Origin of the sequence: Rouxiella badensis (genome assembly GCF_002093665.1) — a bacterium.
Classification (GTDB): domain Bacteria; phylum Pseudomonadota; class Gammaproteobacteria; order Enterobacterales; family Enterobacteriaceae; genus Rouxiella; species Rouxiella badensis.
Window position 1 is genome coordinate 25724 of record NZ_MRWE01000024.1, and the last position, 49004, is coordinate 74727.

Here is a 49004-nt window from a genome sequence, read left to right on the forward strand (position 1 = left end):
GAACTTCTTTTTAAAATTTTGCGGTTTTTTATTTTTACAAAAAAACGTAGCGGTGAAATTATTTATATTTAATAGTTTCTACATCAAGGGGTCATAATCCATGATTTTCCTGAAAAATGCTGCAATTTAAAATCAACATCGTAAACAGGCGTCAGGTTTTCTGGCTGTAACACGTTCTGTGGTGTCCCCATCGCTACCGTTTTTCCCTTGTGCATCAACCATACCCAATCGGCGTGATGCAGCGTGTGGTTGAGGTCATGGTCGGTGACGAGGGCTATTCCTCCCACGGCGCAAAATTCATCGATAAGTGCGTCCATCGCCCGTTGATGGGCAATATCCAGGCTATTGGCTGGCTCATCGAGCAGTAAAAGCGCACCTTGCGGATTAATTGTTGGCCAAACCTGTAATAATGCGGCAACCAGGCGAACGCGCTGCCACTCACCGCCGGAAAGTCGAGTCACCGCTGTTGAAAGTTTGTCGGCCAAATGTAGCTTTCCACACAGCAGGTTTAACGTTTTTTCAAGCACAACGGGCTCCACGCCGACCGGCTGATGCAAGAATAAATACTGAAATACCGGCATGGTCGAAAGCGGTAAATATTGCTGGCATAAATAACTGCGGTAACGAGAAAGTTCTCTGCCAGAAAGTTTAGTGATTAATTGACCGTCGATTGATACCTCTCCGGTGGCATTTAGCATTCCGGCGATGCTTGCCAACAGACTGCTCTTTCCTGCCCCATTTGGCCCGACAATATGCACGCGAGCGCCCGCAGATACGCGGGTACTTAAGGGCAAAAAGCGTGACTCCAGCGCCAACTGTTTTATTTTCAGCATAAATTAACCAATATCTGTTGCCGGGAAAATAATAAAGTCAGGGCGGAAACTTTCCGCCCTTTTAGCCCAAACAAGATTTATTTCGCCAGCGCTTTTTTAACCGCCTCGAGCAAAATAGGATCTTCCGGCGTCATATCTGGTGCAAACCGTTGAAGCACTTCACCGTCACGTCCGATCAGGAACTTCTCAAAGTTCCATAGAATGTTTTCAGGCTTGACCGGCTCACGGCCTTTGCTTGCCAATCGCTGATAGAATTCGCTGCCCTCAGGTTTTACCGCCTGCGGTTTTGCCGCTGTCAGCGCTTTATACAGCGGATGTCGACCCTCACCGTTGACCTCGATTTTACTAAACAGCGGGAATTTCACGCCAAACTGGGTAGTACAGAAGGTCTGAATTTCCTCCTCGGTACCCGGCTCCTGCGCGCCAAACTCATTGCACGGGAATCCCAGAACCTCAAAACCTTGCTCATGCAAGGACTGATACAGTTTCTCAAGACCTTCATACTGCTTGGTCAGGCCGCACTGTGATGCGACGTTAACCACCAACAACACTTTGCCCTCAAAGGCACCCAGTGTGGTTGATTTGCCGTCAATGGTGGTCAGTGGAGTTGAATAAATCGCATGACTCATAATTCGTATCCTATTGTCGTGGTTAGGGTAAACACTGTGATAATAGCGAAAACTGGACAGCAATCGATGAAAATGCTGCCTAGTCGAGCCGCTCGCCTCTCGCCAGCAGCCAAATAAATAGGGGCGCGCCCAAAACGGCGGTCACGACCCCGATAGGGAGTTCGGCAGAATACAGCGCAATGCGCGCCATCACGTCCGCCGATAATAATACGCCACCGCCGGCCAGCGCGCAGGCAGGAAGCAGTCGCCGTTGATCGGTTATGCCGCTTAAGCGCAGCAAATGGGGGATAACCAGACCCACAAAGCCGATGACACCTGCCAGCGCGACGCTAATGCCTACTATCCAGCCCATCGCGAGCACCAGCAAATTACGCCAGACGGCGACAGGCAGACCAAGCTGCTGCGCCTGATGGGCGCCAAGTGAAAGCAGATTCAGGGGATGCCCCTGCGCGCAGAGCCACAGCAAAACCGGCAACAGCAACAGGCCAAGCCACGACTGACGCCAGTCGATACCGCCAAAACCGCCCATCATCCAGTACATCAGCTGACGCAGGTCGAGGCTGGAACTAAAGTACACCGCCCACGTCATGATGGCGCTACAGATAATGCCAATCGCGACGCCGACCAGCAGCAGTCGCGAATGCGCAAACAGCCGCCTGCGGGCGAAATACAGCAAGACGAAGGTGACTGCCAGCGAACCGGCAACCGCCGCAAGACTCATTATCCATATAGGAAGCAGGCCGTGGCCCAACAGGACACAAATCACCAGCGCTACGCCACCGCCGCTTGAGACCCCGAGCAGACCCGGCTCAGCCAGCGAGTTTTCAAACAGTGCCTGCATCACGGCTCCGCAAACGGCAAGCCCTGCCCCAACGAGTATCACCGCCAACGCGCGTGGCAGTCGAATCTGCCAGACAAACAGTTTAGCCGAAGGTGTCAGCCATTGATCCGGCCACAGCCAGCTGTCACCCGCGCAAAGGCTGAAAATCAGCACCGCTGCCAACAGCAGAGTCAGCGCCGTTAGCCGTTTAACGTCACGGCTTTTTTGTTGCTGTTCAAGCTGAATGAAAGAAGGGGTAGATGACATGTTAGCGGGGCAAGCTCCTGAGGCCATTCGGTGTTTCTGATTTTCATATTAAACAGTTAATAGCAGATTTGAACGCTAAATAGCGGCTTGCCGGAAAAAAGTCGATAAAAAAAGCTGCCGCACGGGTTGCGACAGCTTCATTGACTCCGCGCTTTTTACTGCGCGAGATTAGCTATGTGGACCGCTGGTTGGCGGAATAGGCCCATGGCCCTCTGCGCCGTGCGTGCCATTGCCCTGGTCAGGACGCATGCCCCTTTCTGCACCGGCAAAGTGTTTTGGTGGCGGTTTAGGGTCCCAACGATCGCCATGCCAGTAAAGACCGCGGCTGTTGCGCTCCCCCAGGCGCTTGTTGTGGTGCTGATGCCACCACTGCGGCGAGCGCCACTCATAACCATCCCAATAGTGACCGCGAGTGTCTTGGTCACCAATATGAATGGAACCGCTCGGCGTATTGACGTCGACGTTTACGGCGGCCTGGGCAACGTTGATTTGCGCGACGGCCGGTAGGGTCAATGCGAGGCAAAGCATCAAATGAGATTTTTTCACAACATCCACCTTAGTTTTATTTCCTGAGAAATTTAATAACAAGATGAATTATAGCTTAATCTAGGAAGACTGGGGATTTTCAGATAAATTGCGGCATGCTTACAATTAAAAAACAGTTGTATCAAAATAGAAATGAATTAATAGACTCTTGCGTAAATAACATTCAGCTTTCATAACTGCGCTAACATCTCTTAACGTTAGTCTGACAACAGATATTTTTCGTTTTATTTATAATCGGGCTGTTTAAACTAACAAAGGAATAATTATGCGTCGTATTTTGGCATTTGTTACCGTGGCTCTGGTTGCCTGTAGCCTCAGCGGCTGCTTATTCCCACCGTTCTGGGGTCCAGGTGGTGGCGGTGGTGGCGGTTATCACGGCGGTGGCGGCGGCGGCTGGCACGGCGGCGGCCCAGGTCACTAATCGCGAGAAATGTTAACTTAAGCGTTTGTCGGTGGCATTACCGATATTAATCTCGCTAAGGTTCATTTTTTCGCAACAGTATTGACAACTTTATCAAGGGGCTTCGGCCCCTTTTTTTATTGTCCTAACGCTGAACAATAAAACAAAAAATCGTGCTCTAAATTAAATAAACTGCATCGTTAAATATTTAAAAAACGATTTAAGATAATTCCCTTTTCTCGATGAAATTTAATCTATCAGACTATTCCTGAAGATCCCAACACCTTAACGTTATCTTTTCACTTTCATTAAATACTTTTCAGTAGACACATTTTGGTCATATCTCGCGCCCCCTCCTTCATTCCCTGGCAGGGGTTCTTTTTTCAAATCGCGAGCAAAAAAAAAGGCCGCATACGCGGCCTTTTTATCAGACTGACTTATTCTTTCGGAGTGGCGTTTTCCACTCTGCTCTTCAACTTCTGTCCTGGACGGAAGGTCACCACACGGCGCGCCGTAATAGGAATGTCCTCGCCAGTTTTCGGGTTACGCCCCGGACGTTGGTTTTTGTCACGCAGATCAAAATTGCCAAAGCCAGACAATTTAACTTGTTCACCGTTCTCTAAAGCACGACGTACTTCTTCAAAGAATAGCTCAACCAGGTCTTTGGCATCCCGTTTGCTCAGCCCGAGCTTCTCAAACAGGTGTTCTGACATTTCAGCTTTAGTAAGCGCCATAGGTTCAATCCCTCAAGGATGCTTGGAATCGCTGTTTTAGAGCCTCTACACATCTTGCAACAGTAGCGGCAATCTCCTCTTCTTCCAGTGTACGAGCGGTATCCTGCAATACCAGACTGATAGCCAGGCTTTTAAAACCATCCGCTACGCCCTTGCCACGGTACACGTCAAATAAGTTTACGCCAACTACCTGATTTGCGCCAACTTTCTTACACTCTACCAAAATATCGTCTGCGGCGACGTTTTCAGGGACCACAACGGCGATGTCACGACGGTTTGCAGGGAAGCGAGAAATCTCGCGCGCGTCAGGCAGGACGCGGTCTGCAAGCTTATTCCACTCCATTTCGAACACCACAGTGCGACCATTCAGGTCAAGCTTACGTTCCAGTTCTGGATGTACTACTCCAATGAAACCAATACGTTCGCCGTGTAAATAAATTGCAGCACTCTGCCCCGGATGCAGCGCCGGGTTCACTTCTGCCTTGAACTGAATCTGGTCTAATTTGCCGGTAAGTTCAAGAATCGCTTCAAGATCACCCTTCAAATCGTAGTAGTCAACTGACTGACGCGCCAGATCCCAATGTTCTTCATTTCTGTTGCCTGAGATAACACCTGACAGCATGAGATCCTGACGAATACCCAAATATGCTTCAGAATCAGGAACAAAACGCAGGCCGCTCTCGAACAGACGCACGCGACTCTGCTGGCGATTCTGGTTGTAAACCACTGAAGTCAGTAAGCCAGTCCACAGCGAAAGACGCATTGCAGACATCTCTACGGAGATTGGGTTAGGCAGGATCAGCGCTTCTTCGCCCGGATGCAGCCATTGCTGAACCTTAGGATCGACAAAGCTGTAGGTGATCGCTTCCTGGAAACCGCGATCAACCAGCAGATTTTTCACACGTTTCAGAGAAAGATCCGCTTCGCGATGCTGGGTCATTTCCAGATTGGCTTTGACGGGTACGTCAGGAATATTGTTGTAGCCGTAAACGCGCGCGACTTCTTCAACCAGGTCTTCTTCGATTTGCATATCGAAACGCCAGCTTGGCGCAACGGCAACCCAGCTTTCTGCCTGCACTTCAACCTGGCAGCCCAGACGCTTGAGAATATCAGTCACCTGCGCATCTTCTACGTGGTGGCCAATCAGGCGATCCAGCTTCTCACGACGCAGGGTAATTTTGGCCGCTTTAGGCAGCGTAGCGTCAGTGGTAACGTCAATAATCGGGCCAGCCTGTCCGCCACAGATTTCCAGCAGCAGCGCGGTAGCTCGCTCCATTGCCTTACGCTGCAACTCAGGATCTACGCCACGCTCATAGCGGTGCGATGCATCAGTGTGCAGACCCTGACGGCGCGCACGGCCGGTAATTGACAGCGGATTGAAGAAGGCAGACTCCAGCAGCACGTCCTGAGTCTGTGCGTTAACGCCGGAATGCGCCCCGCCGAAAATACCTCCCATTGCCAGCGCTTTCTTGTGGTCAGCAATAACCAGCACGTCGTCATTCAGTTTGGCCGTAGTGCCGTCCAGAAGCGTCAGCTCTTCGTCTTTGTTAGCCAGACGCACAACGATGCCGCCTTCGATGCGGTTCAGGTCGAAGGCATGCATTGGCTGGCCCAGTTCGAGCAGCACGTAGTTGGTGATGTCGACAACCGGGTCGATGGAACGAATACCGCAGCGGCGAAGCTTCTCGCTCATCCACAGGGGTGTTGGAGCGGCAACGTTAATATTTTTAACAACGCGGCCCAGATAGCGTGGGCAGGCCTCGTTAGCCTTAACCTCGATTGGCAGCGTGTCATTGATGGTTGCAGCCACTGGAGACATGTCTGGTTCAATCAGCGGCAGCTGGTTGATAACCGCGACGTCGCGCGCAACGCCGATGATGCCCAGGCAATCAGCGCGGTTAGGGGTGACGCTGATTTCGATAGTGTTGTCGTCAAGCTTCAGGAATTCACGGATGTCAGTGCCAATTGGCGCATCCAGCGGCAGCTCGATGATCCCTTCGCTCTCAACGTCAATACCCAGCTCGGAGAACGAGCACAGCATGCCTTCAGAAGGCTCACCGCGCAGTTTCGCCGCCTTGATTTTGAAATCACCCGGCAGAACGGCACCGACGGTCGCCACGGCCACTTTCAGGCCCTGACGGCAGTTTGGCGCGCCGCAGACGATATCGAGCAGGCGATCGCCGCCCACGTTGATTTTAGTGACACGCAGTTTGTCGGCGTTGGGATGCTGGCCACACTCGACCACTTCCCCCACGACCACGCCGTTGAAAGCGCCAGCAACGGCATCAACACCGTCAACTTCCAGGCCGGCCATAGTAATTTGTTCTGATAGTTCTTCGCTGCTGATGGCTGGGTTTACCCACTCACGCAACCAGAGTTCACTGAATTTCATGTGATATTCCCGCCTTACTTAAACTGTTTGAGGAAACGCAGATCGTTTTCGAAGAATGCGCGCAGATCGTTCACGCCATAACGCAGCATGGTCAGACGCTCCATGCCCATACCGAATGCAAAGCCGGAGTAGACTTCAGGATCGATACCGACGTTGCGTAAGACGTTAGGGTGAACCATGCCGCAGCCCAGCACTTCGAGCCATTTACCGTTCTTGCCCATTACGTCAACTTCCGCAGAAGGTTCAGTGAACGGGAAGTAGGAAGGACGGAAACGAATTTGCAGATCGGCTTCAAAGAAGTTGTTCAGGAAGTCGTGCAGCGTGCCCTTCAGATTGCTGAAGCTGATGTTTTTATCAACGATCAGGCCTTCCATCTGATGGAACATCGGGGTATGGGTCTGATCGTAATCGTTACGATATACGCGACCTGGAACGATGATACGGATCGGCGGCTGCTGGTTTTTCATGGTGTGGATCTGTACCCCAGAAGTCTGGGTACGCAGCAAACGGGTCGCATCAAACCAGAAGGTGTCGTGATCGGCACGCGCTGGGTGGTGGCTAGGAATATTCAGCGCATCAAAGTTGTGATAGTCATCTTCGATTTCAGGACCGGTTTCAACAGAAAAGCCAAGCTCGCCAAAGAAGGTCTCAATGCGGTCGATAGTGCGGGTTACAGGGTGCAGACCGCCGTTCTCGATGCGACGTCCAGGCAGGGAAACGTCGATAGTTTCCTCGGCCAGTCGTGCGTTGAGGGCCGCAGACTCCAGGTCGTTCTTGCGTGCGTTCAGCGCGTCCTGAACTTCCTGCTTGGCCTGGTTGATAACCGCACCCGCCGCCGGACGCTCTTCAGCTGGCAACTCGCGCAGTGAAGTCATCTGTAGGGTCAAATGCCCCTTCTTGCCTAAATACTCGACGCGGACTAAATCTAGCGCGGCGACGTCCTGGGCACTCTCTACGGCTGCCTTGGCATTGGCAACCAGTTCTGCGAGATGTGACATTGCTTTCCTCTTCTTCTGGCCGATGTGACCCGATGTGAAATAAAAGTATGAGTAAATCTTGAATTCGAATGGGCAAGAGCAAAAAAAAAGCCTCCACTAGGGAGGCTTTAGCGCTTTTTTCCGTTTCTTTTCTTACGCGCGAAAGCCTTCCTGAGTCAGGCGCTAAAGTAAAAAAAGAAGCGGAAAATAGCAGCATTCATGCTTGCATTACCTTAAATATTAACGGTTTTATCAATGCAATATAAAAGAGGGAGCAAGCTCCCTCTTTCACCTGACTTACGCCAGAGCTGCTCTCGCTTTTTCGACCAGTGCAGAGAATGCCACTTTGTCGAATACTGCGATGTCAGCCAGAATCTTACGGTCAATTTCAATAGAAGCTTTTTTCAAGCCGTTAATGAATTTGCTGTAAGACATGTCGTTCTGACGAGCTGCTGCGTTGATACGCGCGATCCACAGCTGACGGAACTGACGTTTCTTTTGACGACGGTCACGGTAAGCGTATTGACCAGCTTTGATAACAGCCTGGAATGCAACACGATATACGCGCGAACGGGCACCGTAGTAACCTTTCGCCTGCTTTAAAATTTTCTTGTGACGTGCACGTGCAATCACACCACGTTTTACGCGAGCCATATGCTCTCCTGAGTTTTATTCTTGATTAAAAAAAGTGATATATCTTTAAGGATATATTTTTAAGCGTACGGCAAGCATGCAACAACCAGACCCAAATCGTTCTTGGATACTTGGCCTTTTGGACGCAGGTGACGTTTACGCTTAGTCGATTTTTTGGTCAGAATGTGACGCAGGTTAGCGTGCTTACGCTTAAAACCACCGTTAGCGGTTTTTTTGAAGCGTTTAGCGGCGCCGCGTACTGTTTTGATCTTTGGCATTATAAATAATTCCACTTCGCATTGTTGATAACATGAATCAGTAAGGCGAACATGACCCACGGCATGCAAGCACGCTGTGGGTCAGGCTACTTGAGAGCCTTATTGTTTCTTCTTGGGTGCGAGCACCATAATCATCTGACGGCCTTCGATCTTCGTAGGGAAGGATTCGACAACGGCCAGATCAATATCTTCACACAGGTCTTTACGGACGCGGTTAAGCACTTCCATACCGATCTGCTGGTGCGCCATTTCACGTCCGCGGAAACGAAGCGTGATTTTGGCTTTATCGCCATCTTCCAGAAAGCGAATCAGGTTGCGTAGTTTGACCTGATAGTCGCCATCATCGGTACCAGGTCGGAATTTGATTTCCTTAACCTGAATAACTTTTTGTTTCTTTTTCTGTTCTTTAGTCGATTTGCTCTTCTCGTAGAGGAACTTGCCGTAATCCATGATTCGGCAAACCGGCGGCTCGGCATTCGGACTGATTTCTACTAAATCAACACCAGCTTCCTCAGCTTTTTCAAGAGCTTCATTCAGACTGACAATACCAATCTGCTCGCCATCGACGCCAGTTAGGCGAACTTCTTGCGCGCGAATTTCTCTGTTAATGCGATTAGGACGCGCCGGTTGAACTCGTTTTCCGCCTTTAATACTTTATTCCTCCAGTTGATGAAGACTTCTGCTGCGGATCTCCGCCAGCAGTTTGTCAACGACTTCGCTAACGTCCATGCTTCCCAGGTCTTTACCGCGGCGGGTACGAACGGCAACTTTGCCTGCTTCGACCTCTTTATCACCACAAACCAACATATAGGGAACACGACGCAGCGTGTGCTCGCGGATTTTAAAGCCAATCTTCTCATTTCTCAAGTCGGCTTTAACGCGAATACCTGCATCTTGCAGTTTTTTGGTTAATTCTTCGACATAAGGCGCCTGTGAATCGGTAATATTCATCACAACTACCTGTACCGGTGCAATCCAGGTTGGGAAGAAGCCCGCGTATTCTTCTGTCAGAATACCAATGAAGCGTTCCATTGAACCCAAAATTGCTCGGTGAATCATAACCGGGGTCTTACGATCGTTGCTTTCGCCGATGTAAGTGGCGTCTAAACGCTCCGGTAATGAAAAGTCGAGCTGCACGGTACCACACTGCCACGCACGATCCAAACAATCATGCAAGGTAAATTCAATTTTCGGACCATAGAAGGCCCCTTCACCCGGCTGATATTCGAATGCGATGTCATTTTCGACTAACGCAGCCGCAAGGTCGGCTTCGGCACGGTCCCACATTTCGTCGGTACCGATGCGTTTGACAGGACGGGTCGAGAGCTTGACTACCACCTTCTCAAACCCGAAAGTGCCGTACATATCGTAGACCATTTTGATACAGCTGTTCACTTCATCGCGAACCTGCTCTTCTGTACAGAAGATGTGGGCGTCGTCCTGAGTGAAGCCACGAACGCGCATCAGGCCGTGCAAGGCACCCGACGGTTCATTACGGTGACAGCTACCAAATTCAGCCATGCGCAGCGGCAGATCGCGGTAAGACTTCAACCCTTGGTTGAAAATCTGCACGTGACCTGGGCAGTTCATCGGCTTGATGCAGTATTCACGGTTCTCGGAAGAGGTGGTGAACATCGCTTCTTTGTAGTTGTCCCAGTGGCCCGTTTTTTCCCACAGCACACGGTCCATCATGAACGGGCCTTTCACTTCCTGATACTGATAAGACTTCAGCTTCATGCGCACGAAGACTTCCAGCTCGCGGAAGATGGTCCAGCCGTCGTTGTGCCAGAACACCATACCCGGCGCTTCTTCCTGCATGTGATACAGGTCAAGCTGCTTACCGATTTTACGGTGGTCGCGCTTACCGGCTTCTTCAAGACGTTGCAGGTAGGAGTTCAGCTGCTTCTTGTCAGCCCAGGCTGTACCATAAATGCGCTGCAACATTTTATTGTTGCTGTCGCCACGCCAGTAAGCGCCAGAAGTCTTCTGTAGCTTGAAGTGGTGGCAGAAACGCATGTTCGGCACGTGTGGACCACGGCACATATCAACGTATTCTTCGTGATGATACAGGCCCGGACGATCGTCATGGCTGATGTTTTCATCAAGAATAGTCATTTTGTACTGCTCGCCGCGACTCTCAAAGGTGTCGCGCGCTTCCTGCCAGCTGACTTTCTTTTTAATAACGTCGTAATTCTTTTCAGCCAGCTCGTGCATGCGCTTTTCAAGCAGGTCGAGATCTTCCTGAGTCAACGTGCGGTCCAGGTCAACATCGTAGTAGAAACCGTTGTCGATAGTAGGACCGATAGCCATCTTGGTGTTAGGCCAGAGCTGCTTAATCGCATGACCCAACAGGTGCGCACAGGAGTGACGGAGAATTTCAAGTCCGGCATCATCTTTGGCGGTGATAATGGCTAATTGAGCATCGTTCTCGATGAGATCGCTGGCATCAACCAGCTCACCGTTTACACGACCGGCGATACAGGCTTTCGCCAGACCCGGACCGATATCCAGTGCCACATCATAAGGAGAAACGGGATGATCAAACTGACGCTGACTTCCGTCAGGGAGAGTAATAACAGGCATGTTGTTTCCTCATCTACAGTGGTGCCCCACACGACAGAGCACATATAGAAAAATATTTGTATTTGAATTCATTTGGTTAATTGCGCTATTTAGCTTTACCTTGCCAAATATGTACACGCATAAGCTCAATCAACGGCAGAACTTAGGGTGTGACGCAAACAACTGGAAAAGAGTGTAACACCCGTAAAGCGCATTTTTCCAGCAACTTACGTGGCTTTTTTTGGGGAATACAGGCGTTACTGGCGTTGAGCCCAGTGATAGCAGGAGTGTGCAAGATTTCATGAAAGCACGGAAAGATTAAACGCCCCCGGATGTGTTTCCACAGGGGGCGTTTATTGAATTCGTCTTAACGCATCGCCAGATAGGCGTTGTTCACTTTCCACAGATAACGTGGGGCCTGAGCGGCAGGGTGATTTTTCTGTATGTGTTTATAGAACTGCTCAGGCGTCATTTGATTAATTTTAGCCACGGCATAAACCCGATCTTTCGAGAAGGTTCTCAGCAGTGCTCCAGCTCCGTTTACATAAGCAACCGTAGTGGCATAGCGCAGGGTCTCGGGATTACTTATTCCGGCCAATTGCTGCTGCAACATGCTTAGGTAAGCGGTACCTAAATCAATATTAACGCGTGGATCTTTCAGTTCATGGGTGGTCGGTTGACCATAGCGTCCTTTCAGTCGGTAAGCGTCGCGTCCTGCGGTCGAAGCCTTGAGTTGCATTAACCCGACGGCGTTAGACTTGCTGACTGCGCCAGGGTTAAATCCTGACTCTACCTGAATAATTGCCTTAACTAATGTTTCGTCGACGCCGTAGGTGCTGGCTGCCTGTTTAATAACGCTACCGTAAGGTCCCTGATGCATTAACGAGGGCTCTTCCTGAACAGGGTATTGCGGCGTCAATTTACTTGTTTGTATTGGGGTTTCTTTCGCGCACCCCGCTAAAAATAGCGCAGTCATCAAATAAAGAAATTTGAGTTTCACGTGTTTTCTCTCGCGACCTGGACGAAAGCCAGCATATACACATTTTTTGAACACTAGAATATATTTTTCGTCTATTATTAATAATGCTAGATGAAACAAGGAACTGAGGAATTAGTCGATCGGATAAATCCTGTATTAATGTCAGTTTTTGGTAATAATGCCTTTTTTACGTGCTTTGCGTGATTTTAGAAATAATGAATGTAGTAATCTGCCTGATATAAATAATCAATACCCTGCCCTGTGCTGTGCGTTCGATCGGGGTTTTCCTGCAATGAAAAAGCTAACTTAATGAATTATCTGGCCAGTCAGAAGGGGTGATACCATGTGGCAAGCCGTTAATCGTCTGTTGAGTGAACATCTTGGTAGTGCAGAAATTCGTGAACGCGTAGAGCTTCCCGGCGGTGAGATCCATGCCGCCTGGCGAGTAAGCTACGGCGACAAAGAGGTGTTTGTTAAGTGCAATAGCCGGGAAATGCTCGAGCTGTTTGCCGCCGAAGCCGATCAGTTGGCTATGCTCGCCAAGAGCAAAACGGTCCAGGTTCCGGAAGTCTACGGCGTTGGCAGCGACCGCGATTACAGTTTTCTGCTGCTTGAATATCTGCCGCTTTCCCCGCTCGACGTCGATAACGCCTACCTCCTGGGGCAACAGTTGGCCGCGCTTCATCAATGGAGCGAACAGCTTGAATTCGGATTGGACTTCGACAACGAACTTGCCACCGTAACGCAGCCAAACGCCTGGCAACGGCGCTGGGCGACCTTCTTCTCCCAGCAACGTATCGGCTGGCAGTTACAACTCGCCGCCGAGAAAGGCATGAATTTCGGCGATGCCGAGCTTATCGTTGAGAAGGTTCGGGCCAGGCTGCAAAACCACCAGCCACAGCCTTCCCTGCTGCACGGTGACCTTTGGCCACACAACTGCGCGCAGTCTGAAACGGGGCCGATTATTTTCGACCCGGCCTGCTATTGGGGTGACCGCGAATGCGATTTGGCGATGCTACCGCTTTACCCCAATATTCCTTCGCAGTTAATCGATGGCTATCAAAGTATTACCCCACTTCCCTCCGGCTATATTGAACGCCAGTCGATTTATCAGCTCTACTATTTGCTGAACCGAAGCAACCTGTTTGGAGGGCAACATATGGTGGTGGCTGAACGCGCGATTGCAAGATTACTGCACGAGAAATAGCGGGAATAAGGATAAGATATTTCCGAAAATAAGCCTGACCATAAAAATATGATCAGGCTTATTAATTACTGCACCAACCGTCTAATAACCTAATGTTATTCAGGCAATATTCTGACGCGGATTAGCCCAGCAGTCCTAATAATTTCAGAACGAAATAGGCCACAATCGCAATAATAATGGGCAGGATATAGAGCGGAAAAAACTGCAGGAAGATGGTGTGACGGGGAATAACAATCCGCTCTTCAATCTGCTGTTGAGTTCTCGCTTCGCTGCCCTTAGTTTGCTCAAGGATTAGCTGATCCTGAACGCCCTCACGAATGTGTCTGACCTGACGTGACATTCGCGCTCCGCTCGCCTGTAGCGCCAGACCCACGAAAATAAGCCAGTAAATCAGAATGAACATGATGTTGGCGCTGGTCACGCCCTGCCCCAATACCGGCTGCGGTGCGTTGTACCAGAATACGTTTAGGAACGGGGTGTTGAATTTGGCCATGTCCACCATTACGTGGACAAAATCGATCATGACCGCGTTGATCCCCTTCTCGGCTTTCGTCTGCTCATAAAAGAAGTTAAGCAATGAAATCACAGTAGAAAGTAGTGCAGGGATAAAAATCACCCATCCCAGGATCCGTTTTAAGACGGCGACGCGGCCTGCCTGTTGATACGTCATGTATTCCCCTTGTTTAGGACGTCTCAGTAGAAACGCCAGTTTACCCATAGTTATCGAAAGACGCCTAAAATTTTGGTTAACATCTTTTAATGACTCATTATTTCGGCGCTGAGCCCCTCAGCAGTCTGTGATATGCTCTTTTTATCATCAAGCTAATTCAGTGTAATCGGGAGTGGTAAAAATGAGTCATGTAAAACCCGTTCAAGCCGCAATTTTTGACATGGATGGACTACTGATTGATTCAGAGCCGTTATGGATGCAGTCAGAACTTGAGATTTTTGAAAGCATCGGCGTTGATATCTCTCGAAAAGACCTGATCCCCCACACGTTGGGGCTGCGGATTGATCAGACCGTTCGTCTTTGGGCGCAGGCGCTGCCGTGGAAGGGACCGAGTGAGGCAGAAGTTACTGCGCGAATCATCGCGCGCTGCATCGAGCTGGTCGAACAAAGCCGCCCTCTGCTGCCCGGCGTGCAGCACGCGCTTGAGCTGTGCCAGGAGCGCGGGCTGAAAATCGGCATCGCCTCTGCCTCGCCTTTGCATATGATAGACAAGGTGGTGGAGATGTTTAACCTGCAATCTTATTTCCAGACCCGCCAGTCTGCCGAATACCTGGCTTACAGCAAGCCGCACCCCGAGGTCTACCTGCTTGCCGCAGAGCACCTCGACGTCGACCCACTAGACTGCGTGACGCTGGAAGATTCCTTTAACGGCATGATTGCCACCAAGGCCGCGCGCATGCGCTCTATCGTCGTACCCGACAGTTTGCTGGCGCAGGACCTCCGTTGGTCGCTGGCCGACGTGAAACTGGCATCACTGGCCGAGCTCACGGCGGAAGACCTCGGCCTGTTTAATCACTAAACACAGTGCATCATCAAACGACGGGCCACAGCGCTCGTCTTTTTTTGCTTGAGGTCCGAGAAAAGTCACAAAGTTTGCGTGCACCCACAAAAATTAAAACAGCATTTCATTTTTATTGAATTATTAGTCCAACGATCCTATGCTTCTCTCAGCAACGAAAACCGAGTGTGGAAATCGTCATGCGCTTTCCGCGTTTTATTTTGTTTACGTAGAAGAGGCAACGACATGCAAGTCCGTCAAAGTATTCATAGCGATCACGCCAAACAACTCGATACCGCAGGACTGCGCCGTGAGTTTCTGATCGAGAAAATTTTCGAGAAAAATGCCTATACGATGACTTACAGCCACATTGACCGCATCATCGTCGGCGGCGTTATGCCGATCGAAAAAACCGTCACCGTGGGCGATGAAGTCGGAAAACAACTGGGCGTCAGCTATTTTCTGGAACGTCGTGAACTGGGCGTCATTAATATCGGTGGACCAGGCTTGATTGTTGTCGACGGAAAAACCTATGAAATCGGCAAGGAAGAGGCGCTTTACGTCGGCAAAGGCGCAAGACAGGTCGAATTTAGCAGCGTCGATGCACAGCACCCGGCTAAGTTCTATTACAACAGCGCCCCGGCGCATACCCGCTTCCCGGACAAGAAAGTTACGCTGGCCGAGGCGTCACCGCAGACGCTGGGCGATCCGGCGAGCAGTAACCGTCGTACTATCAATAAGTTCCTGGTACCTGACGTGCTGGAAACCTGCCAACTGACCATGGGCCTGACCAAACTCGAGGAAGGCAACCTGTGGAACACCATGCCTTGCCACACTCACGATCGTCGTATGGAAGTCTATTTCTACTTCGATATGGATGAAGAAACTGCGGTGTTTCACATGATGGGTGAGCCACAGGAGACACGCCACCTGCTGGTGCACAACGAGCAGGCAGTTATCTCGCCAAGCTGGTCGATTCATGCCGGTGTCGGCACTAAGCGCTACACCTTTATCTGGGGCATGGTCGGCGAAAATCAGGTATTTAACGACATGGATCAGGTTCCGGTCAGCGCACTCCGATAAGGCGTTTAACTGACCTCCACCGCATAAGCAGAGACGAGAAACGATTATGGTGCTGAACAGCTTTGATCTTGAAGGAAAAGTGGCGCTGGTCACCGGCTGTAATACCGGCCTTGGCCAGGCAATGGCGGTGGGCCTTGCGCAGGCCGGTTGCGACATCATTGGCGTAAACCGCTCTGAGCCGAATGAAACACTCGATCAGGTGCACGCCCTCGGGCGGCGCTTCCTGGACTTACGTGCCGATCTGACCAGCATTGAAGCTATTCCTCGGCTGCTTGAAAGCGCCGTTAGCGAACTCGGCCATATCGATATTCTGGTCAATAATGCCGGTATCATTCGCCGCGAGGATGCGCTGAAATTCAGCGAGAAGGACTGGGATGACGTGATGAACGTCAACAGCAAGACGCTGTTCTTTATGGCGCAGGCAGTGGCGAGGCAGTTTATCAAGCAGGGGCGCGGCGGAAAAATAATCAATATTGCGTCGATGCTGTCGTATCAGGGCGGGATCCGCGTGCCGTCTTATACGGCGTCTAAAAGCGCCGTAATGGGGATCACCCGCCTGCTCGCCAACGAATGGGCGAAATATAATATTAACGTCAACGCCATTGCCCCCGGCTATATGGTTACCAACAATACCGAACAGTTGCGTGCCGACGAGGGGCGCAGTCAGGAGATTCTCGACCGCATTCCCGCCGGGCGATGGGGTGAACAGGAGGATATTATGGGACCGGTGGTGTTTCTGGCATCGGGCGCCTCTGACTACGTTAATGGTTACACGCTGGCGGTAGACGGCGGCTGGCTGGCGAGATAGCGATAAAATCGCTCATTACACTGTCACCGACACACTATTTTTCATTTATTATTCAAATAATTGACAAATAGTTACAGCGTAACACCTTCCGCATAAAAAGGCTTTCATCTATACTGGATAAAATAACAGTTATTCAGTTCGGATGCATTATGACTGCGGAAGGTCATCTCATTTTTTCAATTGCTTGCGCAGTCTTTGCTAAAAAAGCTGAGCTGTCGCCTGAGCTTGCTCACGGTGACTGGTGGCATATTATCCCTGCCTCACTGCTCACCTCGCTGCTGCCCGATATCGATCACCCTAAATCTCTGCTTGGGCAACGCCTGAAATGGATTTCGGCGCCTATCGCCCGTATGTTTGGGCATCGAGGATTCACCCATAGCCTGCTGGCCGTCGCCGCAGGGGTGTTTTTACTGAAAACCCGCCTGCCGCATGACTGGGTTATTCCAATTGATGCGCTGCACGGCATGGTGATAGGCTATCTCAGCCACATTATTGCCGATATGCTAACTCCTGCGGGTGTGCCTCTGCTGTGGCCCTGCCGCTGGCGTTTCCGTCTGCCGCTGATCCAAAGTCAGAAAGGCAACCAGCTTGAGCGCACCTTCTGCCTGCTGATGGTCGGACTTACCCTGTTCTGGCCGAACTGGACGCCTATCATTGATGCGGTCAATCCGCACGGTCTTAACTTCATTTTGAAGTATTTGACTTAATGTCGGCGAACAAGCCGCCAAATAGCGCGTAATTCATACAAAAAAAAGCCAAAAGTAATAGCCTATTCCTTTTGGCTATAAGTATCCCTCCGGCCTATCTGGTAATCTACGCGCATTGTAATACGCTGGTGCCCCCTTCTAAAGGCAGCATTCTTAAAGCATTGTTCGTTAAGTTATCTCTGGAGCTCTAGGTATGAATCTTCCGCTCGTACTAAACGTAGTGGTATTTGTTGTCCTTCTTTTATTGCTGGCAAAATCGAGCCGCAAGCAGTGGAGTCTGGCAAAGAAAGTCCTTGTAGGCCTGTTGGTCGGCGTGGTGTTTGGTCTGGCGTTACAGCTGATCTATGGTTCTGACAGCGCTATTCTGAAAAACTCTATTCCGTGGTTTAATATTGTGGGTAACGGCTACGTACAGCTGCTGCAAATGATTGTTATGCCGCTGGTATTTGTGTCTATTCTCAGCGCGGTTGCCCGCCTGCACAATGCCTCTTCACTGGGTAAAATCAGTTTCCTGACCATCGGCACGCTGCTGTTCACTACGCTGATTGCCGCACTGGTCGGCGTCTTCGTGACCAAGCTGTTTGGCCTGACCGCCGAAGGTCTGGTACAAGGCACGCAGGAAACCGCACGTCTTGCCGCTATTCAGACCAACTATATTGGCAAGGTTGCCGATTTGACCGTGCCACAGATGGTGCTGTCATTTATCCCAAAAAACCCGTTTGCCGACCTGACCGGTGCAAGCCCAACCTCAATCATCAGCGTAGTGATCTTCTCCGCTTTCGTCGGTGTTGCTGCGCTTCAGCTGGTGAAAGACGATGCCGAAAAAGGGCCTAAGGTGCTTGCCTTCATCGACATCATGCAGTCTTGGGTGATGAAGCTGGTTCGTCTGGTGATGAAACTGACCCCTTATGGCGTGATGGCGCTGATGACCAAAGTGGTTGCCGGCTCCAACATTCATGACATCATCAAGCTCGGCAGCTTCGTGGTCGCCTCCTATCTGGGTCTGGCGATTATGTTCGCCGTCCACGCCCTGCTGTTGTCCTTTACCGGCGTTAATCCCGCGAAGTTCTTCCGTAAAGTGTGGCCGGTGCTGTCTTTCGCCTTCACCAGTCGCTCAAGTGCCGCCACCATTCCGTTGAGCGTAGAAGCACAAACTCGTCGTTTGGGCATTCCTGAGTCAATCGCCAGCTTCGCCGCCTCTTTTGGTGCCACCATCGGTCAGAACGGCTGTGCTGGCCTGTATCCAACCATGCTGGCGGTGATGGTCGCACCTACCGTGGGTATCAACCCGTTTGAACCGATGTGGATTGCCACACTGGTCGGTATCGTCACGCTCAGTTCAGCGGGCGTTGCGGGCGTAGGCGGCGGTGCAACCTTCGCAGCACTGATCGTACTGCCTGCGATGGGCCTACCGGTGACGCTGGTAGCACTGCTTATCTCCATCGAACCTCTGATAGATATGGGCCGTACCGCGTTAAACGTCAGTGGTTCAATGACCGCCGGGACTATTACCAGCCAGTTGCTGAAACTGACCGATAAAAAAGTCATGGACGAAGAAGAACACGCCGAACTGGCGCACCGTTAATCGAGACCGTTAAAGCCTGTCAAGGCGGCGTTAAAACAAGCGTCGCCGGCTTTACTCTCTGGAACAGAAGCAGGCTCGCACTCTTTATATTCTGGCCGTGATTATTGTTCCCAGCCTCGTTTGGCACCACAAAAAAAACGCTCCACATCATGGGAGCGTTTTTCTTTTAAGCCTAAGCCGGAAATTTTTTAGAAAGGATAATCGTGATAACCGAGCTGCTCAGAGATATTTCTCGCCGCCGTGTGCAGCATCGCGACATAGTCCTGTTTGCTCTCTTCCGAGAAACGAATGGTCGGGAACGAGATACTTAGCCCTGCCACTACCACACCAAATCGGTCAAACACCGGTACAGCGATGCATCGCAGCCCTTGTTCCTGCTCTTCGTTATCTTCGCCATAACCCTGCTCACGCACCTGCTCAAGCACCTTCACCAGACTTGGTACATCCATGAGGGTATTTTCGGTACTGCGGGTAAACTGCATCTCGGCCAATATTGCCTGAACGTCGTTCTGTTCTCCCCAGGCCAACAATACCTTGCCGATAGCGGTACTGTGCAGAGGATTACGACGACCGATACGTGAGTGCATGCGCAGGTTATACATCGAATCAATCTTGTGGATATAAACGATGCCGTCTTCGTCCAGCGCACCCAGGTGAATGGTTTCACGCGTTAGACGAGAAAGCTCACGCATCTGGATGTCGGCGCTGCGAATAAGATCAACGTTTTGCAACGCTTTGGCACCCAGTTCAAACAGTTTCAGGGTCAGCGTGTATTTCTCCGACTCCCCTTCCTGATCGACATAGCCGAGAGACTTCATCGTTTGCAGGAAACGATATACCGTGCTCTTCGACATCATCACGCGCTGTGAAAGCTCCGTAATACCGATCTCGCGTTCGTCACCCAGGGCCTGCAAAATGCCAAATACTTTGAGTACCGAGGATACTGAATCGGGTTGCTTATCAAGATCTGCAATAGCCATAGTCTCTCTACCTGCCTGGATTTTGTTTTGTATATTATTGGCCCCATTATTCCATAAACAATCGTCGGATACTTTTTTTGTTTCATAAAAAATGGAACGCTATTTCTATGAAATTAAACCAAGCGCAAGGCGCGCATGTGAGTGAAATGTTAATTCTCGTTACAATTAATAAAGATGATGACTGGCTTGCAGATTCAGACGCTGGGTAGTTAGCGTGATAATATTCCCCTCTCTTACTAGCACAACGCTGACAATCAGACATGACAACCACGGTTTCCGACGGACTTCCCGCACCACAACGCTATGGGGCGATCCTGACTATCGCGCTGGGCCTCACCGTTTCAGTTTTAGACGGCGCTATCGCCAATGTGGCCTTACCGACCATCGCACAGGATCTTCACGCCAGCCCCGCCTCTTCTATATGGATAGTCAACGCCTACCAATTAGCGATCACTATTTCGCTGCTTTCGCTGTCATCGCTCGGTGAAATCTTTGGTTATCGCCGTATCTATATGATTGGCCTTGTAGTTTTCAGCCTCACTTCGTTGGCCTGTGCGCTGTCTGACTCGCTCGCCACGCTCACCTTTGCCAGGATATTGCAGGGGTTCGGTGCGGCATCCATTATGAGCGTGAACGTCGCGTTGGTGAGGATAATCTACCCGCAACGCTTCCTCGGCCGTGGAATGGGGATCAATGCGCTGATTGTGGCGGTGTCTTCGGCGGCAGGCCCAACCGTGGCCGCGGCGGTATTGTCATTCGCGAACTGGCCGTGGCTGTTCGCCATCAACCTGCCGATTGGGCTGGTTGCCTTCTGCCTGGCGGCGAAATTCCTGCCGGCTAACCCGGTGAAAACTTCAGGCCAAAAATTTGATTTCATCAGCAGCCTGATGAACGCCCTGACCTTTGGTCTGTTGATTAGCGCCATCAGCGGCTTTGCGCAGGGCCAAAACCGCCTGCTGATCCTCGCTGAAGTGATTGTGCTGGTCATCGTCGGCTGGTTCTTCGTCCGTCGCCAGCTGAACAAAACCTCCCCGCTGCTGCCGGTCGATTTACTGCGTATTCCTATTTTCACTATGTCGCTGTGTACCTCGATGTGTTCCTTCGCGGCACAGATGCTGGCCTTCGTGTCACTGCCGTTCTTTTTACAGAATACGTTGGGCCTTAACGCCGTCGAAACCGGTCTGCTGCTGACGCCTTGGCCGTTGGCGACCATGGTCATGGCGCCGATTGCCGGACGTCTGGTTGAACGCTATCACGCCGGTATTCTCGGCGGTATCGGACTGGTGGTGTTCTCAGCGGGTCTATATTCACTGGCGCTATTACCCGACCACCCTTCGCACCTGAACATCATCTGGCGCATGATAGTCTGCGGTGCAGGTTTCGGTCTGTTCCAGTCACCGAACAACCACACCATCGTCTCGTCTGCGCCGCGCAGCCGCAGCGGCGGTGCCAGCGGTATGTTAGGTACCGCCCGTCTTCTGGGGCAAAGCACCGGTGCGGCAATGGTAGCGCTGATGTTCAACCTCTTTAGCGCACACGGCACGCACGCTTCGCTCGTTCTGGCCGGTTCGCTGGCGTTGGCCGGTGCAATTGTTAGCGTGATGCGCATGACCCAAAAATCGGTCAGCCAGCAAAAAGTCTGACCCGCGACAGAAAGCAAAAAGGCCCGGCAATCATTGCCGGGCCTTTTTTATTTCATCCTAAGACTTACTTCAGATATTGACCGCTGCGCAGGGCTTCGATGCGCTTATCCAGCGGCGGGTGCGACATAAACAGCTCGCTAAAGGTCTTGGATTTACCGTTGATGCAAAACGCCATCATGCTGCCTGCTTCCTGCGGCTCGTGACTGGTTTTCAAACGCTGCAACGCAGCAATCATCTTCTCACGGCCAACCAGTTTTGCAGAACCGGCATCGGCGTAAAACTCACGGTGGCGCGAGAACCACATGGTGATGATGCTGGCAAGAATACCAAACACCAGCTCGAGCACCATAGAAACCGCGAAGTAAACCAACGGGTTGCCGTTACCGCTCTCTTCGTTTTCACGATCGCCCGACATAAATCCGGCAGCAATCTGCGCGAGAATACGTGAGATAAAGATAACAAAGGTGTTCACGATCCCCTGAATTAGGGTCATGGTAACCATATCGCCGTTAGAAATATGGCTGATTTCGTGGGCGATGACCGCCTCGGCCTCGTCCTGACTCATGCTCTGTAACAAGCCGGTACTCACTGCTACCAGCGACGCATCACGACGTGCACCGGTTGCAAAGGCGTTAATGTCTGGCGCGTGATAAATGGCAACCTGCGGCATCTTGATACCGGCCTGCTGCGCCTGACGGCTGACTACGTTCATCAACCAGCGTTCGGTTTCGTTACGCGGCTGCTCAATCACTTCCCCACCTACCGAGCGTAACGCCATCCATTTAGACATCAGCAAAGAGACGAACGCGCCGCCGAAGCCAAACAGACCGGCCATGATCATCAGTCCCATTGCACTGCTGGAACGGATGCCTGTCAGGCTGAGCACCAGCCCGAAAACGACCATGACCGCCAGGTTAGTTAACAGGAACAACGCTATACGCATCATAAAATTAATACTTCCTCATTGTTGTTGTCGTTGTTACTACATTGATACCGTCTCTATCAGACAGCATAACCTGATCCTATGGGCTTCCCCGCAGGATTCAAGGGTCAATACCCGCCAAAGCCGACAATTCACAATACTTTACATTTTGAAGCGTTTTGTAGACAACCTCGCTCGGCAAACAGCAGACAAAAAAATAGCGCACCGAAGTGCGCTACTCATTTTGTGACAACCGTTCGACTGACAACGGCTAAACGACAGCTTACTTGCCTTTAGTATCCTGCGCTTTTTCAAGCTTAGCCAGGTCAACGGCAATGTGGTCGGCTTCATCCAGATACGGATCCGGCGCAACGTAGTCTTTCGGCAGATCGTCGAGAGACTTGATGGGCTTCTTGCCTTCACGCTTGAAGCGTTCGTTTAAACGAGTCAAACGGATAGCATCGTCTTCTTTGTCTTCTTTATCCCGCTGAGCGAAATTCAGAGAAACGACGTCACGTTTGTCCTTGTTGGCGTTGTACTTGGCAATATCCTGCTGAATATACTGGAATTCTGGATCCTGCGCGATGCGCGCATCGTGCTCTTTCAGCAATTCCGGAATGAACGGCTTCATATCGCCGGTCTTGGTATAGGTCGCAGGATTAATGCTGTCCCAAGGCATCGCGTTGTCTTCAAAACGCTCGCCGACGTCGTTGTCGATGAGGCCAGTAGGCATGACGATGTCAGGTGTTACGCCTTTACGCTGCGTGCTACCGCCGTTAATTCGATAGAATTTCTGGATGGTGTATTGCACGGAGCCAAGCGCAGGCCACTCAGGACGCAACATCTGATCGTAAATACGATTCAGAGAGCGATACTGCTGAACGGTGCCTTTACCGAAAGTAGGTTCACCCACGATAAGCGCACGACCGTAATCCTGCATAGCGGCTGCAAAGATTTCGGAAGCCGACGCACTGTAGCGGTCAACCAGCACCACCAGCGGGCCATTGTAGTACACCACGCCGTCGTTATCGCTGTCTTGGCGAATACGACCGTTGTTGTCACGTACCTGCACCACCGGACCGCTCGGAATGAACAGACCAGACAGAGAAACCGCTTCAGTCAACGCGCCTCCGCCGTTGGTACGCAGGTCGATAACCAGGCTGTTAACGTTCTGCTTGGCCATCTTCTGCAGCTGAACTTTAACGTCATCGGTCAGGCCAACGTAAAATCCTGGGATGTCCATCACGGCAACTTTTTCGTTACCGACTTTCTTGATGGTCATCTTCACGGCGCGGTCCTCAAGGCGGATTTTTTCACGGGTCAACGTGATAGTCCGGGTCTTGGTTCCTTTACCTGCTGGCAAGATTTCCAGTCGCACCTTGCTGCCTTTTGGACCTTTAATCAGCGCGACAACGTCATCAAGACGCCAACCGATAACGTCAACAACAGGCTTGCCGGTCTGCCCAACGCCGACGATACGATCACCGACTGCAATGGCTTTGCTCTTGGCCGCCGGGCCGCCTGCTACCATCGAGTTGATCACGGTATAGTCGTCATCGCCCTGCAGAACCGCACCAATACCTTCCAGAGACAGGCTCATTTCGGTATTAAACTGATCGGTGCTGCGCGGTGACAGATAGTTGGTGTGGGGATCAATTTCGTGAGCAAACGCGTTCATGATTAGCTGGAAAACGTCTTCGCTGTTGCTTTGCGTCAGACGTTTCATGGCGAATCGATAGCGTTTGCCGAGAATATCGCGAATTTCCTGATCGTTCTTACCGGTCAGTTTGAGGTTCAGCTCGTCATACTTGACTTTCTGGTCCCAAAGTTGGTCCAGCTCGGTGGCGTCTTTCGGCCACGGGGCTTTGGTACGATCGAGGTTAATCGAGTCGTTTCCGGTAAAGTTCATTGGCCGCTCAAGCACGGACAAGGCATATTCGTAGCGTTCAAAACGACGTTTCTGCGCCAGATTATACAGTGCGTAAGGCGTGACCAATTGACCGGATTTCAACTCTTCTCCCAGCGTTCCGCGCTTGTCGGCGAACTGGGCGATGTCGGAAGCCATGAATACATTATGGCTGTTATCGAGCATATTCAGGTATCTATCAAAGATTTTCCCTGAGAAGTCCGCATTAAGATCGAATTGACGATAGTGAGAACGGGTGAATCGCGCAGTGACGCGCTCACTCACCGTGGCATCCTGCGGTTCCTGAACCAGTTGCGGAAGCTGACTGAGAGTGACCGGTGCACTATCATTCGCAAAGCTGGTGTTAACCAGCCCTGTTCCCGCAAAGAGCAGACCCGCAATGACGCTTAATCTGACAAATTTGTTCATGCCTGAGTTGGCCTCCGTATCAGAACTGCAAGTGTTCTGCGCGCACGATCATCGCCAGACCCGAAGAGAGTTGCACGCGAACGCCGTCTTTTGCAATTTCCAAAACGGTGGCGTCCATAGCACTCTTCCCTGCTCTGACTTTGATTTCCTGGCCAATTTGCAGCTTTGTGATATCTGTCACTGGCACCTGACGCGGTTTGCTTACTTCACGTGCGGGACGTGGAGTACGCGGTTTGCGATTTTCTTGACCAGAAACAGCGGCAGGCGCATTTTCACGACGCGGAGCAGGTTTTTTTGCTGCCGGACGTGGACGACGCGGCTCGGCATTTTCACCGTTAGCTTCGCGGCGCTTGGCCTGTTGTTCAGCACGTTGTGCCTGAACGCGGGCTTTCGCTTCTTCCAATTGTTTACGGGCGTGCTCAACGTGTTGTTCTTCAAGAACACCACAGGCATTGCCGTCAAGGTCAACGCGCTGAGCGCCAACTTTAACGCCATACAAATAACGCCAACTTGAGGTATACAGACGCAGAGCAGAGCGTAATTGTGTTTTGCTCAGATTCTCTTCGCCTTGAACGCGCTCTACCAGATCCTGAAAGATACCGATCTTTAATGGGCGCGCTTCACCTTCGGCGCTGAAGCAAAGCGGGAAACGCTCTGCCAAAAAGGCGATGACTTCTTTACTACTGTTCAACTTAGGTTGATTTTCCATGAAATTTCCTGATTACAACGGGTTTGCCAACCGGCGCAGGCATGAACAGGCGACATTATAATGACGCTGCCCGTAAATGCTACGTGATCCGTCGATCAACTTGCGATCAAATTGACATATTTTGCAGCATCACTGTTTTCCAGGTGCTGACAAAGCCCGGCTACCAATTCTGTTAGCCCCTGTTCATCCACTTCGTCGAAGCGTTGATAAATAGTGCTATCGATATCCAAAACACCTATTACATGGCCTGCAACGGTCAAAGGCAAGACGATTTCTGCATTACTGGCAGCATCACAGGCAATATGGCCGGGAAAAGCATGCACGTCGCCGACGCGCTGCACTGCATTCTCGGCAACCGCCGTTCCACACACTCCTTTGCCTACCGGAATGCGCACACAGGCGATTTTGCCCTGAAACGGACCCAAAACCAGCGAGGTGCCATCCATCAGATAAAAACCTGCCCAGTTTACGCCCTCAAGACGCTCGTAAAGCAGTGCACTGACGTTGGACAGTGTGGCAATAAAGTTGTTTTCCCCCGCGATTAACGCGTTCAGGTCACGTTTTAATTCCGTGTAGAATGCTTCTTTAGTCATGTTGTAACCATTAAAACCTACGGGTAGACCGCTATTTTGCACGCTTAGCCTCTATAAAATAAGCATTAAATGCGTATCTCGACAAGGTTAATCCAATGTGACTTCAAAAAGACTGGCCTACAATATATGTTTTGCCAGAGACAAATAGTTGTTCTGACGTTTGCATGATACGTTATTTTATCTAAAAATCCTGACCTTCTTAGTCCCAAGAGCGTCAGATAACCAAAATGTCTGCTGTATTTAGCATTTATTGAGGCAGCAGGCGGCGCATCAGTATGACAATCAGCCAAATTTTACTCAGGTCTTTTAGCTTGCAGGTCCAATGAAAATACGAACAATGTCAGGCCCGCTGCCGCATCCGCGCTATCAGCGCTGTAGCGAATGCGATTATCTTTTTACCCTGCCGGCGTTGCGCAGAACCCAGACTGCACACTGCCCGCGCTGCAATAGCAAGGTTGAAAAAGGTAAAGTCTGTTCGCTGCCTCGTCTGATAGTCATCGCCATCAGTATCCTGGTCCTGATGCCCTTTGCCTACACCGAACCTCTGATAAGCATTCGTTTACTGGGCACCCGCATCAATGCCAGCTTATTTGAAGGTATCTGGCAGATGTCGAGCCAGGGTTCACCGCTGACCGCCAGCATGGTGGCCTTCTGTACCGTGGGCGCACCTTTGACACTCGCTTGCTCGATTCTGTATCTGCATTTTGGCAGCAAGCTTGGCATGAACCTGAAACCCGTTCTGCTGATGCTCGACCGGCTCAAAGACTGGGTGATGCTGGATATCTACTTGATAGGTATGGGCGTGGCCTGTATTAAGGTCAAGGAGTATGCGGATATCGACACTGGCCCGGCGCTGGTCGCCTACATCATGATGACGCTGCTGGTCACGCTGACCCTGATTAATCTCAATATTGAGCAGCTGTGGGACGAGTTTTACCCGCAGCGCCGTCCGAAGGGCGTGCCAGAATCGCTGGTACTGTGCCTGGCGTGCAAATTTACCGGCCATCCGGACGCACGCGGGCGTTGCCCTCGCTGCCACGTACCGATGCCGCTACGCTACAAGCACAGCCTGCAAAAAACCTGGGCAGCGCTGATTTCAGCAATGGTGCTGCTTATTCCGGCCAACGTGCTGCCAATTTCGATAATCTACGCCAACGGCCAGCAGCTTAAAGACACTATTTTCTCCGGCGTCGTGTCGTTAGCGACCTCAGGCAACGTGCCAATTGCCGCCATCGTGTTTATCGCCAGCGTACTGGTGCCTTTTACCAAGGTGATCGTGCTGCTGACGCTGTTGCTAAGTATTCACTTCAAGGCGCATCAGGGGCTGAAAACCCGCATCCGCCTGCTGCGTCTGGTGACCTGGATTGGCCGCTGGTCCATGTTGGATTTATTCGTTATTTCGTTGATGATGTCACTGGTTAATCGCGATCAGTTACTCGCTTTTACTATGGGTCCGGCCGCGTTTTACTTTGGCTCTGCCGTGATACTGACTATTCTTGCCGTTGAATGGCTGGACAGCCGCCTGATTTGGGATGCACATGCAACAAGACACACCGAATACACCGACTGAAGCACGGGTCAAAAACAGACGCCGGATTTCTCCTTTCTGGCTGCTGCCGTTCATTGCTTTATTGATAGCCGGATGGCTTCTCTACAGCAATTATCAGGAACAAGGCACCACGGTGACCATCGACTTCCAGTCGGCGGCAGGCATCGTCGCTGGCCGCACTCCCGTGCGTTATCAGGGGGTTGAGGTCGGTACCGTGCAGTCACTGAGCCTGAGCAAAGACCTGCGCACCATCATGGTCAAAGTCAGCATTCGCAGTGAGCTGGAGGACTCTCTGCGCGAGGGCACCCAGTTCTGGCTGGTGACGCCTAAAGCCTCGCTGGCCGGTATTTCCGGGCTGGATGCGCTGGTTGGCGGTAACTATATCGGCATGATGCCGGGTACCGGCAAGACGCAGAGCCACTTCACCGCGCTGGACACGCAGCCAAAATATCGCCTGAACACCGGTGAGTTGATGATTCACCTGCATTCCAGCGATCTCGGTTCACTCAGCAATGGCTCATTGGTCTATTACCGCAAAATTCCTATCGGTAAAGTCTACGATTACGATATTGAGTCTGGAAACAACGGTGTCAGCATCGACGTGCTGATCGACAAGCGTTTTGCGCATCTGGTGAAGGATAACAGCCGTTTCTGGAACGTTTCCGGCTTTAAGGCCGACTTTAGCCTCAGTGGCGCGAAGATCGAAATGGAAAGTCTGGCGGCGTTGGTCAACGGCGCAATCGCCCTCGACTCTCCTGCCGACGGCAAAGAGGCCCGAACCGACCAGTCGTATGAGCTTTACCCTGACCTCGCGCAGAGTCATCGCGGCGTTGAGATCACGCTCGATTTACCGAGCGGTGACGGCCTGAGCGAAGGGCGCACCCCGCTGATTTATCAAGGCCTGCAGGTGGGTACGCTGACGCAGATTTCCCTTCAGCCGGACAACAAAGTCATCGGCAAACTCACCGTTGACCCTTCCGTCATCGACCTGATGCGCAGCGGCACGCGCATTGAGATGAATAGCCCGAGAGTTAGCCTGAACAACGCCAAGATTAGCCAACTGCTGACCGGCAACACCTTCGACCTTATTCCCGGCGAAGGCCAGCCTCAGAATCACTTCACCGTGCTCGACAGCAGCCAACGCATGCTGCAAGACCCCGGCGTGATGAGACTGCAACTGTTAGCGCCACAGAGCTATGGCATTGATGCAGGTCAGCCGCTGCTGCTGCACGGAATGGTGATTGGTCAGGTGCTTGACCGCACACTGACCGACGCCGGTATCCTGTTCAACATCGCAGTAAAATCGCAGTATAAGAACCTGCTGCATCAGGACAGTAAATTTGTGGTCAATAGTCGTCTTGACGTGAAACTCGGCGTGGACGGTATGGAAGTGCTGGGCGCCAGCGCGCAGGAGTGGATTGACGGCGGTATCCGCGTCTTGCCGGGCAGTAAGGGAACGCCTTCAGGCCAATATCCACTTTACAGCAACGCCGAGAAGGCCGCAGAAGGCATTGTGGGCGAGAAACCGAGCGCGACGCTCACCTTAACCGCCAAGAGCCTGCCGGATATTCAGGCCGGTTCCGTAGTGCTTTACCGCAAGTTCCAGGTCGGTGAGATTGTGAATGTGCGCCCGAAAGCCAATGAGTTTGAGGTTGACGTCTATATCAGTCCTGAATACCGTAACTTGCTGACACCGAAAACGATTTTCTGGGCCGAAGGCGGTGCTAAGGTACAGCTTAACGGCAGCGGCCTGACCGTTCAGGCTTCTCCGTTGGACCGAGCCTTGAAAGGCGCGATTAGCTTCGACAACCTTGACGGCGTCACCGTAACTAAAGGCACCAAACGCGTGCTTTACGATAACGAGACCGCCGCGCGCGCCCTGGGCAGCCAGATAACGCTGAATACCTATGACGCCAGCAAAATCTCTCCGGGCATGCCGATTCGCTACCTCGGAATTACCATCGGACAGGTCGAATCGCTGAAGCTGGATCCCGAGCTGAATCAGGTGGCAGCGAAGGCGGTGCTGTATCCTGAATACGTGGATACCTTTGCTCGTCTCGGCACGCGCTTCTCGATTGTCTCGCCAGAGATTTCGGCGGCCGGCGTTCAGAACCTCGATACACTGCTTCAGCCGTATATCAACGTCGAAGCGGGTAAAGGTCCGCCTAACCGGACCTTTGACCTACAGCTGGCGACCATCACCGACTCGCGCTACACCGACGGTTTAGCGATTGTGGTGGATGCCACCGAAGTCGGCTCGCTGCAAATTGGGACACCGGTGCTCTTCCGCGGCATTGAAGTCGGCACCGTCACCGGCTTCCGCCTTGGCGAAATGGCCGACCGCGTTAATGTCTCCCTTCGCATCAGCAAGAAGTATCAGTACCTGGTGCGTGACAACACCACCTTCTGGCTGGCTTCAGGGTATAACCTGCAATTTGGTTTGACAGGCGGCACGTTCAAGAGCGGCACCTTCCAACAGTTCATTCGCGGAGGTATCGCCTTCGCCACGCCGCCAACCATACCGGTGGCACCAAAGGCCTCGACCGGACGTCACTTCCTGTTAATGCCGGAAGAGCCTAAGGACTGGCAGCAGTGGGGAACCGCCATCCCTAAAAACTGATCGTTCTAAGGCAGGCCTCATTTCGAGGCCTGCCCGCTTTTCCCTCCCCAGAATGGCTTTCCCGATCCCAAGCTGGAATTTTCAGATGGCACTTTTTGCACATTCAGCTATTCTCAAGTAATGACCAAACTGGTCATACCTCTAGATATTCACACACATTGGTTCGATGCGGAGATTCTTATGGGAAAAGCAAACGTACGAATAGGCAGTTTCGAGATAGATGACGCACAGCACACCTCGCCGGACGGGCAAGGCGGCGACAAGGTGCACATTCCCTGCAAGTCTGACCCAGACTTATGCATGCAGCTCGACGGCTGGGATGAAAACGTTAGCGTGCCTGCTGTGGTCGATGGCCGTCAGTCGATACTCTACAAAGAGAAATATGACAGCCAGAAAGACGAGTGGATTATGCGTTTTGAATAGTGCGCGGCATCATTGCCACGCCTCGCCCGGCAAAGAATTGGGCAAATTGACTAACAGGAAGCTGCACGTAAGACTGCGTAGCCTCGTTGTGCCCTGATGGATTATGGAAGGTAATGGTGCCCTGCTCGACGGCAGTCACCAACACCAGATGACCACCGGTGCGAGGCGGCGCAATTTCCGGGTGACGGATCCCCGGATGCACCGACGCAATAAAGAAGTGATTTTTTTCGAGCTCGGCCGCGATATCCTCGGCGGTCAATTCAACCCTAACCTGACCGGTTATCTGCAACTCATGCTTTAAAAACTCAACGAAGGGCGCGTAAATCAGCCCGCGAATATGATCCCCTTCACGCACGTAGGTCCCATAGGGCACGCTGCGGCGGGTTAATTCAAGAATGGGCACCACGTTGCCGGTGGTGGCCGCCAGCGCCATCTTCAGGCAACACATACCGCACACGTGATTTGCCCACTCGACAAACTCCGCCTGCGACTGCGCGCCCGACGCCGGCCATGCGTCAATATCCTGCAGGCTTTTTTTGCCGCTCAGAATATCAGGCGCCAGCGACGGCGCCTCCCATTGGCTGAAATACGGCACGCTCATCAGAACGTTTCGACCAACGTGAATTTCATCAGCAGCAGCGGCATATCCGGTGCGAACATGTCGTACTCTTCGAAGAAACGCTGCTGCTCTTTGCGCCATGAAGCCAGCGTACGATCGCCCTCACCCTCGGCAAAAGCGTGCTCTTCCGTCACCAGGTCGAATGGCACCTGTTTGACTTCGGTCAGCTTTACCGCACAAACCGGATGATTGCGGCCGTCAACCACGACAAACACTTCACCCACTTCCGGCTCGCCTTCATCGTCAAGATTGGCACAGGTCGCAGTTTTAATGCCTGCGATAACTTTTTGCGCCAAATCGTCAGCCTGCGCCTCGTTGTCACCAAAAGACCAACGTTCCGCGTCTTTATATTTTTGCGGGATAGGAGGAAGCATAATTTATCCTTTTTATTTTACCGGTCTACGGGGTTAACTCTGTAAACATTAGCATGAAAATTTATCGCCGGGGATGCCGTCGATTACGGACACTTCACCGGCATCGTTTGCGGCCACAGACGGGTATTACCGCTGCCGTAAAGCACCTGTATACCGCACTCGTGGTCCACGCGAGCCAACGGTTTGCCGGTCGCGTCAAGCATCATCGACATTTTAGCCGTGGAGACAATCGCCACACCGCTGTTAAAGGCCGAGACGGCATTAAACACCGGCGGAATGACAAAGCTGCCCTGCGCATTGATATAACCATAGTTTTCCCCAACCTGCGCAAAAGCCAGCCCTTCGGAAATCAGCCCCAGACCGCTAAAGTTTATCGCTGCGGACGGGTGCCCCTGTGCGTCAATCCAGGTTTTATTGCCGTCGGCCTCGCTCAATACCGCCTGACCACCCTGCATGCCACTGCCGATGCCAGGGGTGGTAATCACCAGCTTGCCGGTGGTATCGACGTAGCGCGTGGTCGGTTTGCCATCTTCTGTATCGTAAGAAACCGACATATCGCTGCCGGCCGGAAGCTGCCAGTTGCCGTCAGGCATCGCGGCGACACGCACGCCTTTTTCATCGATAAGCTCGGTGCCCTGCGGCTGAATGCGCAGCGCACGGGCATTGACAAACGCTGAACTCGGCAGGATTTGTGGCTGAATCTGCCAGATGCCCTGCGCGTTGAGATAGCCAATCTGCGGTTGACGAGAGAGTTTGACCCAGTCGCCCACCGCCGTAATCTTGGTCTGCTGCTCGTGCAGCTCGATGTTGCCCTGCGCGTCAAGCAGCCACGACTGTCCTTCCGCCGAGGTCGCCAGAATGCGGCCGTCGTTGAACTGATTGACGTTGAGGTCGGTCGTCAGGCCAATGCGAACCTTGCCGTCGTTGGCAATAATTTCTGACTGTAGCTCCGACGCCGGTTGGTCTGGGGTTTTGCGCGGCAGAGTGAGCTGCCACAGCGCATTGTTGATGCGACGCACGCTGGCATAGTCCGGTGCCACCAGCAGTTTGCCGCCGGCATCGATAATACCCCATTGGCCGTTTGGCAACTGTACGTCAGCCAGACCGTTCTCGAAGGTGCCTACCGATTGATAGTTCGGCCCAACGATGACCTTCTGGTTAACCACGTCATAGATGCCCCACAGCGCGCCCTCAGCGGCCGTCTCGCGGAAACGGAACCAGCCGTTGCCCACCGACTGCAACTCGAACTCGTTCGGCAGCGCGAAATGCTTACCGTGAGTGTCGATAGTCGTCAGCTTGCCGTCTTGATAATCCAGAGCATAGCCATTGATAAACGGCGCGATATTATCCTCCGTGAGAGGAATAAGCGTTTTGCCCTGGGCGTCAACCACACCGGTTCCCTGCGCAGTTTTAACGATAAACTGCTGGGCCAGACCGCTGCGCGCCGACTCACTGCTGTCGGCTGGCTCAATATCCTGCCACTTGCCTTCAATCTGCACACCGCCGTCTGCACGAATGAATCCGGCACCTGCTTTCGAAGCATCCGGGTCGGGCCTGATCAACGCCAACGGGGAAGATTTATCAGTCTGCTGGTCGTTAAGCGGCTGAATGCGATAATCGTTCAACGCGGCAACATTTTTGGCATTCAGCAGCGTTTTACCGGCGTTATCGATGATATTGATCAGCGCACCCTGCTCGTCGTGCAACCAGAGACGACCGTTGATCACCTCGGCATTGTTGACCTGCGCCAGCCAGTTCACCGGCTGCGCACCGCCAATCAGACTCCCATCGGGTGAGATGATGGCATTCACCTTGTGCTGATCGCCCCGCGTGGTCAGCAGGAAGCTGCCGCTAGGCTGGTCGAACGGCACACTGCCCTTCGGCAAAGTAATGATCTGTTTCTTGCCGGGCACAAATACCGTCAGGTTCTCTTTACCGCTGTTATCCAGCAGGAACTCGCCCTGCACGGTCAGACCGGCGACGGCCTCATTGCTCAGCGAGGCGATTTCATTGCCGTCGTTATCAAGCAGGCTATTTTTGTCGGCCGTTTTAGCCAGCCAGAACTTGTCATTCAGCGGGCTAACGGACTGATAAGTCTTGTCATTCAACACGCCGTCGGTGCGAATCAGCTGCACACCGTCTTGGGTTTTGGCTATCGCCAACGCCGTATTGCTGTCATTTAGCGTAATGTTGCTGAACTGTGGGTTGATACGCCAGTCCAGATTCTGACTGGCGATGCCATAGCCCTGATCGGCGTCGCGAGCGATAAACAGTCCGCTCTGCCCGAAAGGCAGCACCACTTCCATCTTGTCATTGGCCACGTGGCGCTTGTCGTCAGGCGACAGCAGCACGGTTTTGTAGTTCAGCGCCAGTCGGGCCGGATTACCGTCGGACAACTGTACGTCATCGACCAACGCATCGAGTGGCTTGCCAACGGTTTGTCCCTTACGGTTGATGATTTCGTTTTTGCCAGCATTGTTGACCACTGCAAGGTCAACCTGAGTGAAATTCCCGGCCTTATCAAAGATCGGCTGAATAACCCAGTTGCCGGTATTATCGATGTATCCCCATTTGCCTTTTTGCTGCGCCGCGGCGAGACCGTAGTAATAGTCACCGACCTGCTCAAAAACAGGTTTAATCACCAATTGACCCCGATTATCGAGGAAGCCCCAGCGGTGGCCGTCCAGGCCTTTCTCCAGCGCGACGTCATCGATAGCCTGCTGAGCATCGGGAAGCAACACGGCAGCACGGCCATCATGCACCGGGCGGATACAAATATTCAGAGTGGCAGGCTGCGCCGTTTCGGCACGCAGCGTGGCGTCGGTCAGGTTAGACGGCCCGAAACAGGCGGTGTCGGTATCGGCCTGAGCCGCAAAGGTCAGACCCAGCAGGCCAACGGTCCCACCGACGGTGATAACCTGGCGCACGGCGCGCGAAAGAGGCTTAAGGTTCATCAGTTTCATTGTGCCTCTCCGTTTTGAGCGGAATTGGCACAACTCACCGTTTTCGCAGGCCAGGTTTGTTTGTTTTTGGCATCCAGAATAACGCGCTGATTACAGCGCAGCGCAAACTGCGCCTGCACAGCGCCGTCGGTGTTGATAACCTGCACCAGCCCCTTGGCGGCCACCCAGGCGCGTTTCTCGCTAAAGTCGGTCGCCCAATTGTATTTCGGTAGAATCGTGAAGCTACCGGTGCCATTGATGTAACCAATAAGCGGACCGTAGGTATCCTGCTTCACCGCTTTGGCACGGGTGTCTTTCATCGCACCGACCTGGGTAAAGTAGCTGCCAATCAGCTGTTTGCCGCTGGCATCGATGAATCCATACAGACCGTTAGCGCCCCGCAGCGGCACCATGCCCTCGCTCGAGGCGGCAGGCAGGATGCTGTTCAAGCCAGGATAACGTTGAACTTCATTGCCCTGCGTATCAAAGAGTACGGTTTCGCCGGTGCTGTCGTCATTCATGACAATGCGATCCATCGAGGCAAGCGGCTGTGCATTGTCTTTATCAGCCAGAGGCTCAATGCCGTTTTGATCGATCAGGGTAATGCGTTTGTCGCTCAGCGCGCTGGCCCAGTTTTGTGGCGTAATAAAGTTCAGTGGAGCCGAATAGGCTGGCGCAATCTGCCAATTGCCCTGGTCATCGACAGCACCATAGTGCGGCCCAAAGCTCAGCAGCGTCCAGTCACCGTCAATGTGAATAGACTGCGGCACAACGTCTTTACTGACCACCGAACGGCCGTCGTCATCCATCAGGCCAACGCCGCCGTTTGCCGGCTGGATTAACCAGTGATTATCCCCCACCTTCTGCGGGTTGCTCAGCAAATCGCTTGCTAATGCCAGGCCGCTGATGGCGCTGTAGAGGCTATAGCGCGTGCTGCCGTCACCGTGTTCGCCCGGCTGGTCGCCGTCGGCAATCACGAAAATACTGTCGCCTACCGGCTGCGGCTTGCCGGTTCGGTTAGCGTCTGGAGCAATGGCCCACTGACCTTTGGTATCGATAACTCCCCATCCTGCGGCCACTTTTGCCAGTGCGTAACCGTCGTGGAATGCCTCAAGCTGTGTGAAGCGGGTTGGAATTTTAGCGCTGTTGCTGGCGATGTCCCAGATACCCCAACGGCGGTCATTATTGTCGCCCTCGGTGTAAAGCAGGTCACCGCCGGAAATTGACTGCGCGGTCTGTATCACGCGAGTTGGGATATCAATAAGGTTGCCCAGTGAGTCAATAACCTTGCGGCTTTCAACGTTCTTGTCATCGACGACCATCGCCCAGGCATAAGGCCCGTCAAACGGCGATATCTGCTTGAATTTTGGCTGGATTACCCACTGACCGTCGGCATTGACCGCGCCAGTCGTGCCGTTTTCGGTTTTCACCACCAGCGGCCCCATACGGCCCGGCGCATCCAGCGACGCCCACTGCGGGCTGTTAAAGATAAGCCCTTGCGAGGTGAGAATCGCAGGCACTTTCTTTTTGTCGACCGGCGTCAGCAGCGCCATCGGCAGCCCCGCAGGCTGAGACACGGCGTTGTCGTCAAGTCCGCGAGCATCCAGCGGCTGAACCTTGTAATCGTTTAGCGCAGTCAGCGTTGCCTGCGTCAGCAGACCGACGCCGTTGCTGTCATAAACCTGCACCAGCTGGGCAGATTTATCCTCTGTGCCACGGTCAGCCTGCAATACCCAAAGATGCCCGTTCTGGGTGAGTAACTGAGGCTTGTTGGCTTTAACATCGACAATGCGATCGTCAGGGCCCACCATCACGATGCCCTTACTGCCCTGACCAATCAGCCAGTGGCCCCAGGTGTGGAATTCCTCGGCCTGATCGGCTGGAATATCCTGAGTTTTCTCTAATTTATTACTGAGTAATTGCTGAACATTGTTTGCATCCACCACCAGCCAACTGCCTGAACTCAGTGGTTTTACGGATTTGTACTGTTCTTTGCTCAGACTGACGCCGTTGCGGTCGAAGAAGGTCCAGCTTGACTTGCCCTTCACCGCAACCACGTTACCGTTAAGCATCGGTTCGTTGCGGGTCTTCAGCTTCATGGGGTCAATCGCCCATTCGCCGCTGTCATCGAGGTAACCCCAATATCCACTTTGCGCCGTATCGCGCTGCTGAGCAGGAATAAGGCCAGACTGCGGCTCGTCAAGGTTCATAACATCATCCGGTAGCGACACGGAACGGCCTGATGATGCATTCCACAGCGCAGGAGAGATCTGCATCTGGACGCTGGCCAGCGGCTGCCCTTGTTTAAAACCTTCAGAGTTGAGAGAGGCGGCGAACGGTAAGGTCTTGATGACTGCCCCCTGGCGGTCTATCAACGCCAGACGATCGTCGATGACCACCAACGCAGTGCCTTTGGCGTTGAAATCGGTAGCGCGGGTGAAGCGTGCCGGGATTGCCAGATTGCCTTTTGCATCTATATAGCCAAACAAGTCATCTTTCTTGACAGCGGCCAGTCCGTTGACAAAGCCACGGGCTTCACGATATGCAGGCTCGATGGCCATCTTACCTGAAACATCGATGTATCCCCACAGGCCTTGCGACTCACGGGCCGAGCCCATCATTACCGGTGCCAGCCCCTGCTGGAAAGGCTGCTGGCAGCCATCCGCGGTTTTGGCAATGGCACACGCGCGAAGCCAAGCCTCATCGGCATGGGCTGGCGTAGAAAATGCTGCTCCGAGAACCAGCGCTAAGGCACTGAAATTCATGACATGTTTTAGTGTTTCGGAATAAATCATCCGATTCCCTTATGACTGAAAAATGATGAAAAGTTTGAAGCTGGAACCCACAGAGATTGATAAGGTACCGCTGGCAGCGAAAATTCGATGATAATCAGATTCAATGTAATGTTGTCCGCTGTTTCTTATAGGGTGTCAGCTTGCGCAAGAAAAAGCAGCTATTTTATTAGCTGGTAACGAATGAATACACTTTATAACGACATCAGCGTGTAAAAAAACGACATTTTGCCCTTTCTAGCGCAAAAATTTGTTTAAAACTCGGCAACCTGACGCTGAACTGCGCCACAGGCTTCGCCCATAACGCCGTTTTACGAAATTCTCATCTTAAATTTATAGCAGATACAGAGCGATAGTCCGTCCTTCGTTTGACACTCTGTGAAGCATTGCCAAGCGCATTCAGAAACTGCATCCTGTGTGATGCACAACGCAACCTCTCAACAGTTATCCTCTTATAAAGAGACAGATTAACCGCCATGACTATTAAAAATCTTTGCACCATTGCTGACGTAGCCGACCTCGAGCCTGGCCTGCGTGAGATTCGCCAACACCTGCATCAAAACCCAGAATTATCCAACGAAGAAGCCAAGACTGCCGAACTGGTTGCCAAAAAACTCCATGAGCTGGGGTTTGAGGTTACGACCGGCGTTGGCGGCTACGGCGTTGTCGGCTCCCTTAAGGTCGGTAACGGCACGCGCAGCATCGGTATTCGTGCCGATATGGACGCCCTGCCTATCCTCGAACAGACCGGTCTTGCGTACGCCAGCAACGTGAGCGGCAAAATGCACGCCTGCGGCCACGATGGCCACACCACGATGCTGCTCGGTGCGGCCGCACAGCTGGCACGCAGCCGCAACTTCTCCGGCACTGTGCACCTTTTCTTCCAGCCTGCGGAAGAAATTGGCTTCAACAGCGGTGCTGAACGTATGCTGGCTGAGGGACTGTTCGACAGATTCCCTTGCGACGCAGTCTTCGGCCTGCACAACCACCCGGGTTATCCCGTGGGTAAAATGATGTTCCGCACGGGCGCGTTTATGGCAGCTTGCGATACCGTTAACGTGACCATTCACGGTAAAGGCGGTCACGCGGCGCGTCCTCACATGACCGTTGACCCAATTTTGGTCGCCAGCAGCCTGGTTGTCGCACTTCAGAGCATCATTTCACGCAACATCGACCCTAATGAAACCGCCGTTATCACCATCGGTTCGCTGCATTCGGGCTTTGCCGCCAACGTTATCCCTGATAGCGCGCGTCTCGAGATGAGCGTGCGTTCATTTGATACCGGCGTGCGTAAAATTCTGGAAGACCGTATCAAAGCGCTGATCGCCAGCCATGCGGAAGGTTACGGCGCTCGCGCAGAGATTGACTATGTGCCCGGTTATCCGGTGTTGGTCAACCATCAAAAAGAGACCGAATTTGCCACTCAGGTCGCTCAAGAGCTGCTCGGTGAAGAGAATGTGGTACCCGACCTGCCGCCTATCTCCGGCAGCGAGGACTTTGCCTACTTCCTACAGCAAAAACCGGGCTGCTTCCTGCGTATGGGCAACGGTGACAGTGCCGTACTGCATAACCCGGCCTATAATTTTAACGACGAAAGTCTGCCCTTTGGCGTCGCCTACTGGACCCGTCTGGTCGAACGCTACCTGGCCGATTAATTGAAAGACTCTGTCAGCGTCTTCTGTTAGCGGCAGAATCCAAACCAGCGCATGCCAAGATGAAAATGATTGGCGTGCGCTGCGTTATAATCCGGCCCAATAATATTGCCAAAAAACGGACAGGCTCCGCGAAAGACCTGATGCAGATAGTCGGCGTCCTTTCCCTCTCGTTTCCATCCGCTTGCTACGGTCACATCTTCACCGTCCTTCATCCTGAAACCCGCGACGTCCAGGGCCTCGGCAGTCGCATGCTCACTCAGCCTGCCCACCGCACGGTGATAAACATTGCGACAGGCAAAGCTGCCGAGGTGGTCGATTCTGACCAGCCTTTGGCCAAAGACCTGCTCGGCAAGGGGTGCGGCCGCCTGTGCCACAAACATCGTGCCGCTGACTGCCAACGGACAGCTCGCCAAAAAGCTCGAGCTCAGCGCCACCGAACCGAAATTTTGTACTCGCACTGCGCCGGTCAAAGGACACTGGCCACCGCTATCAGGTACAGATTGGAAATTAATCAGGCCTGCGGCCCTGGCACTCTCGAGCACGGCAAGGCACGCAGCCTGATTTTTACTTATTTTCCTGAGTTTATACTGAGTCATCAGGCCGGGAGCATCGGTCACTGACAATGGCGTAAAAGGATTGTATTGCGCGGGCAGTTGGCTCTCTAACCACGGAAAAAAGGCGACACTCACACCCAGTAAAACCAACGCGAAGAGGATATAACGCATACCCTTTGCTCCTCTGGCGACCATGACATTACGAATTTTCTATTATAGTGAAGGATATGCGATTTATTTGAGACGAGGTAAAGATGACCGTCAACGCTGAAAATACCGTACCGAATCAGGTCCACATTGTAGCTATAGGCGGTGAGACTGCGGCCGATATGCAGCAGATTACGGCCATCGATCGCTATATCCTGTCCTTAAGCCAAAAAGAAAGTCCGCAGATTCTGTATATCTCCACGGCGAGCGGAGACGTTCCAGAGAGGATTGAGCAATTCGAGAAAAAATTCGCGTCGGCCGGCTACCTGGTAGAGAGCCTGTCTTTCTTCCGCACGCCTTATCCTACGGTTAAACAGATCGACGAGATGATAGCGCGAGCTGACGTGATTTTTGTCGCGGGCGGTAATACGCGGGCCATGCTGGCAGTCTGGAAAGAATTTTCAATCGATCAACAGCTCAAATCGGCCATGCGCCACGGCACTATCCTCTGCGGCGTGAGCGCCGGAGCTATCTGCTGGTTTGATTTAGGGCATTCGGATTCGGGCGGTGGCTATTCACTCATCCCAGGCTTGGGGCTGCTGACGGGCGTCATGTGCCCGCATTTCGGATCTGAGGAAGGACGCGAGGAATCTTTCAGTGCGTTGCTGGCAGAGCAGAACATTTTGCCCGCCTACGCCGCCGATGACGGCGTAGCCCTGCATTTTCGAGATGGGAAACTTCATAAAATAATCAGGACCGATGCGGCAGAACACGGCAAAACACTGATCTCACTCAGCGATAGCGAGAGGCCCACTGCTGAATAGTCTCTTGCCCGAAATGGGCAAGGATAACCTTGAACCACGCAGTAAACCTTGAAGAGTCCTGCTCGACGGCAGTAAAGACGTCGGGCACCGAGATCCACTGCCAACCTTCCGCCTCTTCCGGATTAAGCTCGGGCGTTCTTTCGAACAGGCCGATAAAAGTATGGTTAAATTCATTTTCTACCAAACCATTCGAGACATCGACGCGGTAGAGGATCTGGTCTACTTCCTGCAATTCACAGTGGAATCCCATCTCCTCATACAGCCTGCGGGTAGAGGCAGCCAGGTTACTCTCACCGGGACGTGGGTGGCCGCAGCAAGAGTTGGTCCAAAGACCGCCAGAATGGTACTTTCCACTGGCGCGTTGTTGAAGCATGAGACGTCCCTGACTATCAAAAATAAATACCGAAAAAGCGCGATGCAGTGCGCCCTGCAGATGAACCTGCATCTTGGTGCCTACGCCGACCTTGTTATCCTGTTCATCAACCAGAATCAGGCGTTCTTCTTGCACTTTATCTTCAATAATGAGGGACATAACTTTACTTCACTCTTGTCAGGCTATAGCGTTGCGCATCATTTAAAGCCGTTTCATAACTTTGCGGCGTACCGTCCACCTGGATGGTCAATGCTTTATCTATAGGGGTTATTGCACAGGAAAATTTCACTTTCAGGCTGTGCACACCGTTCGCCAGATACAGGTCAACATACTGATTTTTCTGTAGTCCGGCCGCTTCTTTGTCATCAACATAAACAATCAGCGGACAGCTCTCGTCAAGAATCGATCCCGCAAGTTGGGGCTGTCGGTGTACACGAACTTTGGTGGTGTCGGGTTTACTGGTGGTATAGGCCTGCAAAACCTGTTGCGTTGGGGCATAAGGGCCACTAGAACACCCAGCCAACACCAGTGCAGCACAAATCATGAGTAACTTTCGCACGTTAAGGTCTCCGCGAGATAACAAAGGAATTGTTCATCGCCTTAAAGCAATCAAATTTCAGAGAGCTAAACCGTGGCAGAGTACTCATGATGCTTGAATCGGCGATATCTGATTTCATCTGCACTCGCGCTGCTAAGGTAGCGCTAGTGCAGAGAATAGAGAAGGCCTGTAATGTAACGGAAGTTGAAGAATTAAAATGTTCTTATGGTGCGTTTCCCAAGATGTTGCTGGTCTCGAACTCAACATGCCCACCGACGTGGAAATGATGTTGATCAAACGCCTCACGGCCCATCGGCGTCACTTTCGTTATCTCTCCTTCATAATTACCGTCTTCAACCTCCGTAATCCTCGTCTCGAGTCGATAACTCACCGGCGGATTTCCTACGGGGAAGGTCACCAGAGTCACTTTGTCACCCAGCGTAAACTGAGTTAACAGCGGCAAAGGCGCTTGCTCAAACATGGCTTCACTCATTTTCAGTTCCTTTTAGGATGAGAGGGGTAGACGAAGATAACAGTCGTTGTTTTTTTCACCATGAGCTTAAAACTCACTCACCCATAAAGCGTAGAACATTGGACAACTTTTATTTGTGGTCTTGATTAGGAAATTCAGAAAATCTCTCGGAATTATGGTCGCTTAGCGATCTCGGAAAGTTGTACAACCTGGTCAAAATCCTGTACCGATTTTGCTAGCAATTCTGTGCCAGACACGCCCTTTCCTGGCATGAAAGAGTGAAGTCACAGCATGACTAACCCATTAAAAAATTTAAGTTATCTTTAATTAATTAATTGCCTTAGCGTTTTATTAGTACGTATTTAAGAATACTTAAATAGCACAAATTGATCAAATGTAAGTTGTACAAAGTAAGAGTTTTGTATAAGTTTAATGAAGCTCAATTAGAGCTCGTAACGAAGATGCTTTGCATTGCCACTGAAGGTGCCACTCGATTTCCACCTTCAGTGGTATTTTTTTGACTACTCATGGGGTTATAAAATGTCTCAAATAAACAGCGTTGAGTTAGAAAAATCCCGCGTCAAGACTGCTCATGCCATTAAAAGCGAATCAGACGTCATTCAGGAAATAAAGATAGAACTTTCCCTCAAAGGACGACTGGTCAATAACAAAGCAATCATGGCAAAACTGCTCGAACGATTAGAAATAGAAACAGACGTGGTCAAATCAGATATTTATCGAAACGCCCTCGAAACAGTAGTATTTCGTACCCCGGACGACCTGATTTAAAAAATCTTCATCACAGGGCGCGATACCTTATGTGCCTTGTGATGGTCAGATTATGCGTATGTCGCTGCATCCTTTGCCTATAGGCTCTCAAACTGGGTTAATGACTCGCCCTACTGCTCGCCCTATCGACGTCTTGTACCCCATTGGCATATTGAGCTCTGCAATCTCATTCAGACTAAACATCCCTATTTCTTTATGCTCATGGCTGACTTTTATCGTTTGGCTTGAGGCCGGTTCAACCTTCATGAGATAGGTCACAATCAATATTTCTTTAGCACCAATCCGGTAAAGCCAGGCGTCGATAATGCCCTGCACCGACGACGCTATCTGCGTCTCCTCATACATTTCACGGATAAGACATTCTTCAGGCGTTTCCCCTTTCTCGAGCTTTCCCCCCGGCAACTCCCACTCTTCCCGCTCGTTTTTTAATAGCAGAATCTTGTCGCTAATCTGCACAATCCCCTTAATCGAGACGGGAAATAGCGATTCCTGGTACGGCTGCATAAGCTTCTCCGTAAGAAAGAGAGGATGTTTTTATAAAAGATAGATAAAAAATAAGACCATCAGATGACAGATTTATTCGTCAAACTGAACGCGACACTCAGAGCTCTCAGATATTTAAGGCACGAATGTTAAGGTAATAAGAATAGAGACATTGCGCCTTGCTCCTATAACCAACGCCTGCACTGAGAGACCTTGAGATGGCTGTTGTAGAAGACTTTGTGCTTACGGACCCCGCATCCCTGACAGCGGGCAATCACGTAGGTAGAAGGATAAGCTCTGCCTGATGGGCTCATCGCGCCTAAATGCTGAAGTTTTAGAATTTCCCAACGATGACCGTGCGGGATAAAGAGTAGCTGACGAGGTTTGCGGAGAGAACGGAAATGGTAACGATGGAAGATTTTTAAATATTTTAGATATCCTCGTCGGCAAACCGTACTTAGAGTGATTTCAAATACCATAACAACGGACAAATAGAACAACGTAAACATTGTTTTTACCCAGATATTTTCAACAGCATTAAAATTTGTCGCTATTTTTCTTAGGGCTGATGGGAGCGGGATTAAAAGAATTTGGCCCCAGACTCACGACGCATAAACAGCGGGGAGTAATTTAGTTAATTTCATTATCTGGGATGTTGATGTAGCGCAAGGATGGGGTGATAGGACAGGCTTTAAGGCTATTATCGAGAGCAATATTTCACGCTAAGTAAGATGTCGTTAATGACTAAGATGAGATGTGAAACTTGTTGACCCGCTCCCCGTATGTGATCCAGCCATATTCAGGAATAACCGGCTTCATTCTGGCTGCATATTCTGGAAACCGGCAAATTCGGAGGGCATCCTCCAGAGACATAAACCCACTATCGTTCAGGCATTTCTGCCTTAACCTGCCGTTGAAGGACTCCACCGTCGCATTGTCCGTCGGCGTTCCTGGGCGTGAGAAGTCGATCCTTACCCCTCTTTCATACGTCCACCTGTCCAGCATTTTTCCTGTAAATTCAGAGCAGAATTCGCATTTCAGTGATCCCACGGATACGCAGGCGCAGTGCGCTGCCATCGGCAGTTCTTTTTTGCCAGCACGTCCTGCAGCATCGCCTTGTCGAGGCTGAGGTCAGCAACCAGCCTCTTCAGCCGCAGATTTTCCTCTTCCAGCTGCCGCATATGTTTGAGTTCAGAAGGAGAAATTCCGCCGTATTTCTTGCGCCAGGTGTAAAACGTGGCATCGGAGATACCCAGCTCGGCATGCTTGAGAGCAAAGACAATCTGCTCTTCGGTGAATCGTGACTTTTTCATCTGCCCCCCTCCGTTCAGGGGAGTCAATATCATGCCGGAATTCTGTTTCTGAATGGAGCAGGATTTTGGGTCAAGGTCACGCGTTTATAGCAACGATCAACGGAAAAAAATCCTAGTGATCTGCCTGCGTATATGTCGAGATTTAAACCAGATGAGACATACGTCAAAGCGGCTCTTTCGATGGTTAGAAATGAGAATTTCTGATAGCTTTAAATAGAATGTTAAAAGATTTAGATAGCGTGCAGATTATATCAAAACGGTTTTATTTTCGGAGGTAACCATAGAGTCGATTAGCGCTCTGTCTTCAGAGAGATTTTTAAGCATGATGACCGCTTACTTTGTCACACCGGTCGAACTATTCACGGCTGCCCGCAAGAAATCTTTCAGTATTTACAGTGAAAATAGCCGACTGTTTATCCTGAACTCCAAAGGCAATCAACGCCCATTGCGTCAAACCGAGTTAGAAGAGTTTCATAATCTGTTTAAAAAGACGGGAGGCATTATGCCAATAACCTATCGCGACGTTACTTTCAACTCGTCTTATATCTTAGCGGCAATTGAGCACATCAATTTTAAGGAAGCTATACATGCCAAATAATCCACCCGAAGGCTTACCAAGATACAGGCTTTTGACTGGCCCGGATGACGCATCTTTCTGTCATCGTGTTTCTGCCGCACTTGAGCTTGGGTATGAGCTTTACGGAAATCCGGCAATTACCTACGACTCTGACAAAAAGACCGTGATCGCTGCCCAAGCAATAATTTGGAAAAGTGAAAAGAGTTAGATCACCCTTTTTCTAACAGGCCGGGCGGGTTATGGAATAGACAATCATCAGAAATCTAATCACGAGTTATTCGACATGAAAAACATCCCTTTTTCGCATTATGGGCCAGAATAAATTTAACTTCTGGCCTCTGAAATAACGCTAAAATTTTTGCCTTAACTTCTTCAGGTTGCGTAACTGTACCCTCGACTATCAGTGTTTTATTGATTTCGACAGGGCCGTCAAGCGTGACTTTGCCTGTGATTTTTTTCCTCACGATTTGAACCGATATATCCCTGACACAGCGGCAGCCAACCGGTGGTTAACTCGCCGATGGTGAATGCCCACGACTTAAGAGCGGTCTCGAAATTTACCCAATCTTTATGGTCCTTAGGTGTCATCAGCAAAGGGTGGCGTTACGCCTCAGGATTGGACGTTTATTCTTTGCCAAACGGCACCGCAGAGTGAGCAAGCAGGGGAAGCTGAGCAACTTTGGTCACGCATTCCAAAGTCTCTGCCAGATGAAGAGGATTGGGAATGCGTTGAGCTTAGGTATAAAAAACCGCCACTTTATGATGTCCGGCGGCATTATTGTCGTGCTGCAACGCATTCTCGGCCACTCGGATATCCGCGTAACGATGCGCTATGCCCACTTTGCCCCTGACCATTTAGAAGATGCCTTAACCAATAATCCGTTATCGATTTTGGGTGCAAAAATGCCTGCCAAAAGTGGCGGTAAAATGGCTACAGAGGTTCTTTCTGGGAACAATTCAGGGTAACTCGATGAGGTTAAGTAGTTGATTTTATTTTAAGTGGTTGATTTTGATAGCGGGCAAAAAAAAGACCGAATACGATTCCTATATTCGGTCTAGGGAAATGGCTCTTGGGAGAGAGCCGTGCGCTAAAAGTTGGCATTGATGCAGGCGGTTAAGCCATACAACTTAAAGAGTAGTCGAGCTTAAATGCTTTTCCAGCGAGTTTGACGACCTGTGATAATTACTTAACGAAATGAGTTACGTTTTGTGACAACATTCGCAAAACCACCCATTAACTGTGTGGAATTCAAGCAAGAAGGGGGTTTTTAGACAGGGGGATATTAAAGAGGCCGACGTGGATCAGCCTCAGGAAGCTCAACTTAACACAGGGTTCCAGCGCGCTCGATAAACGGGGCAAGACTCATCTTGTGGCCGGGATTTTTGGGGTCATCCAGCTGAATAATGCTCAGCGGCTGTGCACTCACCTTCCCTTCTTTCACCCACTGCTCTGCTACATCATTCAGCGGATACTGCGCCAGCGTGCTGTCATTAATCACGAACAGGGCTTTGCCCGGTCGGCATTGCAGCATCACTTCTTCACGGGTGAACGCCCATGCCTTACCATATTCCAGACGGCTCACGGTAACAACTTGCGGCGCTGCGAAACAGCTGGCAGACAGGGTGAGCAACAGGCCCCCAAGTAGCGTTTTTTTCATCACTCTTCCTCGTTAAACTTCTCAATAACAATCTTGTTGCCAATCCAATGCTCAGCACAACTAATTAGGCGATAGGGTAGCAAAAAGGCTCACCAAAGCAATCACCAACAGTGCCAAAGCAAACTCCAGCCAGCAAACGGCGATCATGCGTCGCTGCGTATGCTCATTGTGGTGCGCGAACTGCGGAACCAGCCAATAGCGGTTATAAATGGCCACCGCGACCATCACGGTCACCAGCGCGGCCTTACAAACAAGCAGCAGCTCATAAGGCGAGTGAATGTCCGTTGGCCAACGCTGCAAGATGAATGCGCTATTGGCGATACCGGTCAGTACGACAAGCGCAACAGCCGCGTGCCCGAGCGTTGAGAATCGCAGCAGAGCCACAATCGCCTCAGGTCGAGTCGCGGGCTGATGGGTCAGCCTCATGCAGGTCAGCAACGGGATCAGGCTGCCAAACCAGTATGCGGCACTGAGCAAATGCACGGCGTGGTTAGTGCGCTGCAATACGCCCAAGGTGCCTTCATGCATGGCCGCATGACCGATGAGCGCCTGCCCTATCAGCATTCCGGCGCTTAGCAGCATCGCCATCAGAAAACGTCCGGGCAGGCCATCGATAAGAATCAGCAGCAGCGCGACCAGCGCCATCAGCATATGCCAGCGCCAAACCTCTCCAAAGGTGGTGGTCAGCACCAGCAGCCAAACATTCACATTGAGCATGTCGGTCCATCCGTTGCCCATAACCCCTGCCTGCACGGCGACCATCAACAGCGCGGTTAACGCAGAAAGGCAGGCCGAGGTCAGGATCAGGGTCTGGTTTTTACGCGCCAGGAGTGCGGACAAACCTTGCGGAGACAGCAAACGAGTGAAGACGCAGGCGCCAAAAAGTTGCATCACGGAAATAAAGTGCACAAAGCGGCACAGGACAAACAGCGATGCCAGGCTCATAACGTTACTTTACCGTAAAGCTGTAGGTACCTTGGGTCTTATGTCCATCAACGGAAACAACGTGCCATGAGACGTTATATTTACCGCGGGTCAATGGCGCAGGTAGGGCAATCAGGACCTGAGTGTTGTCGTTGGTGGCCAGTTTGAAATCACCGGTTTTTACCGGCTGATTGTTCGGACCTTCCAGCACGACTTTACTGAAGCTGGGTTCCACGCCCTCGCTAAATCCGAGAGTGAGCTCGGTCGGTGCTACGCTGACTTGGCTATCGGCAGCCGGCGTCTCACTCTTGAGATGAGCGTGGGCAAAAGCCTGTTGTGAAATCAAACCTGCGGCTAGAACGCAGGCAGAACTGAGAATACGCAGACGCATCAGTTTTTTAATAGACACAATTATTCCTTGGCTAATTGAAGATGAAAATTCAGCCGCAACTTTAGCGCAATCTGCCGTTGGGATCTGTGGAAATTAACGGGTAATCAATGCAGAAAATAAGAAATGTGCAAATTTCGCACGAAAAGCTCAGCGGGGATGTCAATAATCACATGAATAATAAGAGTAAAATAAAAAAAACGCAGAACACGGTTAACGTATTCTGCGTTTCAACACTTAGCGGAAAAATCAGGCTGACGGCGATTGGCCAACCATGTTTTTCAGATCTTTATCCACGAAGAACAGACCGTTACCGGTATTGCTCACCAGACCGAGTTTATCCAGGACAGATTTGAACAGAGTCTCTTCTTCATGCTGTTCTGCCACATACCACTGCAGGAAGTTGAAGGTTGAGTAATCTTTAGTGGTCATCGCCAGGTCAGCCAACTTGTTGATCTCTTCAGTGATCAACTGCTCGTGCTGATAGGCAAGATTGAAAACGTCGGCCAGTGATTCGAAATCGGCACGCGGGGCGTCGATAGAGCCGAGCAGCGGCAGTGCACCGGTGTCGCTCACATATTTGAACAGGCGATGCATGTGGTCCATCTCTTCGCGAGAGTGTTCCATCAGGAAGGCCGCAGCACCTTCAAAACCTTTATCACTGCACCAGGCACTCATCTGCAAATATAAGTTAGCGGAATAGAATTCAAGATTCAGCTGTTGATTAAGCTGTTTGATCATATCTTCTTTAAGCACGATGAGGCTCCAGATTTAATATTTAAATTTATATGGATATTAGAATGCGTTATTTGCGTGCATTATGCCTAACTCTATATAAAATAAAAAGCGTTGTTTCCCAC

Annotated in this window: 49 protein-coding genes, 3 pseudogenes and 1 other annotated feature; of the genes and pseudogenes, 17 read left to right on the plus strand and 35 right to left on the minus strand. The window is 51.4% G+C overall.

Features of this window, described 5'->3' with window-relative positions; all coding sequences use genetic code 11:
- Positions 1-83: 83 nt before the first annotated feature.
- The 4 genes from btuD to BS640_RS14475 form a co-directional block, all read right to left on the minus strand.
- Entirely contained in the window at positions 84-833 is a 750-nt protein-coding gene (gene btuD, locus BS640_RS14460; RefSeq protein WP_084912813.1) for a vitamin B12 ABC transporter ATP-binding protein BtuD, read from the minus strand.
- Between the two features lie 77 nt (positions 834-910).
- Positions 911-1462, minus strand: a complete 552-nt coding sequence (locus tag BS640_RS14465) for a glutathione peroxidase (protein WP_017494078.1) — start codon at positions 1460-1462, stop codon at positions 911-913.
- Between the two features lie 79 nt (positions 1463-1541).
- A complete protein-coding gene (gene btuC / locus BS640_RS14470; protein WP_017494077.1) occupies positions 1542-2549 on the minus strand; it encodes a vitamin B12 ABC transporter permease BtuC in 1008 nt (335 codons plus the stop codon).
- A gap of 168 nt (positions 2550-2717) precedes the next feature.
- A complete protein-coding gene (locus BS640_RS14475) occupies positions 2718-3095 on the minus strand; it encodes a DUF2502 domain-containing protein (protein ID WP_017494076.1) in 378 nt (125 codons plus the stop codon).
- Between the two features lie 265 nt (positions 3096-3360).
- Here BS640_RS14475 and BS640_RS22140 point away from each other — a divergent pair, with 265 nt between their 5' ends.
- The gene (locus BS640_RS22140) at positions 3361-3516 is read left to right on the plus strand and encodes a hypothetical protein (RefSeq protein ID WP_169713500.1); all 156 of its coding nucleotides are present in this window, start codon (positions 3361-3363) and stop codon (positions 3514-3516) included.
- A gap of 416 nt (positions 3517-3932) precedes the next feature.
- Here BS640_RS22140 and ihfA read toward each other — a convergent pair whose 3' ends face one another.
- The 9 genes from ihfA to BS640_RS14515 all read right to left on the minus strand — a co-directional run bounded on the left by ihfA (position 3933) and on the right by BS640_RS14515 (position 12071).
- Positions 3933-4229, minus strand: a complete 297-nt coding sequence (gene ihfA, locus BS640_RS14480) for an integration host factor subunit alpha (protein WP_004717732.1) — start codon at positions 4227-4229, stop codon at positions 3933-3935.
- 4 nt (positions 4230-4233) lie between these two features.
- A complete protein-coding gene (gene pheT, locus BS640_RS14485; protein ID WP_084912814.1) occupies positions 4234-6621 on the minus strand; it encodes a phenylalanine--tRNA ligase subunit beta in 2388 nt (795 codons plus the stop codon).
- A 14-nt stretch (positions 6622-6635) separates the two neighbouring features.
- The gene (gene pheS, locus BS640_RS14490; RefSeq protein WP_017492522.1) at positions 6636-7619 is read right to left on the minus strand and encodes a phenylalanine--tRNA ligase subunit alpha; all 984 of its coding nucleotides are present in this window, start codon (positions 7617-7619) and stop codon (positions 6636-6638) included.
- A gap of 80 nt (positions 7620-7699) precedes the next feature.
- Positions 7700-7824 (minus strand) — a sequence feature (Phe leader region).
- Entirely contained in the window at positions 7775-7819 is a 45-nt protein-coding gene (pheM, locus tag BS640_RS22085; RefSeq protein ID WP_106120997.1) for a pheST operon leader peptide PheM, read from the minus strand. (Overlaps the previous feature by 45 nt.)
- Positions 7825-7895: 71 nt before the next feature.
- Complete coding sequence (gene rplT, locus BS640_RS14495) at positions 7896-8252, minus strand: 50S ribosomal protein L20 (protein WP_009635878.1); 357 nt, start codon at positions 8250-8252, stop codon at positions 7896-7898.
- A 59-nt stretch (positions 8253-8311) separates the two neighbouring features.
- On the minus strand, positions 8312-8509 hold the full coding sequence (gene rpmI, locus BS640_RS14500) for a 50S ribosomal protein L35 (RefSeq protein WP_017492523.1): 198 nt from the start codon (positions 8507-8509) through the stop codon (positions 8312-8314).
- Between the two features lie 99 nt (positions 8510-8608).
- A complete protein-coding gene (gene infC, locus BS640_RS14505; RefSeq protein WP_071882841.1) occupies positions 8609-9160 on the minus strand; it encodes a translation initiation factor IF-3 in 552 nt (183 codons plus the stop codon).
- 3 nt (positions 9161-9163) lie between these two features.
- Positions 9164-11092, minus strand: a complete 1929-nt coding sequence (gene thrS, locus BS640_RS14510) for a threonine--tRNA ligase (protein ID WP_017492525.1) — start codon at positions 11090-11092, stop codon at positions 9164-9166.
- Positions 11093-11438: 346 nt separating this feature from the next.
- The gene (locus BS640_RS14515) at positions 11439-12071 is read right to left on the minus strand and encodes a transglycosylase SLT domain-containing protein (RefSeq protein WP_026110622.1); all 633 of its coding nucleotides are present in this window, start codon (positions 12069-12071) and stop codon (positions 11439-11441) included.
- A gap of 322 nt (positions 12072-12393) precedes the next feature.
- On the opposite strand from BS640_RS14515, the gene BS640_RS14520 reads away from it, so the two are divergent.
- Positions 12394-13257: a fructosamine kinase family protein gene (locus BS640_RS14520; protein WP_017492527.1), complete on the plus strand. Its 864-nt coding sequence runs from the start codon at positions 12394-12396 to the stop codon at positions 13255-13257.
- A gap of 121 nt (positions 13258-13378) precedes the next feature.
- Here the strand turns inward: BS640_RS14520 and BS640_RS14525 are convergent, their stop codons facing one another.
- The gene (locus BS640_RS14525; protein ID WP_017492528.1) at positions 13379-13927 is read right to left on the minus strand and encodes a YniB family protein; all 549 of its coding nucleotides are present in this window, start codon (positions 13925-13927) and stop codon (positions 13379-13381) included.
- A gap of 181 nt (positions 13928-14108) precedes the next feature.
- On the opposite strand from BS640_RS14525, the gene hxpB reads away from it, so the two are divergent.
- The 5 genes from hxpB to BS640_RS14550 all read left to right on the plus strand — a co-directional run bounded on the left by hxpB (position 14109) and on the right by BS640_RS14550 (position 18948).
- Positions 14109-14786, plus strand: coding sequence for a hexitol phosphatase HxpB (gene hxpB / locus BS640_RS14530; protein WP_017492529.1), 678 nt, complete (start codon positions 14109-14111; stop codon positions 14784-14786).
- A 225-nt stretch (positions 14787-15011) separates the two neighbouring features.
- Positions 15012-15848, plus strand: a complete 837-nt coding sequence (gene kduI / locus BS640_RS14535) for a 5-dehydro-4-deoxy-D-glucuronate isomerase (protein WP_017492530.1) — start codon at positions 15012-15014, stop codon at positions 15846-15848.
- Between the two features lie 46 nt (positions 15849-15894).
- A complete protein-coding gene (gene kduD / locus BS640_RS14540) occupies positions 15895-16656 on the plus strand; it encodes a 2-dehydro-3-deoxy-D-gluconate 5-dehydrogenase KduD (protein WP_017492531.1) in 762 nt (253 codons plus the stop codon).
- Between the two features lie 149 nt (positions 16657-16805).
- Positions 16806-17363 carry a metal-dependent hydrolase gene (locus tag BS640_RS14545; RefSeq protein WP_084912815.1) on the plus strand — a complete coding sequence of 186 codons (558 nt, stop codon included), beginning with the start codon at positions 16806-16808 and terminating at the stop codon, positions 17361-17363.
- A 193-nt stretch (positions 17364-17556) separates the two neighbouring features.
- Positions 17557-18948, plus strand: coding sequence for an L-cystine transporter (locus BS640_RS14550; RefSeq protein ID WP_084912816.1), 1392 nt, complete (start codon positions 17557-17559; stop codon positions 18946-18948).
- 188 nt (positions 18949-19136) lie between these two features.
- Here BS640_RS14550 and kdgR read toward each other — a convergent pair whose 3' ends face one another.
- Positions 19137-19928: a DNA-binding transcriptional regulator KdgR gene (kdgR, locus tag BS640_RS14555; RefSeq protein WP_017492534.1), complete on the minus strand. Its 792-nt coding sequence runs from the start codon at positions 19926-19928 to the stop codon at positions 19137-19139.
- A gap of 260 nt (positions 19929-20188) precedes the next feature.
- Between kdgR and BS640_RS14560 the strand changes: the two genes are divergently transcribed.
- Positions 20189-21571 (plus strand): MFS transporter, encoded by a 1383-nt coding sequence (locus BS640_RS14560; RefSeq protein WP_084912817.1) that lies wholly within the window; start codon positions 20189-20191, stop codon positions 21569-21571.
- Positions 21572-21635: 64 nt separating this feature from the next.
- Here the strand turns inward: BS640_RS14560 and htpX are convergent, their stop codons facing one another.
- From htpX to BS640_RS14580, 4 genes are all read right to left on the minus strand, one after another.
- Complete coding sequence (gene htpX, locus BS640_RS14565) at positions 21636-22517, minus strand: protease HtpX (RefSeq protein WP_084912818.1); 882 nt, start codon at positions 22515-22517, stop codon at positions 21636-21638.
- 259 nt (positions 22518-22776) lie between these two features.
- Entirely contained in the window at positions 22777-24828 is a 2052-nt protein-coding gene (gene prc, locus BS640_RS14570) for a carboxy terminal-processing peptidase (protein WP_017492537.1), read from the minus strand.
- A 19-nt stretch (positions 24829-24847) separates the two neighbouring features.
- Complete coding sequence (gene proQ / locus BS640_RS14575) at positions 24848-25537, minus strand: RNA chaperone ProQ (protein WP_017492538.1); 690 nt, start codon at positions 25535-25537, stop codon at positions 24848-24850.
- 95 nt (positions 25538-25632) lie between these two features.
- On the minus strand, positions 25633-26130 hold the full coding sequence (locus BS640_RS14580; protein ID WP_084912819.1) for a GAF domain-containing protein: 498 nt from the start codon (positions 26128-26130) through the stop codon (positions 25633-25635).
- Positions 26131-26452: 322 nt separating this feature from the next.
- On the opposite strand from BS640_RS14580, the gene yebS reads away from it, so the two are divergent.
- The 3 genes from yebS (at position 26453) to BS640_RS14595 (ending at position 30722) form a co-directional block, all read left to right on the plus strand.
- On the plus strand, positions 26453-27700 hold the full coding sequence (gene yebS, locus BS640_RS14585; protein WP_026110623.1) for a membrane integrity lipid transport subunit YebS: 1248 nt from the start codon (positions 26453-26455) through the stop codon (positions 27698-27700).
- On the plus strand, positions 27669-30299 hold the full coding sequence (locus tag BS640_RS14590) for a PqiB family protein (protein WP_084912820.1): 2631 nt from the start codon (positions 27669-27671) through the stop codon (positions 30297-30299). Before yebS ends, BS640_RS14590 begins: the two co-directional genes overlap by 32 nt.
- Before the next feature lie 180 nt (positions 30300-30479).
- Positions 30480-30722, plus strand: coding sequence for a DUF1480 family protein (locus BS640_RS14595; RefSeq protein ID WP_017492542.1), 243 nt, complete (start codon positions 30480-30482; stop codon positions 30720-30722).
- Here BS640_RS14595 and BS640_RS14600 read toward each other — a convergent pair.
- The 4 genes from BS640_RS14600 to BS640_RS14615 form a co-directional block, all read right to left on the minus strand.
- Positions 30706-31323: a C39 family peptidase gene (locus BS640_RS14600; protein WP_017492543.1), complete on the minus strand. Its 618-nt coding sequence runs from the start codon at positions 31321-31323 to the stop codon at positions 30706-30708. The two genes, BS640_RS14595 and BS640_RS14600, sit on opposite strands and share 17 nt — an antisense overlap.
- On the minus strand, positions 31323-31715 hold the full coding sequence (locus BS640_RS14605; RefSeq protein WP_017492544.1) for an ASCH domain-containing protein: 393 nt from the start codon (positions 31713-31715) through the stop codon (positions 31323-31325). The genes BS640_RS14600 and BS640_RS14605 overlap by 1 nt, the downstream gene beginning before the upstream one ends.
- An 83-nt stretch (positions 31716-31798) precedes the next feature.
- On the minus strand, positions 31799-34678 hold the full coding sequence (locus tag BS640_RS14610; protein ID WP_084912821.1) for a WG repeat-containing protein: 2880 nt from the start codon (positions 34676-34678) through the stop codon (positions 31799-31801).
- Positions 34675-37452: a WG repeat-containing protein gene (locus BS640_RS14615; RefSeq protein ID WP_084912822.1), complete on the minus strand. Its 2778-nt coding sequence runs from the start codon at positions 37450-37452 to the stop codon at positions 34675-34677. Before BS640_RS14615 ends, BS640_RS14610 begins: the two co-directional genes overlap by 4 nt.
- Positions 37453-37925: 473 nt before the next feature.
- Here BS640_RS14615 and BS640_RS14620 point away from each other — a divergent pair, with 473 nt between their 5' ends.
- The gene (locus BS640_RS14620) at positions 37926-39104 is read left to right on the plus strand and encodes a M20 aminoacylase family protein (protein WP_017493700.1); all 1179 of its coding nucleotides are present in this window, start codon (positions 37926-37928) and stop codon (positions 39102-39104) included.
- Between the two features lie 26 nt (positions 39105-39130).
- Here BS640_RS14620 and BS640_RS14625 read toward each other — a convergent pair whose 3' ends face one another.
- On the minus strand, positions 39131-39829 hold the full coding sequence (locus BS640_RS14625) for an extensin-like domain-containing protein (RefSeq protein WP_084912823.1): 699 nt from the start codon (positions 39827-39829) through the stop codon (positions 39131-39133).
- Between the two features lie 83 nt (positions 39830-39912).
- On the opposite strand from BS640_RS14625, the gene BS640_RS14630 reads away from it, so the two are divergent.
- Entirely contained in the window at positions 39913-40629 is a 717-nt protein-coding gene (locus tag BS640_RS14630; protein ID WP_084912824.1) for a Type 1 glutamine amidotransferase-like domain-containing protein, read from the plus strand.
- Here BS640_RS14630 and idi read toward each other — a convergent pair.
- From idi to BS640_RS14645, 3 genes are all read right to left on the minus strand, one after another.
- Positions 40598-41161, minus strand: a complete 564-nt coding sequence (gene idi, locus BS640_RS14635) for an isopentenyl-diphosphate Delta-isomerase (RefSeq protein ID WP_017493703.1) — start codon at positions 41159-41161, stop codon at positions 40598-40600. The genes BS640_RS14630 and idi overlap by 32 nt on opposite strands.
- 4 nt (positions 41162-41165) lie before the next feature.
- The gene (locus BS640_RS14640) at positions 41166-41561 is read right to left on the minus strand and encodes a hypothetical protein (RefSeq protein ID WP_139802819.1); all 396 of its coding nucleotides are present in this window, start codon (positions 41559-41561) and stop codon (positions 41166-41168) included.
- 202 nt (positions 41562-41763) lie between these two features.
- Positions 41764-42033, minus strand: a complete 270-nt coding sequence (locus tag BS640_RS14645) for a hypothetical protein (RefSeq protein WP_017493705.1) — start codon at positions 42031-42033, stop codon at positions 41764-41766.
- 519 nt (positions 42034-42552) lie between these two features.
- Here BS640_RS14645 and BS640_RS14650 point away from each other — a divergent pair.
- Positions 42553-42801: a biofilm development regulator YmgB/AriR family protein gene (locus tag BS640_RS14650; RefSeq protein WP_017493706.1), complete on the plus strand. Its 249-nt coding sequence runs from the start codon at positions 42553-42555 to the stop codon at positions 42799-42801.
- An 87-nt stretch (positions 42802-42888) separates the two neighbouring features.
- Here the strand turns inward: BS640_RS14650 and BS640_RS14655 are convergent, their stop codons facing one another.
- The 3 genes and pseudogenes from BS640_RS14655 to BS640_RS22440 form a co-directional block, all read right to left on the minus strand.
- On the minus strand, positions 42889-43305 hold the full coding sequence (locus BS640_RS14655; RefSeq protein ID WP_017493707.1) for an NUDIX hydrolase: 417 nt from the start codon (positions 43303-43305) through the stop codon (positions 42889-42891).
- Between the two features lie 834 nt (positions 43306-44139).
- Positions 44140-44304 (minus strand): annotated as a pseudogene (locus BS640_RS22435) (integrase core domain-containing protein); the annotation flags it as partial.
- Between the two features lie 56 nt (positions 44305-44360).
- A pseudogene (locus BS640_RS22440) lies at positions 44361-44597 on the minus strand (transposase); the annotation flags it as partial.
- A gap of 322 nt (positions 44598-44919) precedes the next feature.
- Between BS640_RS22440 and BS640_RS14675 the strand changes: the two are divergent.
- The gene (locus BS640_RS14675) at positions 44920-45195 is read left to right on the plus strand and encodes a hypothetical protein (RefSeq protein ID WP_084912825.1); all 276 of its coding nucleotides are present in this window, start codon (positions 44920-44922) and stop codon (positions 45193-45195) included.
- On the plus strand, positions 45185-45382 hold the full coding sequence (locus BS640_RS14680; protein WP_017493711.1) for a DUF1737 domain-containing protein: 198 nt from the start codon (positions 45185-45187) through the stop codon (positions 45380-45382). The genes BS640_RS14675 and BS640_RS14680 overlap by 11 nt, the downstream gene beginning before the upstream one ends.
- A 55-nt stretch (positions 45383-45437) precedes the next feature.
- On the opposite strand, the gene BS640_RS22380 is transcribed toward BS640_RS14680, so the two are convergent.
- Positions 45438-45638 carry a DUF1203 domain-containing protein gene (locus tag BS640_RS22380; protein WP_157388783.1) on the minus strand — a complete coding sequence of 67 codons (201 nt, stop codon included), beginning with the start codon at positions 45636-45638 and terminating at the stop codon, positions 45438-45440.
- A 289-nt stretch (positions 45639-45927) separates the two neighbouring features.
- Between BS640_RS22380 and BS640_RS14685 the strand changes: the two are divergent.
- Positions 45928-46140: pseudogene (locus BS640_RS14685) on the plus strand (site-specific integrase); the annotation flags it as partial.
- 356 nt (positions 46141-46496) lie between these two features.
- Here the strand turns inward: BS640_RS14685 and BS640_RS14690 are convergent.
- The 4 genes from BS640_RS14690 to ftnA all read right to left on the minus strand — a co-directional run bounded on the left by BS640_RS14690 (position 46497) and on the right by ftnA (position 48885).
- Positions 46497-46835: a YebY family protein gene (locus tag BS640_RS14690; RefSeq protein WP_227952787.1), complete on the minus strand. Its 339-nt coding sequence runs from the start codon at positions 46833-46835 to the stop codon at positions 46497-46499.
- A gap of 57 nt (positions 46836-46892) precedes the next feature.
- Entirely contained in the window at positions 46893-47777 is an 885-nt protein-coding gene (copD, locus tag BS640_RS14695; RefSeq protein WP_084912826.1) for a copper homeostasis membrane protein CopD, read from the minus strand.
- Between the two features lie 4 nt (positions 47778-47781).
- Positions 47782-48165 (minus strand): copper homeostasis periplasmic binding protein CopC, encoded by a 384-nt coding sequence (gene copC, locus BS640_RS14700; RefSeq protein WP_017493798.1) that lies wholly within the window; start codon positions 48163-48165, stop codon positions 47782-47784.
- A gap of 228 nt (positions 48166-48393) precedes the next feature.
- Positions 48394-48885 (minus strand): non-heme ferritin, encoded by a 492-nt coding sequence (gene ftnA, locus BS640_RS14705; RefSeq protein WP_265576811.1) that lies wholly within the window; start codon positions 48883-48885, stop codon positions 48394-48396.
- Between the last annotated feature and the right edge of the window lie 119 nt (positions 48886-49004).

Excerpts from the sequence above, each read along its gene's own strand:
- BS640_RS14675 (WP_084912825.1), top strand. The coding sequence starts at position 44,920 with ATGATGACCGCTTACTTTGTCACACCGGTCGAACTATTCACGGCTGCC.
- ihfA (WP_004717732.1), bottom strand. The coding sequence starts at position 4,229 with ATGGCGCTTACTAAAGCTGAAATGTCAGAACACCTGTTTGAGAAGCTC.
- rplT (WP_009635878.1), bottom strand. The coding sequence starts at position 8,252 with ATGGCTCGCGTAAAACGTGGTGTGATTGCACGTGCACGTCACAAGAAA.
- BS640_RS14605 (WP_017492544.1), bottom strand. The coding sequence starts at position 31,715 with ATGCTTCCTCCTATCCCGCAAAAATATAAAGACGCGGAACGTTGGTCT.
- BS640_RS14520 (WP_017492527.1), top strand. The coding sequence starts at position 12,394 with ATGTGGCAAGCCGTTAATCGTCTGTTGAGTGAACATCTTGGTAGTGCA.
- kdgR (WP_017492534.1), bottom strand. The coding sequence starts at position 19,928 with ATGGCTATTGCAGATCTTGATAAGCAACCCGATTCAGTATCCTCGGTA.
- htpX (WP_084912818.1), bottom strand. The coding sequence starts at position 22,517 with ATGATGCGTATAGCGTTGTTCCTGTTAACTAACCTGGCGGTCATGGTC.
- btuD (WP_084912813.1), bottom strand. The coding sequence starts at position 833 with ATGCTGAAAATAAAACAGTTGGCGCTGGAGTCACGCTTTTTGCCCTTA.
- BS640_RS14610 (WP_084912821.1), bottom strand. The coding sequence starts at position 34,678 with ATGAAACTGATGAACCTTAAGCCTCTTTCGCGCGCCGTGCGCCAGGTT.
- kduD (WP_017492531.1), top strand. The coding sequence starts at position 15,895 with ATGGTGCTGAACAGCTTTGATCTTGAAGGAAAAGTGGCGCTGGTCACC.
- BS640_RS14680 (WP_017493711.1), top strand. The coding sequence starts at position 45,185 with ATGCCAAATAATCCACCCGAAGGCTTACCAAGATACAGGCTTTTGACT.
- idi (WP_017493703.1), bottom strand. The coding sequence starts at position 41,161 with ATGTCCCTCATTATTGAAGATAAAGTGCAAGAAGAACGCCTGATTCTG.
- pheT (WP_084912814.1), bottom strand. The coding sequence starts at position 6,621 with ATGAAATTCAGTGAACTCTGGTTGCGTGAGTGGGTAAACCCAGCCATC.
- BS640_RS14545 (WP_084912815.1), top strand. The coding sequence starts at position 16,806 with ATGACTGCGGAAGGTCATCTCATTTTTTCAATTGCTTGCGCAGTCTTT.
- BS640_RS22140 (WP_169713500.1), top strand. The coding sequence starts at position 3,361 with ATGCGTCGTATTTTGGCATTTGTTACCGTGGCTCTGGTTGCCTGTAGC.
- BS640_RS14560 (WP_084912817.1), top strand. The coding sequence starts at position 20,189 with ATGACAACCACGGTTTCCGACGGACTTCCCGCACCACAACGCTATGGG.
- pheS (WP_017492522.1), bottom strand. The coding sequence starts at position 7,619 with ATGTCACATCTCGCAGAACTGGTTGCCAATGCCAAGGCAGCCGTAGAG.
- BS640_RS14595 (WP_017492542.1), top strand. The coding sequence starts at position 30,480 with ATGGGAAAAGCAAACGTACGAATAGGCAGTTTCGAGATAGATGACGCA.
- thrS (WP_017492525.1), bottom strand. The coding sequence starts at position 11,092 with ATGCCTGTTATTACTCTCCCTGACGGAAGTCAGCGTCAGTTTGATCAT.
- BS640_RS14590 (WP_084912820.1), top strand. The coding sequence starts at position 27,669 with ATGCAACAAGACACACCGAATACACCGACTGAAGCACGGGTCAAAAAC.
- kduI (WP_017492530.1), top strand. The coding sequence starts at position 15,012 with ATGCAAGTCCGTCAAAGTATTCATAGCGATCACGCCAAACAACTCGAT.
- BS640_RS14655 (WP_017493707.1), bottom strand. The coding sequence starts at position 43,305 with ATGCAGCCGTACCAGGAATCGCTATTTCCCGTCTCGATTAAGGGGATT.
- btuC (WP_017494077.1), bottom strand. The coding sequence starts at position 2,549 with ATGTCATCTACCCCTTCTTTCATTCAGCTTGAACAGCAACAAAAAAGC.
- yebS (WP_026110623.1), top strand. The coding sequence starts at position 26,453 with ATGAAAATACGAACAATGTCAGGCCCGCTGCCGCATCCGCGCTATCAG.
- BS640_RS14600 (WP_017492543.1), bottom strand. The coding sequence starts at position 31,323 with ATGAGCGTGCCGTATTTCAGCCAATGGGAGGCGCCGTCGCTGGCGCCT.
- prc (WP_017492537.1), bottom strand. The coding sequence starts at position 24,828 with ATGAACAAATTTGTCAGATTAAGCGTCATTGCGGGTCTGCTCTTTGCG.
- BS640_RS14580 (WP_084912819.1), bottom strand. The coding sequence starts at position 26,130 with ATGACTAAAGAAGCATTCTACACGGAATTAAAACGTGACCTGAACGCG.
- ftnA (WP_265576811.1), bottom strand. The coding sequence starts at position 48,885 with ATGATCAAACAGCTTAATCAACAGCTGAATCTTGAATTCTATTCCGCT.
- BS640_RS14525 (WP_017492528.1), bottom strand. The coding sequence starts at position 13,927 with ATGACGTATCAACAGGCAGGCCGCGTCGCCGTCTTAAAACGGATCCTG.
- rpmI (WP_017492523.1), bottom strand. The coding sequence starts at position 8,509 with ATGCCAAAGATCAAAACAGTACGCGGCGCCGCTAAACGCTTCAAAAAA.
- BS640_RS14615 (WP_084912822.1), bottom strand. The coding sequence starts at position 37,452 with ATGATTTATTCCGAAACACTAAAACATGTCATGAATTTCAGTGCCTTA.
- BS640_RS14465 (WP_017494078.1), bottom strand. The coding sequence starts at position 1,462 with ATGAGTCATGCGATTTATTCAACTCCACTGACCACCATTGACGGCAAA.
- hxpB (WP_017492529.1), top strand. The coding sequence starts at position 14,109 with ATGAGTCATGTAAAACCCGTTCAAGCCGCAATTTTTGACATGGATGGA.
- BS640_RS14645 (WP_017493705.1), bottom strand. The coding sequence starts at position 42,033 with ATGAGTGAAGCCATGTTTGAGCAAGCGCCTTTGCCGCTGTTAACTCAG.
- proQ (WP_017492538.1), bottom strand. The coding sequence starts at position 25,537 with ATGGAAAATCAACCTAAGTTGAACAGTAGTAAAGAAGTCATCGCCTTT.
- BS640_RS14620 (WP_017493700.1), top strand. The coding sequence starts at position 37,926 with ATGACTATTAAAAATCTTTGCACCATTGCTGACGTAGCCGACCTCGAG.
- BS640_RS14650 (WP_017493706.1), top strand. The coding sequence starts at position 42,553 with ATGTCTCAAATAAACAGCGTTGAGTTAGAAAAATCCCGCGTCAAGACT.
- BS640_RS14625 (WP_084912823.1), bottom strand. The coding sequence starts at position 39,829 with ATGCGTTATATCCTCTTCGCGTTGGTTTTACTGGGTGTGAGTGTCGCC.
- BS640_RS14550 (WP_084912816.1), top strand. The coding sequence starts at position 17,557 with ATGAATCTTCCGCTCGTACTAAACGTAGTGGTATTTGTTGTCCTTCTT.
- BS640_RS14630 (WP_084912824.1), top strand. The coding sequence starts at position 39,913 with ATGACCGTCAACGCTGAAAATACCGTACCGAATCAGGTCCACATTGTA.
- copD (WP_084912826.1), bottom strand. The coding sequence starts at position 47,777 with ATGAGCCTGGCATCGCTGTTTGTCCTGTGCCGCTTTGTGCACTTTATT.